Genomic DNA, 55,119 nt, shown 5'->3' on the forward strand with positions numbered 1-55,119 from the left:
AGCAAACAGCACCACTGACGGGCTGCGCCACTCCCCGGCCCCCGCACTGCCCGGCGCACTCCCCCGCCCGGTCACACGCGCGGGGGGCCCCCGCCCCGCCCCGTCAGGTGCGTCGGTCCGGGAGCCACCGGGTCGGGTCGGGGTCAGGCGGGCGGTGCGACGTCGCTGGTGGAGACGTGGACGTGGTCGACGACGAGTTCCTGGGGGAAGGTCGTGTTCCCGTCCGGGTTGCCGGGCCAGTCGCCGCCGACCGCGAGGTTGAGGATGAGGAAGAAGGGCTTGTTGAAGACCCACTGGTTGCCGCCGGTGTCGGCGGGCGTGCGGTGCTGGTAGACGTTGCCGTCCACCGACCAGCTCACGGAGTCCGGGGCCCAGTCGATGGCGAAGGTGTGGAAGTCGTCGGCGAAGGCCTTGCCGTCCGGGAGGGTGTAGCCCGCCCCGATGCCGCCGGCGCCCGAGTAGCCGGGGCCGTGCAGGGTGCCGTGGACCGTGGACGGCTCGAAGCCGACGTTCTCCATGATGTCGATCTCACCGGAGTTGGGCCAGCCGACCTGCCCGATGTCGTCACCGAGCATCCAGAAGGCGGGCCACATGCCCTGACCGCGCGGGATCTTCATCCGCGCCTCGACATGCCCGTACGTGGAGGTGAACTTGCCCGAGGTGTTGAGCCGGGCCGAGGTGTAGTCGCAGGTCCCGTACCAGCACTGGTAGTTGTCCGGGTTCTCCTTGCGGGCCGTGATGACCAGGTGGCCCTGGCCGTCCAGCGCGGCGTTGTTGTTGCCCGCCGTGTAGTACTGCCCCTCGTGGTTGTTGACGTTGTCACCGGTCTCGATCTGCCACTTGCTGCCGTCCACGGCAGAGCCCGCGGCGCCGTCGAAGTCGTCGGTGAACGACGCGGCCGCGGCGGACGACTGGGTGGTTGCCGATCCCTGCGCCGAGACGGGCGTCGCCGGGGCGCCGGACGCAAGGCCGGAGGAGGCCGAGACGAGGGCGAGCACCGAGATTGCGGAGATCAGGAGGCGTTTGGGCAGGTGGGGGGAGCTCATGGGATTTCCTTTCCGTGCGGGACGGAGGAAAAGCGAGTCACCATGCATATGACAAGTGGGGGCATGACGACCGCGTGGGGGAGTTGGTGCCTTAGTTCACTACGTGATTTAAGAAGTGAACCAAGAGCGTGTCAAGACTCCTGTACGGACTACAGTTCTTGCACATACCTTGCGGGTTCCGCTCCGGCCGCTGCGCCGACGGGGCGTCAGCTCCCGAGCCCCGGCGCGAGTGGCCGGCCGCAGAGCAGATTCCACCGCCCCGACCTGCCGCTGAGTTCCGTGATCGTCAGCGGGGCCACGTCCAGCCGCCAGAACGCCTCCGGCGGGAGGGCCAGCGCATGGACGACCGCGGCCCGGATCACGGCGGGCTCGGCCACTCCCAGCACCCGCCCGGCTTCGCCGCCGTGCAGGGAGGCGAGCCAGGCGCCCGCCCGGTCGCACAGCTCGAGCAGTGACTCGCCGCCGTGGGGTGCGGCGGCCGGGTCCGCCAGCCAGGCCGCCACCCCTTCCGGCTCCCGGGTGCTCACCTCGGAGAGCCGCGCACCCGACCAGCGGCCCATGTCCCAGTCCCGGAGCGCCTGTTCGGCCCCGGCCAGGAGTCCGAGCGCGTCCGCGGTGGCGGCGCAGCGCCGGGACGGCCCCCGCAGGCACAGGTCCGCGGCCGGTGTCGCCGCCGCGGCGGACCGGGAGTGCCGGAGCCCGGCCTCGTCGAGCGGAGCGTCACCGGCGAAGCGGGCCTCCCGCAGCGCGGCGTTCATCGCCGGTGAGATCAACATCACCCGTACCGTCATTACCGCTCTCAACTCCCTGAACTGTTGCCACTTGGCCAAGCACACCATGGCATCCAAGGGCCTCGGCACCCCTGATGGCGCCATGGCGGCGCCCGCGCCCAGGCGGTATGGTCGCGACGACATGACGACGGTGTGACGGAAGTCCGGTGAGAATCCGGCACGGTCGCGCCACTGTGAACCCGTACCTGTGCGGGAAGTCAGACCCAGCACCTTCGTCTCAGGCACCACGATCGGGACGCGTGTTCCCACAGGAGGTTCTGCCATGGCACAGACTGCTGCCCCCGCCACCGGCGCACCCGCCATCACCCCCATCTCATTGAAGGCCATTGCCCCTTGGGCGGTCTTCTTCGGCATCGTCATGCTGATCCTGCTGTACTTCGTCGGCGCCGAGCAGGGCGCCACCGCCGTCATCTCCGGTGAAGGCGTGCACGAGTGGGTCCACGACGGCCGGCACCTGCTCGGCTTCCCCTGCCACTGACCGGCGGGCTGATCCAGGGGAATCCCTCATGAACTCCATATCTGTCAGAGCTCTGCTGGTCCGCGGCATGCTGGCCGGCCTCGTCGCGGGTGCGCTCGCGCTGGTCGTCGCCTACTGCCTCGGCGAGTCCAGGGTGGACGCGGCCATCGCCCTCGAAGAGGCGCACAGCCACGACCACGGTGGCGGCGAGGAACTCGTCAGCCGCACCATGCAGTCCACCGCGGGCCTCGCCACCGGTGTACTCGTCTTCGGGGTGGCCATCGGCGGCATCGCCGCACTCGTCTTCTGTTACGCGCTCGGCCGGATGGGCCGGTTCGGTCCGCGCGCCACGGCGGCGCTGATCGCGGGAGCCGCCCTCCTGACCGTGTACATCGTGCCGTTCCTGAAGTACCCGGCGAACCCGCCGGCCGTCGGCAACCCCGACACCATCGGCAAACGCACCACGCTGTTCTTCCTGATGGTCGCTCTCAGCGTGCTGCTCGCCGTCGCCGCCGTCATCATCGGCAAGCGGCTGGCTCCACGTCTGGGCGCCTGGAACGCGACGATCGCCGCAGCGGCCGGCTACGTACTGCTGATCGGCCTCTCCTACGCCTTCCTGCCCTCGTTCAACGAGGTCGGAAAGGACTTCCCGGCCACCCTGTTGTGGCAGTTCCGGCTGGCCACGCTCGCGGTCCAGTTCACACTCTGGACGACCTTCGGGCTGGTCTTCGGTTACCTCACGGAACGGCTGCTGATGCCGAGGGCGGAGGCGTCCCCGGCCGGAAACGGCACGGCGGAACGGGCGGCGACGGCCGCACTCTGACCCAGGTACGCGCACGCCGGTGCAGACCGCCGACCGGTACGCGGAGCGTGCCGCGGTACGGCAGAACCCGCACGGGGCTCCGAAGCCCGTGCGGGTTCTGCCGTACCAGGCCCACGGCTCATTCCGTCCCCGCTGCCGGCCCGGCGGGCCTGTCGGGTCCGTCCCAGTCCACCCGGTAGTGCTTCAGGAGCGCGTCCTCCCGCACGAGACGCATGCCGGCCGCGGTCATCACGTGCTGGGAGGCGGTGTTGTCGAGGTCGGTGTCGCCGTGCACGCACACGACGCCCCGGTCACGGGCGAACCGCAGCAGGGCGCGAAGCGCCTCGGAGGCGTACCCCATGCCCTGTACGGACGGCACGAGCCCGTAACCGATCGTGACGTGTCCCTCCGCGTCGGGCGGCCCGTGGAACCCCAGCCCGCCGATCACCGGCTGCCCGTCCTCGCGAAGCCGTATCACGTACGAGCCGAACGGGGTCGGGTCCCCGGTGTCCGCACAGGTGTCGAGGAAGCGCGTGGCGGCTGCCCGTTCACCGGGGGAGGGGAAGCCTGCGGCCCAGCGGACGCCGTCCGGCGGCCGGCCCGCCACCACGTGCTCGGCGTCGGAGACGGTCATCGGGCGGAGCAGGAGGCGTGGTGTGGCGAGGTCACTCATGGCTCAGTGACCTATCACGCGGCGCGGGCGGGACGCACCCGAAAATCGACGGTGCGAGGTGCAGCCCAAGGTGGGCCGCACCCGAAAATCGCGCGGTGCGGGGTGCGGCCCAAGGTGGGCCGAACCCGAAAATCGCGCGGTGCGGGGTGCGCCTCACCCCGCACTCTCCGCGTGCCCGGTGTGTGTCACCGCTCCTGTCCGACGGCTTCCTGGAAGTCACCAGACAGCGCGGCCGCCACCCGCAGGTGCGTGGCGGCCTCCGTCCGGCGACCCTGCCGCTCCAGGGTGCGGCCGAGCATCAGCCGCGCGTAGGACTCGACGGGGTCGAGCTCCAGCACCGCTCGCAGCTCCGTCTCGGCACGGACCAGCCGCGCCGAGTGGTAGTAGGCCCTGGCCAGCAGCAGCCGCGGCGCGACCTGCTCCGGCGCCTCTTCGACGAGGCCTCCGAGAATCCGGGCCGCGACCATGTACTCCTTCGACCCGAAGAAGAACTGTGCGCGCTCCCACCGCTCGGCGGCAGTACCGAACTCGTAGTAGGCGTCACTCATTTGTCCTCCTCTGTCGAGGCCACCGCGGGCCGGTCCCGTACGTGTTCCCTCGCCACAACACGAAGAGATGGTTTAACATTCCACTAAATATTCGGCGTGGGTACAGCCCGTCCGGAGCCGTACGGGAATAGGTTGAGCGCCATGAGCAATCTCGATCGCCAGGCCGCACTCTCCGTCTGTGGAGGGCGCGGCTTCGTCGTCGCCGAACCGGTACGTGAACTCCTCACCCCGCGCCGGGTGAAGCTCGGGGAGTCCACCGAAGTCCGCAGACTGCTGCCCAACCTGGGCCGCCGCATGGTCGGGGCCTGGGCCTTCGTCGACCACTACGGCCCCGACGACATCACCGACGAGCCGGGCATGCAGGTGCCGCCCCACCCCCACATGGGCCTTCAGACGGTCAGCTGGCTGCACGAGGGTGAGGTCCTGCACCGCGACAGCCTCGGCAGCCTGGCGACGGTCCGCCCGTACGAACTCGGCCTGATGACGTCCGGCCGGGCGATCAGCCACTCCGAGGAGAGCCCGAGGTCGCACGCCGCCCTGCTGCACGGCGCCCAGCTCTGGGTCGCGCTCCCGGACGCCCACCGCGAGGTCGAACCGCACTTCCAGCACCACTCGGACCTGCCCACGGTCACCGCCCCCGGCCTCACCGCCACGGTCATCCTCGGCGACCTCGACGGCGCCACCTCGCCCGGTACCGCGTACACCCCGATCGTCGGCGCGGACCTGGCCCTGAGCCGGGGAGCCGAGGCCCGGCTCCCGCTCGACCCCGACTTCGAGTACGCCGTGCTGTCGATGTCCGGCGAGGCGGAGGTCGACGGCGTGCCCGTCCTCCCCGGCTCGATGCTCTACCTCGGCTGCGGCCGCTCGGAACTCCCGCTGCGCGCGGAATCCGACGCCGGCCTGATGCTCCTGGGCGGTGAACCCTTCGATGAGGAGATCATCATGTGGTGGAACTTCGTGGGCCGAACCCAGGACGACATCACGCGGGCCCGTGAGGACTGGATGAACGGTGACCGGTTCGGCACCGTACGCGGCTACGACGGTGCACCGCTCCATGCTCCGGCGTTGCCCCCGGTCCCCTTGAAGCCGCGGGGGCGGGTGCGCTGAACAGCGCGTTCACCGGCATGGGCCGTCGCCGTTCAGGGTGATTCCGGGATGGGCGGCGGCCCCGTCGAGTGAGGTGCGGCAGGGGGTGACATGTCTGAGATTCCAGGCCCCGGGGCGGCGAGCGCAACGGAATGAGCTCAGTCCGGCCGTCCTCCGAACTGCCAGTCGTGCACCTCGACCGAGGCGTACCCGTCGGCGGACAGCACGGCGCGGGCGGAGTCCGCATCCGGGGCGCGCAGCAGGGCGGCCGTACCCAGCCAGGCGGCACCGTCGTCGGAGAGGAGCGGCCCGTAGGCAATCAACTCCCTCTCTCCCGGGGGGACATCGAGATCGATGGCCGCCCCCTCCCCGAACCCGAGCACCAGGTACCGGTCGCCCTCGGTGTCCCCACCGGGAAACTCCCACATGGTGCGCCCCAGGACATTGCGCCACCGCCGCAGCAACACATCGCGGTACACGCCCGCCTGGTACCCGGGCTCGTCGAAGGCGAAGGCCCGAGCGGCGGCGGTATCGGGCAGACCGACGATGTGCACGCTGCCGGTGGGGGCGTCCCGGTCTGCGGTGAGGGTCGGACCGCGGGCGATCATCTCCTCCGCGAACCCGTCCATGTAGGACCAGTGCGCCTCCAGCAACTCGTCACGGAGCGCCAGGGAGCCGGGCCGATCACGGTGATAGCAGAGAAATTCCATGCCCGCAGTCTTCCTTCCCTCGCCGGCCGATCAACGGGATTCGGCCGGGCAGCACGGAGAGGTCAGGCCGCTTTGACCAGCTTCATGTACTTCGTCCAGTCCCAGTTCGGACCCGGATCCGTGTGGTCCGCGCCCGGAACCTCGACGTGGCCGATGATGTGCGTACGGGTCTTCGGGATGCCGTAGCGGTCGCAGACGGCCGCGGTGAGCTTCGCCGACTGCTGGTACATCACGTCGGTGAACCACTGTGGCTGGTCGACCCAGCCTTCGTGCTCGATGCCGATGGAGCGCGTGTTGTAGTCCCAGTTGCCGGCGTGCCAGGCGATGTCCTTCTCCCGCACGAACTGCCCGATGTAGCCGTCGCCTGAGGCGACCATGTAGTGAGCGGACACCTGGCGGGCCGGATCCTCGAAGATCCGCATCGCGTCCTGGAAGGTCTCCTGGGTGACATGGATGACCACGTAGTTCAGGGGGTAGCTGCTCGGGCGGCTGGAGACCGTGTAGTTGGATGTGCTGGCCGGTATCCAGTGCGTCGCGGGATACGGAGCCGCGGCGGCGGCACGGCCGGCGGCCAGCGGCCCCAGCGCGGCGGCAGCGGCGGTGACGGCGGCGCCCTGCAGCAGGCGTCGGCGCGAGGATCTGGGGGCGTGGGGGCTGGGCTGATCCATGGGGGGCTCCCTTGGGGAGAGGAGTGGTGGGGCACTCAAGCGCAAGCCGTGTTCATGACAATGACGTGCCTCATGATGATCCCCCTGCACGCCCCTGCCAAGACCTTCTGGGACATGCCAAAGGGCCGACCAAAGGCGGTACGCACCAGGGGCCGGCCGAGGAGCGAAGCGACGGACGCCGAATCCGCCACGCGGACCGGACCAGCCGGAGTCGTTCCCGCCCGGCGCGGGCTGGGAACCGGCTGGGCGAGTGGCTGGTGTCGCCGATTCCACATCGGTCCGCCCGCCGCGAAAACGCTGCCGCAGCTCCGGCAGCTGCTGACCGCCTGGCGGCAGTGTCGAACTCGCCGAGCTGAGCGGCCTGCAGGCCCGCCGGCCGCACCTGGACCGCCTGCCCGGCGGCGGATTCGTCGTCGTCGCGTCTCGCGCCCGCCGGCCCAAGAACCCGAAACAGGTCCAGGTCCTCGACGCGCTCGGCCGTGAGACCTCGTCCTTCTCGGTCGGGGACGCCATCGAGCATCTACTCGTGGACGACGCCGGCCACAACTGGGTCGGGCGCTTCGATGAGAATCCGGCCGGGATCCGCCGCTGGAGCGTCACAGGCCGGCTCACCTGGACGTCGGACGATGCCCACGTTCCCGGCCTCTTCGACTGCTACGCCCTGAACGTGTCCGGCACGGCCGCCCGGGCGTGTCCATACACCGGGAGGGGCGGCGGTGCCGGCTCACGCCCGATCCCCGCCACGCAGGCCCCCTGTCCCGCGTCAGTCCTGCGAGGTGCCCATGGAGTCGAAGGTCCCGCGCATCAGCTGGTCGATGGTGCCCGGCTTGTCGACCAAGGAGTCGAAGAGGTCCGCGAGCAGCCACAGCACGAAGCCATGGACCATGGCCTCCTTCGGCTCGATCGCCCCGAACCGGTCGCGCCAGGCCACGGTGTCCATGCCCATCGCACCGGCCATCAGGACCCCGGTGGCCATCGGCACCTGCTCCGGGTCGGCCATCTCGAAGGAGGGCAGCCGGCGGATCACCGCGGGGATGAGGTCGTTCAGCGGATCGAGCTGCTCCCCGCCGCCGGCCGGCCCGGCGATCAGGTACCCGGTCAAGACGCCCACCAGGAACACCGTGCCCCGGGAGACCTCCTCGCGCCCGACGGAGTCCACCGCGGCCTTCACCCGCTGCTGCGCCTCCTGGCGCTCCTTGGCGGGCGTCCGCTTCTCCAGGACCCGGTAGGCGTCCCACGCCGCACGGACCGCCTCATCCACCACTACGCCGTCGCCGTCCTCGGCCCTGCCCTCATTCGTCATGCGTCGACCGTAATGAGTCGAAGGCGGCGACGGCAGCCAGGCTGCCGCATGGGTGACGAAAGCATGGATCTCCCCCCGTTCGGCATCCGATTGGCGGATGTTCGTTCGACCAGCGTAGAGGGTGGGAGCGTCATGGATTCATCACGTGGGCAGCGGGGCTGAAAGCGATCAACCGGCTTCCGGGAGGCGGGGTCGCCGTGGTCCGTTCGACCCACTCCTCGCCCAAGGCCAACAAGATCAGCGGCGTGAACTCGACGTGGGGCAACATGAAGGTGCCGTACGCCCACCCACAGCACCTCGGGCACGCCTGACGGCCGCGCGCGGGATCATCGCGGCCGGTCATCTCAACTACCGCGGTCGCCTCGCCGCAGGGAAGGAGCCGCAGCGTGACCTTGCGGGACCAGTACGCCGGCCACCTCAGTGCCTTCGCCGCTGCGGCAACGGACGGGATCCGGAGTGTCCTGGCTGAAGGCAACCACGGGCAATTGCGCTCCCTGGATTTCGACGAGAACGGGAAGGGCGTCTTCGTGACCTTCGAGATCGACCTGAGCGGCGAGGTCGTGGAGCGCTGGGGGTCCGACGTCTACAGCCGTCGCCACCTGATCATCGGGCAGCGGGAAGGCCCCATGGACCCGGTGGACTTCGGAGCTTCCCTCCTGCACACGAGCGTGATGGAAGACCTGGACACCGCCGGCAGGCGCCCCACTCAGTAGCCATGTCCATCCGACTGGCGCGCCCCCGGCGTCAGATCCGGTCGCACCGGTCCGTGACAGATGGAGCCCGGTGCGGCAGCACCGTCGGCCCGCCGAGCCCCACATTGTGAGGCTCGCAGGCGCTCTGCCCAGACGGACTGGAGATGCCCTGCCAGGGTGTGAGGCTGTGAGACAACCTGCTGCGGGCCCTCCGCCACGCCCCTGGGGGCAGGCCGGCACCGGCAGCAACGGCCGGACGGTCGCCCACTCCGCCTCCGTCATGTCCGACGGGTGCCGGCGCACCCGGTCCGGATGGCCGGCCGCGTTGCCGTACACGTGCGCGAGGTAGCCGGGAAGCCGCCGCGGTCACCCGATCGAGACTGCCGTTCGATCGACAGCCTTCGGGATCGGTACGGGCGACAGCCACTTACGTGCCGGGATGCTCCGGCAGGGCGAGCCAGTCCGACCACGAGATCTCGCGGCCGAGGAGGCGCGGCTGCCCGAACGGCCAGTCGGCGGCGATCCACTGCGGCACCAGCGCGTCGAGGGCCTGCTCGACCTTGCCGCCCACCAACTCGTCCACCACCCACCAGGAGATCTCGCCGTCCGCGCCGGCCCTCTCCGGTGGGTCGATGTAGACACAGCCGAGGAGAGCTGTCTCCGCCGCGTCGAACAGCCCGTAATTGAAGGACTGGTGTGCGGCGATCTCCTTCTCGTGCCTCAACAGGTCGATCCGGTCGGCCTCGTAGGTCATGGTGGCCGCGGGCCAGCCCCAGGCCGGGCCGAAGATGCTCCACAGCCGCTCGCGCGAACCCATCACAGCCGGATAGTCGAGCGGGGTGTCCGCCTCCCGGATCGGCCGCAGGTGGTGGCCACCGCCCGGCAGCGGTACCAGGACGGGGTGGACGAAGTCATCGGGAAGCCAGCTCATGGCGCCCGACCGTAGCAGCGCGGCGGTCGTGCGCTCTCCTGGATTTTCCCCACATACCGCCAGACCCTGCTCCTGAACGGTTCACCTGACGTCCCCGTCACCGCGAGGAGCGCGTGGTTGCCTGGGTCATCCCTCCCGGTCCTCCGTCACGGGAAGGCACTCGGCGAGCAGGTCGACGACGTCGCGCCAGGCTCGCCGCGCGTGCTGTGGGTGGTGGCCGACGCCGGGGACCACGGGGTGGTCGACCGGCGGGTGGTGGAAGGCGTGCAAGGCGCCGCCGTAGACCACGAGGCGCCAGTCGACGCCCGCGGCCTGCATCTCGGCGGTGAACGCGTCCCGTTGCGCGGGTGGCATGATCGGGTCTTCCGATCCGACGCCGGCCCACACGGGGCAACGAATGCGCGCCGCCTCGCCCGGTCGGCCCGTGGTGGTTGCGTTGACTGTCCCGATCGCGCGCAGGTCGACGCCATCGCGCCCGAGTTCCAGCGCGATGGCGCCCCCGGTGCCGTAGCCGACGGCGGCGATCCGGTCGCGGTCCGTCCGCGGTTCGGTGCGCAACACGTCGAGCGCCGCGTGGCCGATGCCTCGCATCCGGTCGGGGTCAGCGAGCAGCGGCAGGCAACGGGCCAGCATCTCCTCGGGGTCGCCCACATAGCGCCCGCCGTGAAGGTCGAAGGCCAGCGCCACATATCCCAGTTCGGCGAGAGCATCGGCCCGGCGGCGCTCGACGTCGCTGAGCCCCATGCCCTCCGGTCCGAGCAGCACCGCGGGCCGGCGGTCGACACCGGCCGGGAGCGCAAGGTGCCCGATCATCGTCAGACCGTCGGCCGGATACTCGACCGCGCGCGTCGTAATCGTCGTCATGCGACTGGACTTTAGTGATCGTCGAGCCCTGTCCGGCTGGTGTTCTGCCGCTGGCGGAACAGCGCGGGCACTCCTCTGGATCACGGCGAGGGCGAGGCCTCGGGGAAACCGTCACCAGCCCCGTCCCAACGGCAGCGCTGTCGGTTCACCTGTCCGGGCCCCCGGTTCAGCCGCCTACGGTGAGCCGGATGTCTTGGATCCGCCCGATCCGGTCGAAGGAGACAACGGCGGCGTTCCCGGTCGGCAGATCAGCGATCAGCCGGTCGCCTTCCACGCGCTGCGGCACCCCGTGGTGCTCGAAGTATCCCGTGACGGCCTGTCGCGGCGAACGCCCGATGAGCGAGACCCCGGCCATGATCACGCGCGGCAGGGTGACGGGGTCGAACTCGGCGCTCGGCACCTTCGGGTCGTCGGGCAGGAAGTACACCTGGGTGCCGGGGCCGGCGGGCTGCCCGATGTACCCGAGACTGTTGACTACCCCCATCCCCGCAAAGGCCAGCATCTCGGCGGCCCTCCGAGGATCGTCGAACCCGGACAGATCGAGTTCCCCAGTGCTGAACTCAGGAATCCCGTGCGCCTGCCCGTACCGCGCCACGGCAGCCGACAACGCCACGGCCTCGCTCCCACCGAGCCCCGGGTTTGCCCAGCCCCACAGCCAGGACCCCTGCTCCATGTCGTACGTCCCAAGGACACCGACCCGTATCCGCACCTCTCCCTGCTGGTACGAACATGTCGACAGGTCCGCGCTCCACGGAGCCTCGGGCAGGAACTCCATGAGTGCATCGAGCTGAGCAGCGCCCCAGACGGAGTGCCGCTCGGCCTCGAGCAGGAACTGGTCGCTGAATCTGTTTGTCATGATCACGAGCGTAGGGGGCGATGCCCAACGACGGGTAGCCCGGACGCGGTGGGGCCTCGGACAGGTCACGCCGTGCCGACTTCCGGTCGGGGGAACAGTCGTCGAAGCGCAGTTTCCCGTACTTCTTGAGCCGGGCCGGGCCGGGCCGTCTCGGCCCGGCTCCGTGGGGCTGCCTTCTTGGCGACTGCCCTTGTCACCGGGCCGGCACGCCGGGAGTACGCGGGAGGGCGGCTCGACCGTCGCCCAGCCGGCGATGGGGGCCACCGGCTCGAGGCGGTGCTTCGTCCGCCGAGAGGGGGGGGCGACGGCGGTCCGTGCAGCGAGGTCTGCCCGTTCGGGCCGGGTTCGTTGGCCTTCCGTACCTGGCGGCAGCCGGCCGTCCGGGGGTATCAAGGATGACCGCACCGCGTTCCCGCCCAGGAAGGGTCTGCATGCACACCCACGACGACACAGGTGTCAAAGAGCGTCGGGCCGCCCGCACACCGGTCAGGGCGGATCGTGGTACAGCATCGCCCGGCCCTGTCGCGGCGGCGCGCGGCCCACGCCCCAGGGGGGTGATGACTCCGGGCACGATGGCCGCGATCCAGCGTACGGCGGGGAACACCGCGGCCACGCGGATGATCCAGCGGACGTCCACCGAGGACGGGCAGCAGAGCGCGACGCAGTCGCACCAGGCGTACGAGCAGACCGTCGCCGAGTACACGGAGAGCGGCGGCCCGGCCAGACTGTACCGGGCGATCCGGATCGCCTCGCAGGTCAAACGCAGGGAGGACCGCTCCACCGTCGTGGCCCCGGCCGACGGAGACCTGGGCGCGGGGCTCTCGTCCCCCGCCGAGGTGACGAGGCTCTATCAGACGCTCAAGCAGTGGCCCGAGGCGAAGGACATCGAACCCGTCGACGCCAACGCGACGTTCACCGTGGGGCACCACGTGGGCGGTGACAACTACGGTACGCAGTACATCTCCTTCAGTCCCGACCAGGCGAGGTCCGTCAACTACGCCAAGTACAACTTCATGGACGGTCCCGCCGAGAACATGGACCACTTCCTCCCGAAGCCACGCCGTGTGAAGCACTGGGCGCCGGTGATCGAGATCGATGTGAACCAACTCGGCTCCGGCGTAAGGCTGGTGAACCTCGCCGACCCCGCCGTCTACGGGCAGACGAACCTGACGGAACGGCCGGAGATCGGCTCCATGGCTGCCGCCGACCGCGAGGTGCTCATCAAGGGGACGATCCCGGCGGGCGCGGTCACGAAGGTGTTCGGCGTCGAGGAGGCCATCAAGGAGATGGACCTCGCCGCACGCAAGGACCTCATCGAGAAGGACTTCAAGTACGGTCCCCGGCCCGCCCACGGGGCAGAGCAGCAGGACTGGGACCGCGGGGTGAAGAACATCGTCCCCGAGCACCTCCAGCAGTACTTCGGGCACCTCACCGAGCAGCCGGAAGAGGAGGAGTACGTACCGTTCGTGTCCGCATCCGAACGCAACAAGCGGCGGGCCGCCGGACACGCCCCGCCCGAGCAGGGTTCCTCCGAGCCGGTCGTGAAGAGGCCGGCCAAGAAGAGGAAGAAGCAGAGCGCCCACCTGCTGAGCTTCGCCGGGGACGAGGAGTAGGGCCTTCCCGGACGAGCCGAGGCCACCGTCCGGCACGCCGCCGCGCGAACGCCCTGGCCGGCAGCGCCCGGGGCCGAAGACGCGGTGGACAGTGGCCCGCGCCCATCCGCTGCGCCCAGCGCCATGATCACGGGGATGCCGCCGCGCGTGGTGCAGGCAACCGGCACGTCGCCGAAGCCGGCCTCCGCTACGTGCCGATGCGGCGCAGGGCGAGGAGCGTCGCGTCGTCGGTGCGGTGCGGACCGTCCAGGCGGGCCACGAGTCGTTCGACGTAGTCCTGGAGTCCGGCGTGCTCGATGCCGGGGGCGGCTTCGCGGAAACAGTGTTCCGCCGCACCGAGGAAGCGGTGCGTGTCCTCGTCGGGGTCGGACGGACGGCGCTCGGTCAGACCGTCCGAGTAGATCAGGACGATGTCGCCGACCTCCAACGGCGTGGCGGTGGCTCCGTAGACCGTGCCGGGCAGGACACCCAGCGGGAGTCCCGGGCCGTCCTCGGACATCGGCAGCTGACCGGCGCGGCCTCCGCGCAGCAGGACGGGGCGCGGATGCCCGGCGCAGGTCCACCGGAGCAGGGCGCGTTCCGGGTGGTAGCGGGCGATGATCGCGGTGGCGGTGGACTCGCTGCCGTCGGCGCAGGCCACCTCGTTGAGCCACTGGGTCAGCCGCTCGACGGATTCCTCGGTGTAGGCCAGACCCGCGAGCGCGTACCTCAGCTTGGCCATCAGGGTGACCGCCTCCAGGCCGTGCCCGCGGGCGTCGCCCAGGGCGATCAGCAGGCGGCCGTCGGGCAGCTTGCGGGCCTTGTACCAGTCCCCGCCGACCCCGGCCCCGCGGGCGTCGGGGCGGTAGACGGCCGCCGCCTCGAGGCCGTAGGCGTCCAGCTCGTCCTTGAAGTGGGGCAGCACCGCTTCGCGCAGGACGTCGGCGACTTCCGCGACGGCTTCGGCGCGCTCGTGCTCGCGGCGCGCCTCGCGCTCGGCGCGCTGTGCCGCCTCGCGCCGCCGCCGGTCCGCGGTGACGTTGACGAGGACGGCCCGCAAGGCCCACACCAGGCTGCCGGGAGCGATGCGTACGGGTTCGGCGACCATGCGGAACACACGCTCGCCGCCGCCGCGAAGGCGCAGTTCGCACTCGGTGGTGCGCTTGCGCAGGATGACGTCGTACAACATCTGATAGAGAGCGGGCAGGCTGTCCGGTGTGGCGGCGGTGGCCAGATCGAGCAGGCCGGGCGCCGGGGCGTCCTCGGCCAGGCCGAGCACCTGACGGAAGCCGCGGGAGGACTCGACACCGTGGTCTCCGAGATTCCACTCCGCCCAGCACGTGCGCACCAACCGCTGGGCGGCGGCTGCCATGCGGAGCCGGTTGCCCCGCTCCCAGGTGAGCAGGAGGTGGTCACCGCAGGGTGCGACACGGACCTCGTCATTGATCCGCATCGGGCCCGAGCGCGTGGTCACGAGCCACTCCACCGATTCGGGGCCCTGCGGAGTTGCCCGGCCGAACGCGTCGGCGAGCATGCGGGGGACCGCCGTCCGGGCAAGAGAGGGGAAGCGTCGGAACAGCGACTCCGGGCCGGCCCGCGGGGGCAGGAAACCCTGGGGGAACCGGGAGGCCGCGTAGTCACGGGCCGCGGAGTTCTCTGCCAGGTAGAGGACGTCCTGGAGTTCGCCGTCCTCGCCGAGGACGGGGGTCAGCAGCAGGGCCGCCATCGGAAGGGCGTCGAGCACGTCCTGGCCGGAGGGCGCGGGCGCGGGCGCCGCGGGCCCCGGGGCCGAGCGCGTGGGGGTGGGGGAGCCGGCCCCGTAGAGCTCGGAATACGCCGTGACCCGGCGCCGCTGGGCTGCCAAGAGCTCCTGGATCGCCTGCAGTTCCAGGCGGGAGCGCACGCCTCCCGCCGAGGAGGGATCGCCTACAGGCATCGCTGTCCTCTCGGTGTGTCGTGTGCGGGCGGCGTCGCAACAGCATCGAGGCAAGGGGCCGGGGCCGCCAGTCGGCGTAGGCCGGGTGGTGGTCGCAGCAGGCGGAGGCGGTGGATGGGGGCTGTCGACGGAGTCCGGGTGGAACGAGGACCTTGACCACGCCGCCGTCCGGTGACGAAAGGATCTGTCCGGCCCTGTGGGGCGCACGGACGGCTGGTGTGGGCGGACGGTTGTCGGGAACCCGGTGATGAGGGCCCGGCCGGGAGGCCGGCGGAGCGCACACCGTTGCGCCGCCCCCGCCGCGGCTCTCGACTGCGGCCCACTGCCGAACGAGGGCAAGCGGATCAGAGATGTGATGGATTGCCCGGATCCGGGAACTCCATTCCAGTCGCACCACCGCCCCGTACGAAAGGCCAGGCCATGACCGACCGACCGACCACACTGGATTCCGGCACCGACCTGTCCCAGGTCTTCGAGCTCGCCCAGCAACTCCGAGTGGACTCGGTGCGCTCCAGCACGTCCGCGGGATCCGGGCATCCCACCTCCAGCCTCTCGGCGGCGGACCTGATGGCCGTACTGCTGGCCCGCCATCTGCACTACGACTGGTCGACGCCGGACAATCCCGCCGGCGACCACCTGATCTTCTCCAAGGGGCACGCCTCACCCCTTCTCTACGCCATGTTCAAGGCCGCCGGAGTCATCGACGACGTGGAGCTGATGACCACCTACCGCCGATTCGGCCGGCGCCTCCAGGGCCACCCCACCCCGGTTCTGCCCTGGGTGGATGTGGCCACCGGCTCCCTGGGCCAGGGCATCGCCTACGGCGTCGGCATCGCGCTGGCGGGCCGCGACCTGGAGAAGCAGCCCTACCGGGTGTGGGTGCTCTGCGGGGACAGCGAGATGAGCGAAGGCTCCGTCTGGGAGGCGCTCGACAAGGCGGGGCGGCACCAACTCGCCAACTTCACCGCAATCGTCGACGTCAACCGGCTCGGTCAGAGCGGACCCACCGAGCTCCAGTGGGACACGGCCGCCTACGCGCGGCGTGCCGAGGCATTCGGCTGTCGGGCCATCGTGGTCGACGGACACGACCTCGAAGAGGTCGACCGGGCCCTGACCACCGCCGCCGACGGGCAGGCACCCACCGTCATCGTCGCCAGGACCGTGAAGGGCAAGGGTGTCAGCGAGGTCGCCGACCAGGAGGGCTGGCACGGCAAGCCGCTGCCGGAGGACCTGGCCGAGCGGGCCGTCGCGGAACTGGGCGGCATCCGCGATCTAAGGGTGCGCGGTCCCCGGCCGCCCGAGACCACCGTCCGCCAGGCCGCGGCGGCGGGCCCGGTGGAGCTGCCCCGCTACGACGTCGGAGACGAAGTAGCCACCCGGGTCGCCTTCGGCAAGGCACTGGCTGCGCTCGGCGCCCGCCCCGACGTGGTCGCCCTGGACGCCGAGGTCGGCAACTCGACGCACGCCGAGGACTTCAAGAAGGCCCATCCGGAGCGGTACTTCCAGACCTACATCGCCGAACAGCAGATGATCGCCACCGCCGTCGGCATGGCCGTGCGCGGCTACCGCCCGTACGCCACCACCTTCGCCGCCTTCCTCACCCGGGCCCACGATTTCATCCGGATGGCCGCCGTCTCCGGGATCACCATGTCCGTGTGCGGGACCCACAGCGGTGTGGAGATCGGCGCCGACGGCCCCTCCCAGATGGGTGTCGAGGACCTCGCGATGATGCGTGCCGTCCTCGGATCCACCGTCCTGTACCCCTCCGACGCGACCTCGGCGGCGGCTCTGACGGCCGCCATGGCCGACATCGAAGGCATCTCCTACCTGCGCACCACACGTGGGGCATACCCGGTTCTCTACGCCGGGGACGAGACCTTCGTGCCGGGAGGGTCGAAGACCCTGCGCGGGGGCGACGACGACCGGGTCACCCTGATCGGCGCGGGTGTCACCCTGCACGAGTGCCTGGCCGCCGCCGACGAACTCGCCGCGGACGGCATCCCGGCCCGTGTGATCGACCTGTACTCGGTCAAGCCCGTCGACGCCGATGTCCTGGTCCGCGCGGCCTCGGACACGGGCGCTCTGGTCGTCGCCGAGGACCACCATCCGGAGGGCGGCATCGGCGAAGCGGTCCTCTCGGCCCTCGCGACGTCCGGTACTCACCCGCGCTTCGCCCACCTCGCCGTCACCGGCCTGCCGGGGTCGGGCACCACGGACGAACTCCTCGACGCCGCCGGCATCTCCCGTTCCCACATCGCCGAGTCCGCCCGCGCCCTGGTCAAGCGCGGCTGAAGCAGGACGCGGGGGCCGGAGGCGGAGAAGGGGAGTCAGGCGCTTGCGCACGAGCCGTCCGCCGAGGCCGGGAGCGGCGCGGGCGGGGGCCGTCCCGGCGGGCTGCGCGGGGCGTCCGGCGGAGCTCCGCCGGTGCGTTCCGGAAGGGCCCCCGCCGTCGGCCGCCTCGTGCGCCCGGCCGGACCGCCCCGCAGGGTCAGGAGACCCTGTTCGCCGCCCGGCAGTGGTTACCGACCACGACATTGCGCAGTACGCCGAGGCGCTCCACCTCGACTTCGACGGTGTCTCCCGGCTGCAGCAACTGCGGAGGCGTACGGGCGTAGCCCACACCCGACGGTGTGCCCGTGGCGAGCAGATCCCCCGGGCGAAGGGACAACGTGTGCGAGATCAGGGAGAGCGTCTCCCCGACCCCGTAGATCATCTGATCGGTCCTGGCGTCCTGAACGGTCTCGCCGTTGACCCGTGTCCGCAGCCGCAAGCCGTCCTTGAGGTCACCGACCTCCGCCGCCGGAACCAACGGGCCGATCGGGCCGGACCGGTCCCCGTTCTTCCCCAGGGACCACTGGGAGGTCAGCTTCTGGGCCTTGCGGGCGGTCAGGTCGTTGAACGTGGAGTATCCGACGACCGCTTGCACGGCCTCCTCGGCGGTGGCATCGACGAGCGGGGTCCCGACCCAGGCGACGACCTCGCCCTCCCAGTCGAGTCCCGCCTCGTTGGAGGGGACCGGGACCTCGGCCCCGTCCACGGACAGGGACTGGGTCCACCGCGCGAAGAGGGTGGGATAGGGAGGGAGTTCCTGATCGCGGAAGCTGCCCTCCGCGGCGTGCTCCGAGTAGTTGAGTCCGATACAGAAGACGCGAGCGTCAGGCAGCACCGGGGGGACCGGTTCCACAGCGCTGAGGGCAAGAGTGGGCCCGGTGGGCGGTTGTGCGAGATGCCCCGTCGGATCGGCCCAGAAATCTGTGAGTGAGGCGATGACGATGACTTGCTTCCGGTCCTCGACCAGCGCTGCGACCTCCACGCCGCAGCTGTCGTGGAGTCGCTTGACGCCTATGATTCTCATCTGTATCCCTTTCTGCTCCTCAGGTACGTGTGTTCGACCTGGGGACTGTCTGCTGCCGACCGCACCGCCGCCGACACCCGGTGAACCTTGACCGGGCCGCTGCGCAGCTGCCGTCTCACCCGTCGACGGTGCCCTCGGAAGAGCCCGTGTGGTCGTGTGCGAGGTGGTGCTGCATGAGGAGGTCCGCGCCGAAATCGTTGGACGGGTCGCGCCAGACGCTGTGCACGTGGTTGGCGTCGTCCTCGGCGTTGTCGAATTCGACGAGGGTGACGGGCCCCTGGATGCGGAAGTAGTGCGGCCGGTCGACGGTGGTGCCGCCGGCCCAGGCGAAGCGCAACTCCTCGACGCCGCCGGCGGCCGCGATGCGATCCATCTCGAAGCCGACCAGGCCGGGACGGGCGCGCTCGGTGAACAGGGCGAGCAGGTCGTCGAAGTGGGTGCGCTGCGCAGTCGAGAGATCGCCGACGCGGATTCCGCGAGGATGCGCACGGAAATAGGCGAGAGCCTTGCGATCGGCGTCGGTGATCATCGCGTCGCGACGGCCGACCCCGTGGTAGGCGGGGTACTCGACTTCACCGATGGTCTCCACGGTGCGGGTGACGAAGTCCGCCGGCGGCTTGGAGTGGATGATCGCCTCTTCCCGCTGCGCGTGGGTGAGACCGTCCAGCAAGGCGAAGCCGGCGTCCTCCTCCTCGCCGAGGATCCGGAACGGCCCGAAGCGGGCGGGCTCGGCGCCGAGCAGGAACGGGGTGGCGTTGACCAGGTCGCCGTCGACGACCGTGAGGTTGACCGACAGGTGGTGACCGACCAGACGCCAGCCCCAGGTGGTGTCCGGCTGCGGCTGGCCGAAGAAGGTGAGGAAGTAGCCGCGGGCATCGCGGAACGTGGCGGCGATGTGACCGAACACGGGGAGATTGAGCTCGCGCAGCACATGCTCGTTGGCCATCACCTGGATGACGCGCGCGTACGCCGGAATCGACATCGACTCGGCGATGAGCCGGTGCGCCAGTACTTCCTGGTGACGGTCGAGCTCGCCGAGTGCGAGGCCGTGGCGGCCCGACTCGGGAAGGAAGTTCCAGTGCGTCCGGCCCGGATCCGTCGAGGGCAGCAGCACCTTGGTGCGTTGTCCGGCGGTCAGCGCGTCGAACAGGCCCATCGCCGCGAAGGTGACCGCGGTCGCGTCGAAAGAGCCGCCCGGCCGAGGCAGATGCGCCTCGGGAAGCTCGTCGCCGTGGTGTGAATGTCGGGTCCCCGCCATGTCGTCGTGCCCTTCTTCATCGGTTGGTCAGGATCTGGTGCGCAGTCGGCCGTGCGGGCTCCGTCCGGCCGGGACGGGCAGGGGCCGAGGGCGAGGGTGAGGGTGAGGAACAGCATTGCGCAGGTCCGGTCGCTGACCGGCTCACTGGTTCCCGCCCGCATGGCGGGCGGTGGGGGAGCCGGGCCGGCGGGGCCGCCCCACGGCGGGCTGAAGCGTCCGGCGCAGCTGAGCGACAAATTCGGGGATGCCCGCGTGCTCGCCGGCCGCGAACACGTAGAAGTCCGGCCGCGCGAGGAACGCTTCGCACGCGTGGTCGGCGAACCATCGTTCGTAGACGCCGTCGACGTCCTCGACGGCTCCCCGCCCCGACACGTCGGCGACCACACCCCCGATCTGCCGGAACCAGGACAGGTCCGCCTCGTCCAGGCACTCGACGGGACTGCCGGCACGACTGATCAGCTGCCAGCCCTTGCCGACCACATCGTCGAACAGCCCTTCCCGCCGGCCCGACCTGACCCGCCCCTGCGGCGCCAGCCGGCCCTCGGACCCTGTCCCCGCCATCGTCAACGACGGCTCGCCCAGCCGAGGGTGCGGAGGCTGCCGGGTATCGGCGAGCGGATCGCGCGACCGCCTCCTCATCTCGGCGTCGCGGGCCGCCGCCTTGACGGGATCCAGCTCACAGATGACACGTCCGGCGGCCACCGCCTCGTCGATGATCTCCCGGACGTGGCCGCCGCGTTCCGGCCGGTGGTCTCGTCTCGGTGCTCCTGTTCGCGGCGGGACCGAACGTGGTGACGGGGCTCATCGCTGCGGCGCTGGCCGGGTTGCTGATCGGCTCGGAGTTCGACGTCCTCAGCTACCTCGTCCCCCGGCACTTCGGACGTATGGCCTACGGCAAGATCTACGGCATCGCGTTCTCGGCGTTCCAGATCGGCGGGGCGATCGCCTCGTCCGCCGTCAGCGCGAGCCGGGAGGCTTATGGCTCCTACACCCCGGCCATGCTCACACTGGCCGTCGTGTGCGTGATCTGCGCCGGCCTCTTCATGTACCTCGGCCCGTACCGGTACGACGCCGAACACAGGTGAGCCGGTTTTCCTCGGCCTTGCCGGCCGACGCGGCGGGTGATGCCCGGCCGCGCCTGAACGTCACCGCGTTCCGATGACCTGTCCGGCACCCGCCTCGCCGGCCGGCAAGGCCGAGGAGGCGGGTGCCGTGGGGGTGCCGCGGTGTTCTACCGGTCGGCTGTCATGGCGCGGCGGACACTCTCCCGGAGCAGTGCACGACGTCGTTCGTGCACTTCCGGGGGTTCCTGCGCGGTCGCCGCGTACACGTTGCTGACCGGCGACCAGGCCATGGACATGGCGATCACCACGGCCATGACGTCGAAGGGATCTCCCTGGCGCACGAGGCCGGCGGCCTGGGCCTCGGCGATGGCGCGCAGTTTGTGATCGTTGAGGCGGTCGGGGTGGTCGACCAGATGACCGGCCGGGCGGCGCTCCAGACGCGCCCAGGTCGCCAGCCGGATGAGGGCGGGGCGGCACAGGTACTCGTCGTACAGGCGCACGGCCCATTCCGCGAGGTCGGTGGCGTCGATCGGGACTGCGTTCACGATCCGCTCCAGCGAGCCGAAGAAGATGGCGTCGAAGAGCCCTTCCTTGCTGCCGAAGTAGGAGTAGAGCTGAGCCTTGTTGGTGCGTGCCGCGGCCACGATCCGCTCGACACGCGCTCCGGCGATCCCGTGCTCGGCGAACTCCTGGATCGCCACATCGAGGATGCGCTGGTAAGTGGCGGCTCCGCGCGAGGTCAGGGGTTGCTCAGTCATGCCCCCACGATACTGAACAGAACAGTTGGTTTGCCTTGCGGGCCGGAGGGTCCTACTCTCAAACAAACAAACCAGTCTGTCTAAAGGGAGAAGTATCGTGAGGAACACAGTTGGCTGGCAGGTCGAAGGTCCGTCGACGACACTTCGGCGGACAGCGTTGGAACGGCGTGACCTGCGGCCCGACGATCTGGCGGTCCGGGTGGACTACTGCGGCGTCTGCCACACCGATCTGCACGCCATCGGTGCTCGGGACGGCAAACAGCCCCTGGTGCCCGGGCACGAGTTCACCGGCGTGGTGACCGAGACCGGATCCGCGGTCACCCAGTTCGCCGTGGGCGACCCGGTCGGGGTGGGCAACATCGTCGATTCGTGCGGTGAATGCGCCATGTGCAGGGCCGGCCAGGAGAACTTCTGCCGTGCCTTCCCGACCACGACCTACAACGGCACCGACCGGCAGGACGGATCGACGACCCTGGGGGGCTACTCCCGCGAGTACGTCGTCCGTGAAGGTTTCGCCTATCCGCTTCCCGCCGGTCTGGATCCGGCCGCCGCCGCTCCTCTGCTCTGCGCGGGTATCACTGTCTGGGAACCGTTGCAGACGCTCGGCGTGGGGCCGGGAAGCCGTGTCGCCGTGGCGGGGCTGGGCGGCCTGGGGCATCTCGCGGTCAAGGTCGCCGTCGCGCTCGGCGCCGACACCTCGGTGATCAGCCGCTCACCGGACAAGGCCGACGACGCCCGTCGTCTCGGCGCTCGGAGTCTCGTCGTGTCCACGGACCCGCAGCAGATGGCTGACGCACGCGACAGCTTCGACGTCGTCATCGACACCATCTCCTCCCCGCACGATCTCGGCCCGTATCTGGGCCTGGTCGCGATGGAGGGGACGCTCAGCCAGCTCGGGTACCTCGGCTCCGTCACCGTGGAAGTCCTCGATCTGCTCGTGGGACGCAAGAAGCTCAGCTCCGCAGGCAGCGGCGGCAGGCCGGCGACCGCCGCCATGCTGGAGTTCTGCGCCGAGCACGGCATCACGGCCGAGATCGAACTGCTCCCCTCGGCAAGGGTGAACGAGGCACTTGACCGTCTTGGCCGTAACGATGTCCGCTACCGCTTCGTGCTCGACATGTCCGACCTGGGCTGAGCGGGACGGAGGCACGACAGGCGTCGCCGGTGGAGCGGGGGCCCGGTCGGCACCACAGAAGCCGATGAGCGACGGCGATACGTTGCACTTCATGCCACGTGTGCAGCCCATGGCGCATGTGTGATCCATGCCGCGTGTGTACGCCATGGCGGGTGCCTGCCTCATGGCACGTGTGTACTCCATGATGCGGTGACACGTCATGGCTCCGTGACGTCACGAGCCGTCCGTGACACGTCGAAGCCATGCCGATGTCACCGGCCGCGAAGGTTCTCCACCAACGCCTCGATCACGCATCTCGTCGATGCCGCCATGTCCACCGCCCCCGGATCCAGCAGCCACTGCACCTGCAGGCCGTCCATCACGGCGACGATCGCGTTCGCGGCCCCCGCGACATCCACGTCCTGGCGCACCTCGCCCAGTGCGCACGCCTCCGTGAGGGCTTCGGCCACGAAGGCGCGCAGGCCCGTGTAGCGGTTGCGGAAATACGACTGGGCGGGGTGGTCCTCGGTGACGCTCTCGGCCGAGAGGACCGCGTAGAGACGGACGATTCCCTCGCGCTCGGCGTTGCGGTGCGCGGTGTCCACCAGGTGCTGAAGAAAGGCCAGACCGCGCGGGCGCGAGGGGCCGAGGTCGGCGATGTCGCCGGCGTCACGCAGGTCGAGGACCTCGGTCAGCAGGTTGGCCTTCGAGCGGAAGTAGTGCAGTACGCCGGCCTGGGTCAGGCCTGCCCGTTCGGCTATCTCGGCCAGTGACGCCTTGCCGTAACCGCGGGCCGCGAAAGTCTCCATGGCGATTTCGAGGATCTCGTCGTGGCGCTCCTGGGCGGCGGGACTGCGTCCGCCGCCGGCGCGTCCACCTGTTCTGTGGGCGGTCGTCGCCGCCTTGTCCGTCCTCACCAGGCGGAGTCTAGGCCGGGTCCCGGCGCTGGGAAAGAAGTTTCGCACGACCACTTACTAAGCACTTAGTAAGCGTGCTTACATGCCGCCCATGACTTCCCCCGGTGCTGCCTGCGCAGGACGGCGGGGCGGCCGTGAGTGTTTTGAACTTCCGTTTTTCGTACGGGATTTGGGTCTTCCGTCGAAGAGTGACGGGCGGACCCTGTCGTGCCCCACCGCGATCGAAGGAGCCGCAACATGAGAGCACACACACGTACCCGTGCCCGGACGCGGGCTGCGAAGACGACCGTCACCGCGGCCGCCCTCGCCCTCATCTGCACAGGCGTCGCCCACGGCACCTCTCCCGGCCGGGCCGCCGCGGACGCCGCCCAGGTGTGGATCACCACACCCGACGGCGAAAGCAAGCTGAAGGACGCCGGAAGCGTCCCCTTCACGAGCGACCCGCAGTCCACGGACATCAGGATCGACCCGTCCGCCACGGGTCAGAAGTTCACCGGCGCGGGCGCGTCCGTGACCGAGGCCTCGGCCCACCTGATCCAGCAGCTCCCGGCCGGCACAAGGGCCTCACTGCTCACCTCGCTCTTCTCCCGGAACGGGGACGGCATCGGCCTGAACTACCTGCGCCAGCCCCTCGGCAGCAGCGACTTCAACGCCGACGACGGCTTCACGACGTACGAGGACGTCCAGGGATCGTTCTCCATCGACCGGGACCGCAAGGAGACCATCCCGGTCATCAAGCAGGCCCAGGCGGTCAACTCCTCGATCCGATTCATGGGAACTCCCTGGTCGGCCCCGGCCTGGATGAAGACCAGCAAGGACCTCAAGGGAGGGAAGCTCGAGCCTGCCCACTACCAGGACTACGCCGACTACCTGGTCAGGGCGATCGAGGCGTACGGGGCCGAGGGAATCGAGCTCGCCGATCTCACCGTCCAGAACGAGCCGCAGTTCGAAGCGAGCTACCCCTCCATGGCGATGACCTCCTCCGAACAGGCGGACTTCCTCCAGGTCCTGGACAAGACCCTCACTGACAACGGTCTGGACACCAGCCTCCTGGCGTACGACCACAACTGGGACCACCCCGAGTACCCGCTCGACGTCTTCAGCAAGACGTCCGGCATGTCCCGGCTGATCGGTGCCGCCTTCCACTGCTACGGAGGCACCCCCGAGGCCGAGCAGCAGATCCGCGACGCGGGCAAGCGCGTCTTCTTCACCGAATGCTCCGGCACCGACTCCGCGAACGCCGGCGACACCTTCAAGGACACCCTCGGTTGGCACGCCGAGAACCTGGTCGTACGGAACATGCGAGCCGGGGGCGAGACAGTCATCGACTGGAACCTCGCACTCGACCCGAATGGCGGCCCCCACCAGGGCAACTGCTCGACCAGCTGCAACGGCGTGGTCGAGATCGCGGGCGACGGCTTCACACCCAACGCCGAGTACTACACCCTCGGCCACCTGTCGAAGTTCGTGGACGTGGGCGCGACCCGCATCGGCTCCACCTCCGACGGCGCCATCCAGAACGTCGCCTTCCAGAACCCGGACGGCGAGCGTGTCGTGTACGCGGTGAACACGGGCTCGTCCGCCCAGCAGTTCTCGCTCACGGACGACGGCCGCTCGCTGGCGTACACGCTGCCCGCGGGTGCGGTGGCGACGTTCACCTGGCAGCCCTGATCCCCGCCAGGAAGATGTCGACACCGGCGAGGAACTGCTCGCGGTCGTCGTGCCCGGGCAACTGCGCGGCCACCCGGTGCACGAAGGGAAACCGCTCCGGGTCGAGCCGTGTCCACTGTTCGGCGACTGTGCCGAGGAAGGTTCCGCGATCCACCGCGTGTGCGTCGGGGCGGCCGTTCGCGGCGTTCTGCCCCGCGACACCGAGGACGTGGTTCACGAGCACGGAGGTGGATTCGAACAGCGACTCCTCGGAAACTCCGAGCGCCTCCAGCTGGCTGCCGAAGCCCTCGAATATTCGTGGGATCGCCGCCAGCCACGGTGCACGGGAGAGCTGGGACCCCACCCATGGATGTGCGTCGATCGCGTCGAACACACCCAGGGCGATGGTCCGGATCGCTTTCCGCGGCTCGGCGTCGTCGGCCACGTCGGTCACGACACGGGCGATGACGTCGTCGGTGGCCGCCGCGAGCAGTTCGTCCTTGTTGGCGACGTGCCAGTAGATCGCCCCGCTCCCGGTGGACAGGCGCGCCCCGAGGGCCCGGAAGGTCAGGGCCTTCTCCCCGCCGGCGTCAAGCATCTCGATCGCGGCCTCGACGATGCGTTCCTTCGAGAGCGCGTCGGTGCGCCGATTGGCCTGAGGTGATCCGTTCGCCATGGGGACCAGTTTGACACGGCCTGGAACGTTGTTCCAGCATGGAGCTATGGAACGATGTTCCAGGCCGTCTCGAAAGGTTCCACCATGACGAAAACCAGTACGTCCGACGCAACCAGCACATCGACTGCATCCGGCACATCGGTGACGATCATCGGTGCGGGCCTCGGCGGCCTGACCCTCGCCCGCGTCCTCCACGTCCGCGGTATCGCCGCGACGGTCTACGAGTCCGACCCCTCGGCCGCCGCCCGCACCCAGGGCGGTCAGCTCGACATCCACGAGGAGGACGGGCAGCGGGCCCTCGCGGAAGCCGACCTCACCGACAGGTTCCTCGCGATCATCCACGAGGGCGCCGACGCGGCCCGTGTACTCGGCCGCGACGGCAAGCTGCTCCTCGATGTTCCGGGCGACGGCTCGATGACCCGCCCGGAGGTCCTGCGCGGCGATCTGCGCCAGATCCTGCTCGACTCGCTGCCGGAGGGGACGGTCCAGTGGGGCCGCAAGGTCTCAGGTGTCCGCCCGCTCGGTCGCGGCCGCCACGAAGTGACCTTCAATGACGGCACGACGGCCACCAGTGACCTCCTCGTCGGGGCCGACGGTGCCTGGTCCAAGGTCCGCCCGCTGCTCTCGGACGCCGAGCCCGCCTACATCGGCACGACCTTCGTCGAGACCTACCTCCACGACGTCGACGAGCGCCATGCCGCCACCGCCGCCGCGGTCGGGCCGGGCGCCATGTACGCGCTCGCACCCGGCAAGGGCATCGTCGCCCACCGCGAAGCGGGGAACGTGCTGCACACCTACGTCGAGCTGAACCGCTCCGCCGAGTGGATCGCCGACATCGACTTCACGGACCCGGCGGCAGCCGGCAGCCGGATCGCCGCCGAGTTCGAGGGCTGGGCCCCCGAGCTCACCGCCCTGATCACGGAAGGCGAGACCGCCCCCGTCGCCCGCATGATCCACACCCTCCCCGACGGGCACCGCTGGGACCGCGTTCCCGGAGTGACCCTCATCGGCGACGCCGCGCACCTCATGCCGCCCTCCGGTGACGGCGCCAACCTCGCGATGCTGGACGGCGCCGAACTCGGTGTGGCCATCGCGGCCCACTCCGAGGACACCGAAGCGGCCCTCGCGGCCTACGAGCGGGACATGTTCCCGCGCAGCGCCCGTTTCTACGAGGACGCCCGCGAGATCATCGACATCTGTCTCGGCGACAACGCGCCGAGCAGTTTCATCGACTTCTTCACCGGCGGCGCCGAGGAGGGGGAGCGGGACGCGCAGGACCGCTCCTGAGGCACTTCGGCGGCACCCGCATTGCTCTGCCGTACTGCCCTGCGGATAGTTTGTGGCATGACAGGTACGCAGGCCCGTGGCGGCAGAGGCGCACGGGGGACGGGAGGTCGGGAAGAGTGTCGCTCCGTGCAGGTGACCCAGCCGAGATCGGCGGCTATCCGCTTGAGGCGCGGCTCGGCTCGGGTGGCATGGGCACGGTCTTCCTGGCCCGTACGAGTTCGGGGCGACCTGTCGCGGTCAAGCTGATCCACCAGCAGTTCGCCGCGGACGACGAGTTCCGCATCCGCTTCCGGCAGGAGGTGGCGGCGGCGAGGCGTGTGAGCGGCGCGTTCACCGCGGCAGTGGTGGACGCCGCCCCGGAGGCCGAGCAACCGTGGATGGCGACGGCCTATATCGAGGGGCAGACGCTCGCCCAGCGCATCACCGCGCACGGCCCGGTGACCGGAGCGGAACTGCGCAGGCTCGCCATCGGGCTGGCGGAGGCGCTGCGCGACATCCACCGGGTCGGGGTCGTCCACCGCGACCTGAAGCCCTCCAACGTCGTGCTCTCGCCCGAGGGCCCGCGCGTCATCGACTTCGGTATTTCGCGGGCCCTGGACCAGCAGACCCTGACGATGACGGGACGGGTCATCGGTACACCGCCCTTCATGTCGCCGGAACAGTTGCAGGCACCGCGTGGTGTGGGTCCGCGGTCCGATGTCTTCTCGCTGGGAACGCTGCTGGTGTACGCGGCGACCGGGCACGGCCCCTTCGACGCGGACAGCCCGTACGTCACGGCGTATCAGGTGGTGCACGACGAGCCGTCGCTGGGTGCCGTGCCGCTGGCCCTGCGTGCGGTCGTCGAGTCCTGCCTGGACAAGGAACCCGAGGGGCGTCCGTCGGCTGACGAACTCCTCATACGGTTGCGGGACCTGTCGGCCGACCTCGGCGGGCCGGCCCCGGACGGAGCCGGCGCGGGCCGCACCCGCGACATGAACACCGAGCATCATCTGATGACGCGCGCCACTCCGTCGCCGGCCGCCGCTGCGACCGGTCCCGATACGGGGAGCACCGGGACCGCCATCGGCCGCCGCCTGCGCCGTCGATGGCGTCCCGTGCTCGCGGCCGGGGTGGCCGTGGCGGCGATCGGTGGCGGGGTCGCCGCGATGACGTCCGACGGCTTCGGGGGGAACGACGGCGGCGACCCGGTCGGCAGTGTCGCGGCGCCGGGCGTCGCGCTTCCGGACGGCTTCGGGCCGTGGCACAAGTCCGTGCCGGGCGGGCGCGAGGACATTCCCGATGAACTGCGTTGCCTGGCGCGCGGCGACGCGCTCTTCTGCGGTGGCGGCGGGGTCGTCGCGACGCGCATCAGGGTCTCCGACGGCTCGCGGGTGTGGACGACGAAGAGTCCGGGCGTCCCCGTTCAGGGCAGGCACCTGGTGGGTGCGACCGACGACACGGTGCTCGGTTACCGATTCGCCGCCGAGGACGCCCCTCAGGGCTCCGCCGATGAGGTGGTGGCCATCGACGCGGACAAGGGCCGGGAGCTCTGGTCCGCGCCCTCCGGCGCACAGTCCACCGCCGTCACGGGCCGGTCGCAGGACGCCTTGGTGGTCGGCTCCGTCGTCGTGACGGTCGACGCCTCCAACTCCCGCTTCGAGGCCCGGGCCGCACACAGCGGCGAGGTCGCCTGGACGACGTCGTTCCCCGCGGGCACACAGTGCGCGCCCGTCCCGGTGGGCTCACAGCTCTTCGCGATGTGCGCGACGAACGCCGAGGTCGACGCCTCGGAGGTGCGCCATCCCACCCTGTACGAGGTCGACCGCACCTCCGGGCGACTGGGCAGGCCCGTCGCGGTCGACGGCCCCGCCGTGCCGATGGGCGTCGCCAACGGTGAGCTCGTGCTCCTCCAGGAGCACCGGGACGGGCCGGCGATGACCGGTTACGACGGGGTGGCGCGGTTCGACCCCTCCTCGCGGAAGGTCACGTACTCCCGGCTGTCCAGGACGTACGCGGGGACGCCGGGTATGGCCGACGGCATTGTCTACGTGAGTGGGCGGACCGGTCTCGTCACCGCGCTCGACCCCGCGACCGGCCGGAGCAAGTGGTCGCGGCAGACAGCCGTCGAGGGCGCGTCGGGCCCCGCGGCGGGAGCCGAGGCACTGTATTTCAGCTCGGCCACCGGCCGGGTGGTCGCGCTGTCGCCGCACGACGGCAAAACCCTGTGGACCACGGACCCGCAGGTCGATGGTCTGACGGGCGAGGAGGGTGCGAGCCCACGCGTGACCGTTGTGGGGCGTGCGCTGGTCGCGGCCGCCGACGAGAACACCCTCTTCGCCTTCGACACGCAGAAGCCCCCGAAGTCGGGCTGACCCCGGCGGCACCGGATTCCGACCGCTCGCCTCGCTGTGCACGTACCGGGCGGGGCGGTACGCCTCGGCCGGGGGAAGTCTGACGCGGCGACAGCCAAGCGGTCAGGATGGGCGGATGCACGCCCGGAGATCCTGAATGCGCCCCGCGCACCACTCGCCGTTCGGGTGAGCGGAAAATGCGTTTTAGGAGGTCAGACCCCTGTTGGGGGGTAGGCGAATTCGCCATTCAATTGAATGGCGAAATTCCCTTGGCGGTCCGCCCGTCGGCCTGTCTGATTTGCGGCCTTACATTTCGTGTATTTCACTCGAAACGTACGGAAACCCCCACTTCCCACAGGACGGGGCAACACCCATGTACACCACCACGGAATCCACTGCTACCGACATCGAGCTCGACCTCGACGCGGCGCTCAACCCGGGCGAGGCCGAAGGCTTCTACCGCGACTCCCGCGAGTGCGCGTACCTCGCTCTCCTCGGAGGCGGCTCCGCACTGCTGCTCTCGCCGCCGACCCCGCGCCCGAAGAAGGGCTAGTCGGCAGCACATGGACCAGTCACATGCTTCGTCCCCCCTCGCGGGTGCCGTGCATGACCTGGCAACAGAGGTGGTCCTCGCTCTTCGGAGCGGGGACCACCTCGCCACGGTTTGCGGCGCGGCCGGAATCGACGAGGACAACCGGACAGGAATCGCCGCGGTACGCGTCATCGGAGCCGATCTGCTGCTGCCCAGCGTGCTGCACGGACACAATCCGCACCCCGGCGACATCGCCGTGCTCCACCGTGCCGTACGGGACTTCCCGCCCCGGCCCGACGCATCGGACGCCACGGCCTGGAGCCACTGGGGCATGATGTTCGCCCTGCACCGGACGGCGCCGGTCACCACCGCCCCCGGTCAGCCGCAGGCCACCGGACCCGGCACCGGCGAGCCGGATGCGGCATGGCTCGAAGGGGCCCCCTGGCAGGCCTTCACCCATCAGCTCTCCGTGCTGGCCCCGCTCGCCGTCCCGGCCGCCTCGTCGGCCGTGCACCGGGCCGCCGCCCACCGGGTCGTGGACCTGTCCCGCGGGTTCGTGCGCGCGGTGCGGCGGCGCAACTGGCTCCAGGCCGCGGGCGTCGGCCGCTGGCTGGCCGCACTGGACGGCCGGCCCGACAGCCTGGGCCTGGAGCGTGGACTCGAATTCGTCGAGCTGATGGGCGGCACGGATCCCCGAGTCGCGTTGCACGTACGGGCGGCCCGGCTGATGGCCGAGGGGCGGGCGCGGTGACGTCATCGGTGGCCACCGCTCCCGGCGGTACGGCGGGCGCGGCGCTGTCCGTCCTGCCCGGCGTACTGCGGCGGGCGCTCGGCTGGGCCGACGCCCACCGCTCGGGCTTCGTGCTTCCCCCGGACGTCCTGGAGCCGCACATCCAGGTCAACGCCACGCTCAAACCCCTCGGCGAGCTGGCCCAGCTCTGCACCACGATCCGCCGCAGCACCGCCCCTGGCACCCCGGAGCACGGGACTGCCGGGGACCTCATCACGTTCGCCTGGGAACAGGTGCACGCCGGTGAACTGCTGCTGGAGCTGCTGCGCGGCGAACCCTTCGCCGCGTACCCGTACGAGATCTACGCCGCCTTCGCCGGATACGGCCTGCGCAACGAGGGCTTCGAGCGCCTGGCCGGGACCCTCTCGGCGACCCGAGGCTGGGCCCACACCGAGCAGCAGGCCAACCGGGAGCTCGGGCTGATCAACTCGGAGCGGCGGGTCGGCGCCGCCCCGCACGCCGACGCGGACGCGGTCCTCGGGCGTACATGGCTCGGCGGGCTGTCCGAACCGTGGATGTTCGAGGGCCCCTCCGGCTACGCGCTGACCCACACCGTCTTCCACATCACGGACTGGTGCCGCTTTCCCGAGCGCATGCCCGCCGACATCGACGTCTATCTGCGGGCCTGGCTGCCGCCTTGGGCCGACGGCTGTCTGGAGAGCCTGCAGTGGGATCTGACCGGTGAGCTGCTCGCGGTCGCGGCGGCCCTGCCGGGGCCGCCGCCGGTGGACCTGTTCGACGCGGTCTGGCCCGCCCTCGCCGCCGCGCAGGCTCCGAGCGGCGCGGTACCCGAGACGGGCCCTCCGGCTGCCGGGGCGGAGACGTCCGGGGCCGACGCCCCGTCGCGAACCGCCCCGCCGGACGACGCGGGCCCGGACCCGTATCCGTTCCTCGCCTGCTACCACTCCACCCTGGTCATCGCCTTCGCCGCCGCGCTGTCCCTCAAGAGCCTCACCGCCCACCGGGCGGACACCTCGGCAGTGGACACCGGAGCCGCCGTATGAGCCGCACCGGCCCCATGTCCCGCACCAGTCGCACGAAGGGAGCTGCCGCATGAGCGGCATCCAGCAGATCCATGACGTGGGCGCGCGGGCGCTGGGCTGGCTGTACGACCACCGGGCGGGCTTCCGCCTGGACGACGACCCGCCCCCCGAAGTGGGTCTCCTGGACCGGTTCAAGCCCCTCGGCGAACTGGCGCTCATCAGCAAGGTCATCTTCCGGGAGGGGGTCGCCGGCTCCCGGCAGGCCGACCTGGCGCGCAAGCTCCTCGACCACGCCTGGCACGAACTGCTCGGCTCCGGCAGCCGGTTGCTCGACGGCCAGCGGCGCGAACCGCTCTGCCCCGTTCCGATGGAGGTCTACGTACCGTTCCGGGAACTGGGGTTCCGGGAGCCGTCGCTGGAGACCGCCGTCCGGCTCAACCACCGCCTGACCAGCTGGGGCGCGCTGGAAGTCGTCCCGGTGCGCCGGCTGGGCCTCAGCGCCATGGAGCGCCGCTTCGGAGTGCAGCCGAGCATGCCGGTCGACGAGGCGTACCGGCGCACCTGGCTGTCCCGGCGGCCCGAACCGTGGACCGTCGAGGGCAACATCGGTTACGACATCACCCACACGGTCTTCCACCTCACCGACTGGGGCGCGAATCCGGCCGGACTGCCCGAGGACGTGGCGGACTACCTGGCCCTCTGGCTGCCGGTGTGGCTCGACGACTGGCTCGACCTGGGCCGCTGGGACCTGCTGGGCGAACTGCTCGTGGTCGACGCCTGCCTGCCGGAGCCGACCCTGGATCCCGCCGCCTGGGATGGATTCGCCGGGGCCCAGCAGCCGGACGGAGCGATGCCGGTGATGGGCGCCATGCCGGAGGGTGACGAGGAGTCGGTCTTCGACCTCGTCTACCACCCCACACTCGTCGCGGCGTTCGCCTCGGCGCTGTCCCTGTCCCGTGCCCTGTCGGACCTCGCCGCCCCGGCCCCCGCGTGACCGCGCCGCAGGAGGCGCGCCGGGCCGCCGCCGGACGTCCGTCCCAGGACGACGACGAGAGGGCCGGGCTGCTGGCCGACGCGGCCCGGACCATCGACGCGCCCGGCCTCGTGATCGCCCTCAGCCACCGGGGCCACCGGACCTTCCGGTTCGGCGGGGACGTGCCGCTACTCGACGTACCCCGCGGCGGACTCCGCTACGAACTCGGTTCGGCGTCCAAGCCCTTCACCGGGCTGCTGCTGGCCGCGCTCGTCGCGGCGGGACGCCTGCGGTACGAGGACTCGGCGGCGCAACTGCTCGCCCCCGGCCACCCGGTGCATCCCGCCGTACGCGCCATCACCCTGCGCCATCTGATCACCCACACCTCGGGCCTTCCCTCCCTGCCGGCCGACTTCTACCCGCAGGCGCTGCCCCGTTGGGCCACCGCCCCCTACAGCCGCTACCCCGCCGACCGGATCGTCCGGGCGTTCCTCCGCGCCCGCCCACGCCACCGGCCGGGCACCCGATGGCACTACTCGAACTTCGCGGTCTCCGTACTCGGACACACCCTGGCAGCCGCCACCGGAACACCCTGGGAGGCGCTGCTCCAGCAGGAGGTCCTGGGCCCGCTCGGACTGGACGGGACGAGGCTGAGCCCCGGCCCGGCGGTCGGCGACGCCGTGGGGCACCGACGCGACGGAAGGCCGCTGCCCGCGCTGGACACCGGCGGCTTCACCGCAGCCGGGGCGGTCCGTGCGACGCCACCGGACCTGCTCACGTTCCTGGAGGCGCACCTTCCGGCAGCCGCCGCGCCCACGCACCCACTGGCCGCCGCGTTCGCGGAGGTACGGCGCCCGCTGCTGCGGCGCGGCCTGCGACACGCCCACACGCACACGCTGACCTGGTTCCGCCACCCGTCACCGAGCGGGCCGGTCTGCTTCCACGCGGGGGCCACGCTCGGGCAGCAGATGTTCCTCGGCTTCCGCCCGGACACGGGTACCGCCCTGGCAGCCATGTGCACCCGGCGGGTGCACAGGACCGACCCGTTCATCGCGACGGTTCACGGGCTGCTGACCGAGAAGCTCTGAAGCCCTGATCGGGACGAAAGCCCTGGGGCGCTCCTTGAAGGTCCCACCTGCCCGGTGGGCGGACGGCGCCACTTCAGCGCGCGCCCCAGTCGTCGATCCGGGCCCACCACGTCGTCGAGCACGCGTCTAGCCTCCAGGTATGCACGCCGCTTCTCACGGTAGCGCGCGGGGGAGTGCAAGTACGCACTGGAGCAGTGGAATTGGCTGAAGACCGCGCTGCCCCGCCCCCTACGAGGACTCGTCCGCCAGGACGACGCAGGCGCTCAGATGCCAGGTCTGGTCCTCGTTCGCGGACAGCTCGACATCGACCTCCCGTCCGGAGGGGCCGCCGTCCAACGGGACACGGAGCCAGGCGAACTCCCGGCCGTCGAGTTGTTCGCTGCGGGTTTTCTCCGCTCCGTCCACGCGGACGATCAGTGGCCTGTTGAAGGTGTTGGGGTCACCGGTGAGCAGATGCGCCGTGCAGCGTCCGGCGGGCAGCCTCAACCGCAGCACGGCCGGTGCGCTGTCCCGTACGTAGTCGCGGCGGACGACGTCGAACAGTCCGGTGTCGGTGGCGTCGGGGGTGTTGCCCACCCAGCCGAAGTCCGAGCCCTCGTGCCAGAGGCTGTCGGGTGCGAGGCGGGCGTAGTCCTTCAGCACCGGTGCACCGGTGGGCCCCGCGTCCAGTGCGTGCACGCAGCGGGCTGCGGGCGGGACGACGACCGTCTGGGCGAGGCTGCGCACCGACGAGTCGAGCACCTGTACCGATCCCGACCTGGGGCGCGCGTGCAGCGTGGCGAGCGCCGGGGTGGCCGGAGGTATGACGGTCATCTTCACCGTCTCGTCCTCACGCGAGGCCACGTAGCACGTGGCCTGCGCGGTACTCCAGCCGTCCGGCACGTCGAGGGCGACGTTCGTGCGCAGCCCGGAGCCGGTCGCGTTGACCACCTGTACGGGCAGTTCGTTGCGTTCCCCGCCCAGCAGGGCCGTATCGGCGGGTGCGACGGACGCCTGGAGCCAGCCACGGTGGGCGTCGCGGATCCGGCTCAGGTCGAACCAGTACGCGACCAGGGTGTCCCGCCACCGTGCCGCCTGGACCGACTGCTCCTCCAGCCGGCGGTGCACGTCCGAGAGCCGGTGGTGATCGACGCGGTGACGCAGACCGTCCCAGGCCTCCCGCATGTCCGCGACCCGCGCGGCGGCGGAGAAGTGGGTGTCGTAGATGTGCTGGATCACCGTCTTCCCGCTGTCCAGCCGGTGGGTGTAAGGCACGTGGTGCAGGAAGAGAAGGAGTTCCTCCGGGCAGGCCTCCAGCGATTCGTAGGCGTCGCGGATCGCCGGAGCGTACAGCTCGGTGTAGCCGTCGCCGGTCGCGGCGGTGCGGTCGTAGCCGAGGCCCTCGCGGTCCGACTTGTGGAACTGGGTGGTCGTCGTCGGACTTGGATCGAAGTGCCCGGTGACGGAGCCGTCCGGCGGATGCGTGATGTAGCCGGTTCCCAGCGGCGAGGTGTAGTCCTCGTAGGTGCGCCAGGACCCGAGCAGGAGGCCGGAGACCGTACCGACGACGTGCGGGTCGTTCCCGAACGTCATCCGGGTCCACTCGGCGGCGAGTTCGTCCGCCGACAGGTCCGGGTTCCACGCCAGTCGGCCGTAGCCGTGGGTGTTGGCGGCGGCGAGGTGGGAGCCGGTCCAGTTCCTGGCGTCACCGAAGTTCATCACGCCGGCGAATCCGGAGTGGGAGTAGGAGTGCACCCGGCCGGTCACGATCCGGGCCACGGTGCTGCCCGGTCCGGCCCTGAGCGTGTCGAAGTCGAGGACCTCCTTCCACTGGGGCACCAGGTAGCACAGGTGTGTGGAGTGCCCGGTGTACTCCTGGGCCACCTGTAGCTCGATCATCGAGTTGGTCTGCGGCAGGGAGCCGAAGAGCGGGTGCGCGGGTTCGCGGACCTGGAAGTCGATCGGTCCGTTCTTGATCTGTACGACGGCGTTGTCGGCGAACTTCCCGTCCAGCGGTGTGAAATCGTCGTACCCCTGCCGGTCCCACTTCGCGTCGGTGTCGTGCACGAACGCCCGCCACATCACGATGCCGCCGTACGGCTTCAGCGCGTCCGCGAGGAGGTTGGCGCCGTCGGCGTGGGTGCGGCCGTAGTCCAACGGGCCCGGTCGTCCTTCGGAGTTGGCCTTCACCAGGAAGCCGCCGAAGCCTTCGATCCTGCCGTATATCTCCTTGGCCTTCGCCGCCCACCAATCGCGTACGCCCGCGTCCATGGGGTCGGCGGTGTCCAGCCCGCCCAGGTCGATGGGTGCGGCGAAGTTCGCCGTCACGTACAGGGCCACGCCGTAGCGGCCCAGCACGCCGGCGAGGGCGGCCAGCTTGGTGAGGAAGGGCTCGGCGAGGTACGTCGCGGGTGTGTTGACGTTGTTGATCACGGCACCGTTGATGCCGAGGGAGGCCAGGGCGCGCGCGTAGTCCGTGTACCGGTCGTCGAGGCGCGGCAGCTTCTCCCAGTCGAAGAAGGACCGGCCCGCGTAGCCCCGCTCGATCGAACCGTCGATGTTGTCCCAGTGGTCCGCCACACGGAGCCGACCGGCCGGCCGTTCGGTGAGATCGACGTGTTCGAGCGGCTGCCGGGTCTGTACGAGTCGGAGCAGGTGGAAGGCGCCGTAGAGCACACCGCGGTCGGCGTGGGCGGCTACGACGACGCGGGTGCCGGCGCCCTTCGCGACCCGGCGGATGACATAGCCCTCGTCACCCAGCTCCGCCAGTTCGGCCGCGGGGACGAGCTCACGGATCAGGGCCGAACTCTTCGGCGTGCCCACCACGAGCGCCGCGCTCGACGGGGCATGGGCGCGGGGAGACACCTCGGTACCGAGCAGAACGGACAGTCCGCGGACCAGCTCGTCCACGGCCGACCGCTGGAGCGGGCCACCGCCCTGCCAGACCAGGGAGCCGAGAGCGTCCCGGTACCGCCGGAGCTGATCGGGCTCTGCCACCTGCCGGTAGCGCAGCCACAGCTCGTAGCCGTCCTCGGCGGGCAGTACGCCGCCCGACGGGGTCTCGGCGCCGAGGACCGGCTGTGCCGACGCAGTCGTGGTCAGAGCGAGCGGGCCTGCCGCGCCGGCGAGGGCGGCCGCTGTGAGGAGGCTGCGGCGGCGTATTCCTGAGCTCATGTCTCTCACTTCCGTCGTCGGACGAACAGTGCACGTGCAGGGCCAGGGCCAAGTGCCGTAACCGTCACATGCGTTACGACGGGCGTCAACATTTCCAACCAGAAAAGAACAGACAGGATTTCCTGTGGCGTGGAGGTTCGTTCATGAGTGAGTCGCTCGCGGCGGTCTGTGCGGTTCTGTTTCGGCAGTTCGGGGGTTTGGGCTCCGTGTATGTGAACGATGGTCACCCACGTCAACCGCCAAAAACGAACAATCGATGGGTCCGCCCGCGCCGCATCGCGGCGGCCGGGCCACTGTCCGAGCCCCGTGTCGGTGCCACGCGCTGTTGTTCTGTCCGAGGAGGTTGTGGACGGGTGAGCCATATCTCGGCTGAGGGATCTTGAACGGGTGAGGGCCTTCCGGGTTCGGTGTGGATTGCGACGTCTACACCGACCGAAAGGCCCTCGTGCCCCACCGTAATGCACCCCTGACCGAGACCGGACGCCTGCGCCTGGCCCGCTGCGTCGTCGAGGACAACTGGCCCTTGCGGAGGGCCGCCGAACGCTTTCAGGTCTCGCCGACCACGGCCCAGCGATGGGCCGACCGCTACCGCCGGTTCGGCGAGGCAGGCATGACCGACCGCTCCTCCCGTCCGCACACCAGCCCCCGGCGGACCCCGACCCGCACCGAACGCCGGATCATTCAAGGTCCGCGTCCTGCGCCGGTGGGGACCGGCCCGCATCGCGCAACTCCTCGGGCTGGCGCCCTCCACTGTCCACCGCGTCCTGACCCGCTACCGCCTGGCCCGCCTCACCCACCTGGACCGGGCCACGGGCCCAGACGTTCTACGCGGCCCACGGGATCACCGTCGAACGAGTCCTGACCGACAACGGCTCCTGCTACAAGTCACACGCCTGGCGCGACCTCCTGGCAGCGGCCGGGATCACCCACAAGCGAACCCGCCCTACCGGCCGCAGATCAACGGCAAGGTCGAACGCCTCAACCGCACCCTGCTCGACGAATGGGCCTACGCCCGCCCCTACCACTCAGAGCAGGAACGACGCGACGCCTTCCCCCGCTGGCTACACACCTACAATCACCACCGCGGACACACCGCACTGAAGGGCCAACCACCCGCCAGCCGCGTCCCCAACCTCACAGGGCAATACAGCTAGGGCGGCGGCCATGGCGAAACGGGGCCCCTATGAGAAGGGCGAGGCGAAGAGGGCCGAGATTCTGCGGGCCGCACTGGAGATCTTCGCGGTCGAGGGGTACCGCGGTACTTCCCTGCGCAAGGTCGCGGCCAAGTGCAATCTGAGCGGCGCGGCGCGGTCGACCGGGTCGTGCGGATCATCGGCGTCGCCGGCTACGCGCCTCCGGCACCATCACGTTCGACGGCGAACGCATCGACCACCCCACCAGCTCGCGCCGCCGCACCCTCGGACGCGACCTCCAGGTCATCTTCCAGGATCCGTGCACCTCACTGAACCCCTCGCGGACGATCGGCGACGCCCTGGCCGAACCGCTCGTCGCGCAGGGAACGGACGCCCGTGCCTCCAGGGAACGGATCACCGATCTGCTCCGGCGCGTCCACCTGCCCACGGACGCCGCGGCCCGGCTGCCCCGCGAGTTCTCCGGCGGTCAGCGTCAACGTGTGGCCATCGCCAGGGCGTTGGCCCTCGGTCCGCGGCTGATCATCTGCGACGAGCCGGTCTCCGCCGTCGACCTGACCACCCAGCGCACGGTTCTCGACCTGCTTCTGGAGATTCAGGAGACCACTGGCGTCGCGTACCTGTTCATCTCCCACGACCTGTCGGTGGTCCGGTTCGTGAGCCACCGGGTGGCGGTCATCCACCAGGGCGGGATCGCCGAGACCGGCGACGCGGAGACCGTCACCACCCGGCCGCAACACGCCTACACCCGAACGCTGTTGCTCGCCTCGCCGGTGGCCGACGTGGCCCGGCAGCGGCAACGGCGCGCAGCCGCCCGTCAGTCGGCGGCGCCGGTGAGGAAGCCATGACTTCCCGCGGTGCCCGCAGCCGGAGCCGAACACTCCGGCCGGGGGCCGCTCCCGGCGGCCGCCGGTCAGCGCGTCAGATGCGCACCGCGGCCTGGAAGCCGCCGATGGTGTTCATCGACTCGTAGCGGACGTAGGCGCCGGGGTACGGGGCGTGCAGCACGGTGTTGTTGCCGGCGTAGATGCCGACGTGCGTGGTGTTGTTGAAGAAGACCAGGTCGCCCGGGGCCAGTTGGCTCCGCCCGATCCGGGTGCCCCGGTTGATCTGGGTGTAGGTGGTGCGGGATATCTCGACACCGGCCTGCCGGTAGGCCCACTGGGTCAGGCCCGAGCAGTCGAAGGAGTTCGGGCCGGTGGCGGCGGGCGAATACGGCATGCCCACCCGGGTGCCGGCAGCCCGGAGCGCGGCGGCGCCGACGCTGGAGGCGGGTGCGTCCTTGCCGAGGTCGGGGGTGGAGGCGGAGGAGGACGAACCGGGGGAGCCCGTCCCGAGCTTGACGCGGTCACTGGCGTCACGGCTGGCACGCTGGTCGTCCTTGCGCATCTGCTCCTGCTCGGCGGCGGTGAGGGTGTTGAGCACCTTCCGTGCCTCGGCGAGCTTGCCCTGCTGCTTCTTCTTTTTCTCGCCGAGCGTCTTGCGGACGTCGGCGAGGTCGCTCAGCTTGTCCTGGGCCTCCTTGCGCTCCTGCGCGAGGGACCGCTGCTTCTCCTGGATCTTCTCCAGTGATTCGGCCTGCCTGGCCGTCAACCGGTCGAGCGCGGAGGCCTGGTCGAGGAAGCTGTCCGGGTCCGAGGCGAGGAAGAGCTGCACGGAGGGGTCGATGCCTCCGGAGCGGTACTGCGCGGCGGCGAGCGAACCGAGCCCGGAACGCAGCGTGTTGAGCTCCTCCTGACCGCGGGCGACCTTGTCCTGGATTGCGTCGACCTGCTTCTGGAGCTTGTCCTGCTTCTCCTTGGCCCCGCTGTACTGCTCGGTGGCCACCTCGGCCTCGTGGTAGAGCTTGTCGACCTTCGCCTTGACCTCGCTCTTGGTCGGCTTGGGATCGGCGTGGGCGGCCTGGGAGGTCAGGGCCACGGCTGCGGCAGCGGTCGCGGTGAGCACGGTCACGCGAGTGCGGCTCGGTTGCTTGGGACGACGGTGGGACGCCACGGAGGCGAGCTCCTTCTTCCTCGAGCCGCCTACCGGGCTGTGGGGGGACGGGAATCCCCGGCTCCGTGTACGTCACGGACTCGGCGGTCTCTTCGCTGCCACCCCGGTTGGGTGGGCAATCGTGCGAAGGTTCGAGCCCTGACCTTAGTGACCTTCCTGTGACCAGTTCAAATGCTCACGGGCAAAATCTCATCACAAGATCTACTTATTGTGCTCACAACGTACGCGTTGTAGTGGCGACTCGACGGTCCGTTCCCATGAGCCCGGTAGGTCGCGACGAGTCCGGGCAGGCGCGCCGGGGCCGTCTCACGGTCGATGCGATGCCAGAGGCGGTGGCACGATACGTGGCATGGCTCACCCGCTGCTCGACATCGACATCGACGTCCTGGCCGAGGTGGAGCTCCATCTGAGGCGGGTCGGCGACCTGTTCGCCGCCTTCCGGGACCAGGACTCGGGATGTGTTTCCTACGGCGTTCGCATGGCCGGCGGCGACAGATGGTTCGTCAAGGAGGCGGTGACGGAGGCCGGCCGACAGTCGCTGGAGCGCGCATGGGCGTTCCACCGGGCGGTGGAACATCCCGCGATCGTCCCCCAGGTCCGCCGGATCGCGGTGGGCGGCAACGGCGGGCGGGCGGTGGTGATGCCTTGGCGGGACGGCGAGGTGCTCTACCACTGCACCGTTCACGGGCCGCGGGACCGGACCGCGCCGGACAGTGCCATGGCGCGTTTCCGCGCGCTGCCGGTGCCCCGGGTGGCCGACGCCTTCGAACAGGTCCTGAGCGCGCATCTGGCGGTGGAGGCCGCAGGTCACGTCGCGGTCGACTTCTACGACGGCTCGCTGCTGTACGACTTCGCCCGCGCCGAGGTGCACCTCATCGACCTCGACGAGTACCGCCCCGGCCCTTTCGTCGTCGAGGCGGCGCGACTGCCGGGCTCGCGGCGGTTCATGGCGCCTGAGGAGTTCGAGCGCGGGGCGGTCATCGACCGGCGGACGACGGTGTTCACACTCGGCCGCGCGGCCCGGCTCCTGCTGGACGGCGGCGACACGGAGGAAGCCTGGCGGGGCCGGCCCGCGCAACTGGCCGTCCTCGCGCGGGCCACCCGACCGGACCCGGGGGAGAGGTTCCCATCGGTGCGCGAGTTCGCCGCCGCCTGGCGGAAGGCCGGCCGGGCCTGACCCCTGCCCGGCGCTCGTGGGTCCGTCCGTCAGACCGCCCCCGGAGGGTGCGGCCGCTCCGCCCACCGGACCGCCCCGGGTACGACGAGTCCGACGACGAGGAAGATTCCCCCCGTCAGGATCCAGCCCGGTGTGCCCGCTCCGAGGCAGAGCCAGGCCAGGACGGAGGGCGCGGCGACACCGGTCAGCCCGCTGCCGAAGCGGAAGACACCCGAGTACTGGCCCTGGGCGTGAGCCGGGGCAAGGTTGTACCGCAATTCGAACGAGCCTGCTGAGTAGAGGAGTTCTCCAAGGGTGTGGACGCCCACTCCGAGCAGGATCAGCAGCACCGCACCCCACGCGGGGAGGCCGGAGGCGAGGCCGATCAGGCACAGTGCGGCCAGGAAGACCCACCCCGCGCGGCGCCAGGCGCGGGCGGCGGAGGCGTTGCCGTCGATGCCGCGGCTGGCCCTGACCTGCAGGACCACCACCATGACCGTGTTGAGCAGGACGCTCGTTCCGACGAACCAGCGCGGTGCGTGGGTGTGTCCGACGATCCAGAGCGGCAGGGCGAAGACCAGGACCGCGCCGTTCATCGACATGATGCCGTCCAGTGCCGTGATGACCATGTAGCGGTAGTCCTTCAACGCCGACCAGCGTCCTGTACCGGCCGGCGCCGGGACGGGGGTGAGCGAGGGGAGGCGGCACACGATGGCAGCCGTCGCCGCGAAGGTCAGCGCGTTGCCCAGGACCAGGCAGACGTACGCGGCATGTGTGTCCAGTTGTACGACCAGTGCGGCCGGCAGCGCGCCGATGCTGGAGGCCAGGTTGGCCGCGGAGCGCAGATAGGCCCGGAACCTGGCGGGTTGAGCTCCGGCGAGGCCTCGCACGATGGGAGCTCGGGCTGCCTGGCTCGCCGCCCCCGCGAGTTCGGTCAGGCAGATCACCACGGTGAAGAGCCAGAAGGAATGGACGAGAATCAGCATGGCCATGGCGACGGCCTGCACAGTCAGCGTCAGCATGTAGATCTCGCGGGGCCCGCGCCGGTCGGCGATGCGGCCGGCCGGGATTCCTGCCAGCAGCCCTACGAGGGCGCCGGCCCCCATGCCGAGGCCCACCCGGGAGACCGGCAGTCCGATGGAGTGGGTGAAGAAGACCGCGGCGCTGAGCATGAACACACCGCTGCCGAGCATGTTGACGAAGCCGGCCGTCGCCAGCGTACGGCGCGGGCCACGTTCGAGGAGGAGCCCGTGCGAGACGAGCCAGGACCCGCTGTCCCGCCCGCACGCCTCGGGCGGCTCTCCGGGCACACGATTCGCTGCACCTGCCGTCAACATTCCCCCAACATCTGATCACCCTCTTCGCCAGGCGCTTCCGCGGCAGACGAGCGGCGTTCGCCGCCGAGGAGGGAGTATGAGGAGGTGCGGGCGTTCGCGGAAAGGCATCGCGAGCGGGGGAAGAGTCACACGCATATCGGGAACAACCGTTATGGCAGGCGGCGTTCAAATATATGAAGGCGCCTCAGGGGAACCGGGCGCAAGCAAGACAAACACTCCCGCAATCACCCTCGCCCCGTGGCGCCGCAGCGGGCACGGCCGAAGCGCGTTGTGAGCGCGCTCCGGTGGCGTGCCCGGGGTCGTGGTGGTCAGTTGCTGATCGCCGGGGCCCGGCGCAGGTAGGTCGTGTCGGTCACCTGGCCGAGCAGGAAGGCGGCCATGTCGGCTCGGCTGATGGAGAGGCCCACCGATCCGAGGCCGTAGTGTCCGGCCTTGATGTCTCCGGTGCCCTGACTGTCGTTGAGTTTCGCCACGCGGACCAGTGTCCAGTCCAGCTCGCTGGCCCGTACCGCCTCCGCCGCGGAGCGCACCTCGGCCCAGGGGCGTGGTGCCGCGGTCCTGACGAACTGTACGAGGGCCTTCAGTTTGAGGTCCGGCCGATCGGCCGGGTCCGGAACGCTGCACGTGGACACCACCACGAGTCTTCGGACCCCGGCGGTGTTCATGGCGGTGATGATCCTGCGCGTGGCGGCGCTCTCGGAACCGACTCCCTCGATGACGGCGTCGGCGGTGCGGACCGCTTCCAGGATGGCCCCGTCGTCGTCGAGTTGTCCGGCGATGACGGCGAGCTTGGCGTGGGTGATGCGGAGCTTGTCGGGTGTGCGGGCGTAGGCCGTGACCTCGTGTCCGGCGTCAAGGGCCTGCCGCACCAGCAGCTGCCCCATCCGTCCGGTCGCACCGAATACCGTGATCCTCATGGTGGGCGAAACCTTTCTCGCAGGAACCACTCTCACAGGAAACCACTAAAACTTATTTAGTGGTGAAGGTAGCGCGGCGGTCTAGACTGGACGGCATCATGGATCAGGCGGAGGACCTTCAGACGGCGCGATGCATGCAGATCCTGTCGGTCGTGGGCGACTTGTGGACGCTGGCGATCGTGATGGCGCTGCAGGAGTCGGGGATGCGCTTCAACGAACTCCAGCGGGCCATCCCGAAGGTCAACGCGGTCACCCTGACCAACCGCCTGCGCAAGCTCGATGACGCCGGCATCGTCAGCCGGGTCGTGGAGACGAGGAGCAAGCAGTCGACGGTGTACGACCTCACTCCGTTCGGACGCAGACTGCTGCCGATCGTCGATGCGGTGCGTACGGTCGCGCTCGACCTGGAGCGTTCGGGGGAGGCCCCCTGAGCGGGGGTGGGCGTTGGCGCGGCGCCGATGCCGCACGTCCGTCGTACGGCACCGACCAGCACACGGGGGGAAACATGTCCGAGGAAAACGTCTCCGTCGAGAGCGCTGGAGCGCCCGTCACCTTCATCACCGGCGGGTCGAGCGGGATCGGGGCGGAGAGCGTGCGCCGTCTGCTGGGCCTGGGTCACCGCGTCGCGGCGACCGGGCGCAGTGCGAAGAAGCTGGCGGTTCTGGCCGAGGCCGCCGAGGAGGCGGGCGCGGGCGAGCGGCTGCTGACGTTCGAGGGGGACGCGGCGGACTGGGGGCAGGTGTCGTCCGCGGTCGAGGAGACCGTGCGCGTGTTCGGGCGCCTGGACCACGTCATCGCCAATGCCGGGTACGCGACCAACGGCGACATCGAGACCAGCGACCCCGAGGAGTGGCGGGGCATGGTGCTCACCAACGTCCTGGGTCCGGCACTGCTGGTGCGGGCGGCGCTCGGCGCGCTGAAGGCGACCCAGGGCCGGATCGTGCTGATCGGGAGTGTCGCGGGGTTCAAGAACACGCCCGGCAACATCTACTCGATGACGAAATTCGCGGTGACCGGCCTTGCGGAGAACGTGCGCATGCTGACGACCGGTTACGGGGTCGGGACCACGCTGATCGCGCCGGGCCGGGTACTTACACCCTTCTGGGACGAGCGCCCCGGTGGTGCGGCGGCGGCAGGCGCGATGATCTCCGTCGAACAACTGGTGGACACCGTCGTGTGGGCGATCTCCCAGCCGCGCGGAGTGGACGTGAACACGCTGGTGGTCCGCCCGGTCGGGCAACCGAACTAGCGCGTGTCCCGAGAGCGGCGCCGTCCGCTCCCGGCCGCCACGGCCGGACCGGCTCGCAGCCGTTCACTCCGCCCAGCGGCTCCAGAAGCCCGAGCCGGGGCGCACCTACCGGCCCGGCACCGGCCGCAGTGCGTCGATGACCAGGTCGAGCAGCCGGGCGATCTGTTCCGGTGCGCTGCCGGGCCCCGTGGCGAGGAAAACGCCGAGCAGCATGGTGGTGACGTCGTCGGCTTCGACGTCCGAGCGGAGCGAACCCGACTCCGCCCCGCCGGCGAGGATCAGTCCGATCGCGGCGGTGATGCGCTCCCGCGTCGCCGGTGTGGCGATCCTTCCGGAGGCCCAGCCCGTGCGCAGGGTGCTGGCCATTCCGCGCTTGTTCGCGACGAACGCCGCGTAGCCGTCCATCCACCGTCGCAGGGCGATATCCGGCGGGAACTGTTCGAGCAGAACGGGTGCGCTCGTGGTGATGTCGTCGAGTTCCGCACCGTAGACGGCCTCCACCAGGGCTTCACGCGTGGCGAAGTGCCGGTAGAGCGTGCCGATCCCGACCCCCGCCTCGCGGGCGATGCCCTCCAGCGGAACGGTGTCGTCGGCGGCGGCGAAGGCCGCTCGGGCGACCGAGATGAGCTTCTCGCGGTTGCGCCGCGCGTGGGCGCGGATCGGACGGTCGGTGCCGGTGGCCGGCGCGTCGGGGGGCGGGGATTCGGGCTGACTCAAAGCGGAGGACCCTCCGGTAGTGCTACTGTCGAATGAGGCGGAGGGACCTCCGCTTTCTCCATCATCGCATGAGGACGGGTTCCCATGACATCCAGCAGCACTCCGCGCTCCGAGTCCACCGCCGCCGGCGTCCCCCGTCCGGGAGGCCCCGGCGTGATCGCCGGCCGCACGGTCTCCCGTGTCGGGTACGGGGCGATGCAGCTCGAACGCCTGCACGGGGACCGCGGCGCGGCTCTCGCGCTCCTGCGCCGTGTGGTCGAGCTCGGCATCGACCACATCGACACCGCCCAGTTCTACGGGAACGGGTACGTGAACGGCCTCATCCGGGAGGCGATCCGCCCCGGGGACGACGTCCTGGTCGCCAGCAAGGTCGGCGCCGACCCCAACCCCGGCGGACCCATCCCGCTGCGCCCTGCGCAGCGGCCCGAGGAGCTCCGGGCGAGCGTCGAGGACAACCTCACCGCTCTCGGTCTCGACCGCATTCCGCTGGTCAACCTGCGCCGCCTCGACACCGGCCCCGGCCTCCGGGCGGAGGGGGATCAGATCGTCGGTCTCGACGATCAGCTCGCGGTGATGGTCGCGCTGCGCGAGGAGGGGAAGATCGGTGCGATCGGTTTGAGCAGTGTCACGATCGACGGCCTCCGCCACGCGCTCCCCGCGGGCATCGCCTGCGTACAGAACGCCTACAGCCTCGTGGTCCGGACCGACGAGGACATGCTGGAGCTGTGTCTCGCCGAGGGCATCGCCTGGGTCCCGTACTTCCCGCTCGGCGGCTCGTTCCCCGGCATCCCCAAGGTGACCGAGGAGGTGGCCGTCACCGAAGGAGCGCGGGCGCTGGGGGTCACTCCGTCGCAGCTGGGCCTGGCCTGGCTGCTCCATCACGCACCGAACGTGCACCTCATTCCCGGCACCGCCGACGCGGACCACCTCCGGGCGAACGTCGCCGCGGGCACACTCGCGCTCGACGGAGCCACGATCGCCGCACTCGATGCCGTTCCCTCGCGCTCGGGCGACGTCCCGATCGGCTGACCGGCAGTCTCCGTCGCGCGGCACCCGGTCCGCGGTGGCGGAACGCCGGCCGGCACGACCACGCGTCCGCGTGCCCGTCGGCGTACTGCCCGTCGGCCAAGATCAGTTGAAGGTGCGGCGGTAGTTGTGCGGGCTGACTCCGACCGTCCGCTTGAAGCGGTCTCGGAAGGCGGTGGGGGAGCCGAAGCCGACCTGGGCGCCGATGCGTTCGACGGAGTGCTGGGTGGTCTCCAGAAGATGCTGGGCCTGCCGGATGCGGGCGCGCTGGAGCCATTGCAGCGGGGTGGTGCCGGTCTGTTCGCGGAATCGGCGTATCAGGGTCCGGGTGCTGGTTCCCGCCCGCGCGGCCATGTCGGCGAGGGTGAGGCCGGAGCCGAGGTTGTCCTGCATCCAGACCAGCAGCGGTTCGAGGGCCGACCCCTGAGGTGCGGGAGCGTGGTTCTGGACGATGAACTGCGCCTGACCGCCCTCGCGTTCCAGCGGCATGACGGAAAGCCGGGCCGCATCGGCGGCGACAGCCGAGCCGTAGTCCTTGCGGATCATGTGCAGACACAGGTCCAGGCCCGCGGCGGCCCCGGCCGATGTGAGGAACTGTCCGTTGTCGACGTACAGGACGTCCGGGTCGACCTCGATCTCCGGGTAGGTGGCGGCCAGCAGATCGGCCGCGATCCAGTGCGTGGTGGCCCGAAGGCCGTTCAGCAGTCCGGTGGCGGCCAGCGGGAAGGTGCCCGAGCAGATGGACGCGATGCGTGTGCCGTCCGCGGCGGCCGCCCGCAGTGCGTCACGGACGGCGGGGGCGAGCGGGGCCGTGGGCGTGTCGGTGCCCGGCACGATGATCGTGTCCGCGCCCCGGAGCCCCGCCAGCCCCCAGGGCGCGCGCAGGGCGAAGGCGCCGGCGTCGGTCTCCGGCCGTTCGGCGCACACGCGGATCTGGTACCCCGGCCGCCCGTCCGGGAGACGGGTACGCGTGAAGACCTCGATCGGGGTGGACAGGTCGAACGGGATCACCCGGTCCAGGGCGAGGACCGCAATAGTGTGCATGGCGAGAACATACCCGCCATCAGGTGGACGAGCACGTATCGAGCACCCATGGACTGCTGTAAGACGCAGGTCAGAGGCCATCTGTCAGCTTTGGCGCTATCCCGTTGGAACATGTCATTAATGCCACTGGGAGGCGGGGGAGCAGCCGGTTAGCGTCGGTGGCGACTCCGGCACACAGCCGGATCTGCCGGACGCAAGGACCCTCTCGATGCACGCCCAGATCATTCTGTTCGACGGCTTCGACCCACTCGACGTCATCGCCCCCTACGAAGTCCTGTACGCCGGTGGGACCGCCTCCGGCGGCGCGGTGAGCGTGGAACTCGTGTCCGCCGAAGGCCCGCGCGAGGTCGTCAGCGGCACCGGAGGCCTGGTGCTCCGTGCCACGGGCACCCTTGATCCCGACCGTGCGGGACTGATCCTCGTCCCCGGCGCATCGGGCCGCGTGGGCGAGCCCGGCGAGGTGCCCGACCATGACGCGGGCGGCGGGCAGTGGCAGCAGGACGAATTCATCCCCGTGCTCCTGGGCCGCACCCTGACCACCGGGCTCCCCGCTCTCCTGAAGGCCGCGATGGACAACCCGCGGACGACGGTCACCGCGGTGTGCGGCGGCTCGCTCGTCCTGGCCATGGCCGGTCTGCTGGAGGGCCGCCGCGCCACCACCCACCACCTGGGCCTGGACATGCTCGACGCGACCGGTGCCCAGGCGGTACGCGCCCGCGTCGTCGACGACGGCGACCTCGTGACCGGTGCAGGCGTCACTTCCGGACTTGATCTGGCCCTCTACCTGCTGGAGCGCGAGGTCGGGCCCCGGATCGCGCACGCCGTCGAGGAGTTGTTCGCACACGAACGCCGCGGCACCGTCTGGCGCGACACGGGCGCGGCGCCCGCCGGCCTCTGACCATCCCCCGCCCCACCCCTGAGCAGCAGGAAAGGTAGACCAGCAGCATGTCCGTCGAAGGAACATGGGATCTGACCATCGCCACCCCGATCGGCAGGATCAAGGCCGTCGTCGAACTCCGCCGGGACGCCGGTGTCCTGACCGGGACCGCGTACGGGGAGGGGGAGGAGATCCGGCTCGGTGACCTCGCGCTCGACGGCGCCCGGCTCACCTGGAACCAAGCCGTCACCAAACCCATGCGACTGAACCTCGCCTTCGCGGTGACCGCCGACGGCGACACGATGAAGGGCACGTCCAAGGCCGGACGCCTTCCGGCCTCGAAGGTCACCGGACGGCGCCGCACCCTCCGGGCGACGACGGAGCCCCGGCCGTGACGAAGATTCTCCTCATCCTCCACGTCCTGGCCGCCGTACTGGCTATCGGTCCGGTCGCCGTCGCCGCCAGCATGTTCCCCAAGGCGCTGCGCCGTGCCCAGAGCGATCCGCACGACCTCGAAGTCCACGCGACGCTGTGGGTACTGCACCGGATCTGCCGCGTCTACACGGCGGTCGGCGTCGCGGTTCCGCTCTTCGGGTTGGCCACAGCGGGCAGCCTCGGCGTCCTCGGGAGCGGGTGGCTGATCGCGTCGATCGCGCTGACCGCCGCCGCGGCCGCCGTCCTGGCGCTGCTGATCCTCCCGGACCAGAACGACGCGCTCGCCGAAGTGAGGTCGCCCGGCCCCGCCGGCCCGACCCCCGGGGCGGCCGGCCGTCTCGCCATGCTCACCGGTGTCTTCAACCTGCTGTGGGCAACGGTGACGATACTGATGATCGTCCGGCCGGGCTCCACCACAGGAGCCTGACCGCGGACCGATGTACTAGCCCCGCGCCATGTCCCTGGCGAAGACGATCCCGTCGATACCCGCCAGGTGCGCCGGGTCGAGCGGGGCGTACCCGAACCACGGCGACACACGGCGAACGGGCCGTGTGTCGCCGACGGCGGTGGCGAGTCGGGAGGCATCCACCACGCACCGGTCCTCCGGGAGCGCGTACAGGAGGCCTTCGAGGGTGTCCGGCGGGGGTGCGCCCACCCCCTGGTGCCGGATCGTGCCGAGGGCCGTGGCCAGGAAGGCGTACTCCTCCCCGATCCGGGCGTGGACCAGTGCACCGGCGCTCCACCACTCCAGCAGCGCCCCGCCCATCCGCATCGAGCTCTTCTCCCGCTGGAGATGGGAGTTGTGGGCGTGGACGAGCACCGGGTCCCGATCGGCGACGGCGAGGAGGTTGTCAGCCATCATCTGGTCCCGCACGCGCAGGAGTTGGGTCATTCGGGCCGGTGAGGTGTCGGCCATCCAGCGGTGGTAGCGCAGCAGACCGATCGCGGTACGCCCGTACAGGGCGGCCCGGTCCCAGCCGTGCCGCGAGGCGGTCGTGGTGAGGTGTGGAGTCCGGGCGTCGAGCAGTGCCACCAGGTCGTCGGCGATCAGTCGCAGCCGGCCGGCCTCGGCCGACCGCCCCACGGACCGGGCCGGGTCCGTCATCGCGGCGGGTTCGGTCCAGCGGTCGTCGTCGCCGAGCAGGCAGTCGAGTGTCTCCGCGGTGCAGGCGAGCAGGTCCGTGTCCACCCGGTCCGCGAGGTAGGCGTGGAGTGCGGTGAGAGCCTGCCGGGGGCTCGCGGCGCCGGTGATCTCCAGCGGTCCGTCGACGCCGGCGAAGCGGATCCGTTCCGAGGCGGGCAGGCCCGCGTTGTGGGCGCGCATCCAGCGCACCAGCTCACGGTTGCCCTCGAAGGAGCCCCAGCCGTGGCTGAAGCCGTGCTCCATGACCGCGTCGAGCGTGCCCGTGCCCGAGGTGACGTAGTCGTCCACGACCAGTCCCCTCACGCAGTCGCTCTCCATCGCGATCGTCCGGTAGCCCTCCTGCTCGACGAGCTGCCGGAAGAGATCGTTGCGCAGGCCGAGCAGGGTGTCCTCGCCGTGGGTGGGTTCGCCCAGAGCCAGCAGCCGGGGCCGGCCGGCGAGCGTCCTCATGACGGCAGCAGCCTCGACGGCATGGACGGTGTCCTTGATGTCAGTAGCCATGGCTTCAACGGTATCGTTGAAGCTTCGGTTGAGACTTTCTCGCGATATCGGCAGGCACATGGGGAAAAACCTTCAAACCGGGGTGCGGCTCCGGCCGGTTGATCTGGCGCGCGGGCACGGCCTGTCCACGCAGGCGGTCAGGAACTACGAGGAGGCCGGGATCCTTCCGGCCGCCGCTCGCACACCCCACGGCTACCGCACCTATACCTCCCGGCACGCCACGGCCCTGCGCGCTTTTCTCGCCCTGGTGCCCGGACACGGTCACCGGCAGGCGGCAGCGATCATGCGGGCCGTGAACCGGGGCGCGGTCGACGAGGCGTTCCGGCTCGTCGACGAGAGCCACGTCCAACTCCTCGACGACCGGCTCACCCTCCAGGCCGTGGAGAGCGCCCTTCGTGACCTGCGGTCCGCCGCCCCCGAGCCGGCCGGGATGTCCGGGCCCGGGTCAGGGGCGCGGACCGGGCCCGGCGGCACCTTCATCGGGCCGCTGGCGCAGATGCTGGGGATCCGGCCCGCGACGCTGCGCGCATGGGAACGGGCCGGGCTGATGAGCCCGCGCCGGGACCCGCTCACCGGGTACCGCGTCTACGACGAGGCCGATGTGCGGGATGCCCGGCTGGCACACCAGCTCCGGCGTGGCGGCCACCCGCTGGCACAGATCGCCTCCCTGATCACCCAGGTGCGGGCGGCCGGCGGACTGGAGCCGCTGGGGGCGGCGCTGCGCGACTGGCACGCCCGACTGCTCACCCGCGGGCGGGCGATGCTGACCGGGGCCGCTGAGCTGGAGGCGTACCTCGGCGAGCCCGGCGTGGAGGGCATGTCCCGCGGCTGTTGAGGGCAGAGAGGGCGGGCACGACGAGCAGTCCGTCAGGGGCTGACGGAGCGCCAGATGTGCTGGGGGGCCGTTCGCGCGGCCTCGTCGATGTCCAGGTCCCCGACTGAGAGCCAGCGGCGCGCGATAGCTGTGACCGGCCCCAGAATCAGTGACTCCAGCACGGGCAGCGGCAGTTGGGCGAGTTCACCCGCCTCCTGCCGGCTGCGCAGCCAGGCGGCCAGTGGGGCCAGCCGGGCCTCCTGGGCACCTCGGATCTGACGGGCGTGCGCGGTGATCTCGCGGTCCACCGCGACGGAGTGCATGAGCCGGGCCGCATCCGGGTGTCGCTGCACGAAGCGCAGGTATGCCGTCACCACGGCGTGGACACCGGCACGGGCGTCGTCCACCTGTGCCAGCGCCCCCGCCAGTTCGTCGAGGAGCCGTTCAAGCCAGGACCGGCCGAGCGCGACCACGACTCCCTGGAGGCTGCCGAAGTGATGGTAGATGCTGCCCGCGCTGACCCCACTGGCCGATGTGATCGCGCCCAGGGTGAGACCGGCTTCGCCCTCCGACGCGTAGATGCCCAGGGCGCAGTCGAGCACCTGCGCGGCGGTGACCTCACCCCGTTGCTGCTTCGGGCTCATCGATGCCGTCCTTGCTGCTGGACCCGGCGGCCCCCGCTGGGCCCGCCGGGACCAGCGTAGAAGAACCCGGGACCACTACTGAAATTTTTTCCGGAAGTAGTTCCAATAACTGCGCGTCGTGCCCCAGACTGGATGCCCTTAGCATCAAGTCGCCGGGCATTAAGCGAAGTTCGGGCGGCGGAAGCCGCCCCGGGTGACCGCGGGGTGGGACATACGGGGGAGCGCTCGACCATGACCAGCGTGCACGGGAACAGTGAGAACGGCGACGGCGACCTCGACGGCGGTATCAAGCCGCTGACCTCCACGGATCCGGCCCGCATCGGGCCCTATCTGCTGCTCGGCAGGCTCGGCGCGGGTGGCATGGGCCGGGTCTACCTCGCCCGCTCGGAGGGCGGCCGCACCGTGGCGGTCAAGGTGGTGCACGCGGAGCACGTCGCGGATCCGCAGTTCAGGGCGCGGTTCCGGCGCGAGGTCGACGCGGCGAGGCGGGTGGGGGAGCGCTACACCGCACCCGTACTGGACGCGGAGCCCGACGAGGAGTACCCGTGGGTGGCCACGGGCTACGTGCCAGGCCTCTCCCTCGAACAGATCGTCCGCGGACACGGCGCGCTCCCCGTCCCGTCCGTACTCGCACTCGCCGACGGGCTCCTGCACGCGCTCAAGGACATCCACTCGGCCGGCATCGTCCACCGGGACCTCAAACCCTCGAACGTGATGCTCACGGTCGAGGGCCCCAAGGTCATCGACTTCGGTATCGCCCGTGCCGTCGAAACCGCGGTCGAATCCCTCACCAGCACAGGGATGGTGATCGGTTCACCGGGCTTCATGGCCCCGGAGCAGATACGCGGCGAGAGCGCGGGTCCGAAGAGCGACGTGTTCACACTCGGCTGCGTGCTGACGTACGCGGCCACCGGCACCCTTCCGTTCGGCAACGGCGTGAGCAACCAGCACGCGGTGATGTACCACATAGTCGAGAGCGAACCGCGCCTCGAAAGGGTGCGTGATCAGGGCCTGCGCACCCTGATCTCCCGCCTCCTCACCAAGGCGGTCTCCGAACGGCCCTCGGTGGAAGAGTTGTTGACCGATCCGGCTCTTGTCCCGGCAGGGGCGTCGTGGCTGCCCGCAGAGGTGGTGAGCCATCTCGCGAGGCAGTCGGCGCGGCTGCTGGACGCGGAGGCCGCCCCGGTACGACAGGAGACAGCCGACCGCGAGACCTTCGCCCTCCGGCCCGCGGCGCAGCCTTCCGGGGACGGCCCTGCCGACGTTGTGACCACACCGGAGCGCGAGCGGGTGGGGCGGCGCAAGCGGTGGCTCGTGACCGTCCCCGTGGTCCTGGTCCTGGGCGGGGGCGGCGGCACGATGGCCGTGCTCCAGCCGTTCGGCAGTGACAGCGGCGACAGTGGCAACCACGCGGCCGCTCCTTCGAGCGGTGCGACCGATTCGTCCGTCCCGGCTTCGCCTTCGGCACCGGCCAGTTCGTCCCCCAGGGGTGACAAGAGCCCCCAGGCGTCCGATGGCAAGGGGAAGAAGGGCGACGGCGGGAAGGACGGCACCGACGGCCGGAACGCCGAGGACCCGGGCGGCGGTTCGGCATCCTCGGGGAAGGGCGCCGACACGTCCGGGGACGGCTCCGGGGCGGGCGGCTCCGGCGCATCGGGCAGTTCGTCCGGCAGCGGATCGTCGGCACAGGGCGGCAGCGGTGCCACGGGCGGCAGTCCGGGCAGCGGGGGTTCAAGCAGTGCGTCGGGTTCCACGAGTGGTTCGGGCGGCGGGAGCACGGTTCCGTCGTCGTTCGTGGGCACCTGGAAGTACGGCGACGCGTACAACACCGGACAGCCGGGCACCATCACCATTTCTCGCTCCGGCACGGTGCGGCTCACCGACACCCCGTACGTCACCTGCCCCTACGAAGGGAAGGTGACGTCGAAGGCGAACGGGGACAGCCGGATCAACGTCAGCGCATCGAAACTCAGCGGTACCCACTCCGGCCACTGCCCCGCGCAGGTCGACGCGTCGTACTTCACCCTCAACGGCAGCGGAATTCAGCACAACGTCGGGCCCGCGGCCAGTGACGGCTACTACTACAAACGGGCGTGACGCGGGGGAGTCCGGGAGGGCTACCGAGCCGCAAGGGCCGAGTCGATCTCCCGCACGAACGGCTCCAGGTCGCCGGGGTCGCGTGAGGTGATGAGCCTCCAGCCGCCCGACTCATCGGTGACGACCGGTTCGTCGGCCCAGTCGCCGCCCGCGTTGCGGATGTCGGTCCGCAGCGAGGCGTAGGAGGTGAGCCGCTTCCCGGCGACTGCACCGGCCTCCACCAGCACCCACGGCCCGTGGCAGATGGCGGCGACCGGGCGGCCCGATCCGGTGAACGACCGCACGATCCCGGTCGCCGCCCTCTGCAGCCGGAGCGTGTCGGCGTTCAGCGTGCCACCCGGGATGAGCAGGAGGTCGTAGCCGGCCGGATCGACACCGTCCAGTGTGAGGTCGGGTCGCAGGGTCCTGCCGGGGTCCTTGTCACCGACGAGCGTGCCGATGTCGTCCAGGGTCACCGCCGCGACATGGACTTCGGCGCCTCGCGCGCGCAGGTGGTCGGCCGGTACGACGAGCTCGTCCTGCTCGACGCCGTAGTTGGTGACGATCGCCAGGACCTTCGGCGTGCTCACGTCGTGGTCGGACATCAGCGGCTGTCCTTTCGGTCTCGTGCCCCGTACGGCCCGTTAGCCGTACGGCGGGTCTCGGTCGGTCCGCGACGCCGCGGACGGCATCGCCGATCAGCGGCTGACGGCCCTGAGCAGCTGCGCCTTGTTCATGGTCGAGCGGCCCTCGATGTTCTTCTTCCTGGCCTCTTCGTACAGCTGGTCCCTCGTGCGGCCCTGTGCTCCCCTGTGCGAGCGCTCACCGCCGCGCTGAGAGGCCGACTTCGGGTCCTGGGTCGACGTCCTGCTCGCGCTCCTGGACTCACCGGATCGGGCGCGCTCCTTGTTGACGGTGCGGGCGGCGATCTCCTTCGCCCGCCCCTCCGGCGTGCCGCGCTTCTCGGCGCTCTCCTTCACGTGCTCGTACTGGCGCTCGCGTTTGCGGCTGGATCCTGCCGGCATGGTGTCGCCTCCTCGTCGTTCTTCACGGGTGACCGCTCCGGGGGCCCGGCCGGGCCGGACGGACACGGTGCCGTCGTACACCCGGGTTGCCACTGGCCCACCTCCGAAACATGGCACCGGCGACACGA

At 70.5% G+C, this 55,119-nt stretch carries 50 protein-coding genes and 5 pseudogenes; 28 read left to right on the plus strand and 27 right to left on the minus strand.

Annotated features, from left to right (window positions below):
• Nucleotides 1-161 precede the first annotated feature (161 nt).
• Both ACFVJX_RS08445 and ACFVJX_RS08450 read right to left on the minus strand, forming a co-directional pair.
• A pseudogene (locus tag ACFVJX_RS08445) lies at nucleotides 162-1,046 on the minus strand (family 16 glycosylhydrolase); the annotation flags it as partial.
• 206 nt (nucleotides 1,047-1,252) lie between these two features.
• A complete protein-coding gene (locus tag ACFVJX_RS08450; protein ID WP_384122288.1) occupies nucleotides 1,253-1,837 on the minus strand; it encodes a histidine phosphatase family protein in 585 nt (194 codons plus the stop codon).
• A gap of 262 nt (nucleotides 1,838-2,099) precedes the next feature.
• Here ACFVJX_RS08450 and ACFVJX_RS08455 point away from each other — a divergent pair, with 262 nt between their 5' ends.
• Complete coding sequence (locus ACFVJX_RS08455) at nucleotides 2,100-2,315, plus strand: CbtB-domain containing protein (RefSeq protein WP_384122285.1); 216 nt, start codon at nucleotides 2,100-2,102, stop codon at nucleotides 2,313-2,315.
• Nucleotides 2,316-2,343: 28 nt separating this feature from the next.
• On the plus strand, nucleotides 2,344-3,117 hold the full coding sequence (locus tag ACFVJX_RS08460; protein ID WP_384122283.1) for a CbtA family protein: 774 nt from the start codon (nucleotides 2,344-2,346) through the stop codon (nucleotides 3,115-3,117).
• Nucleotides 3,118-3,235: 118 nt separating this feature from the next.
• On the opposite strand, the gene ACFVJX_RS08465 is transcribed toward ACFVJX_RS08460, so the two are convergent.
• Complete coding sequence (locus ACFVJX_RS08465; protein WP_384122280.1) at nucleotides 3,236-3,769, minus strand: GNAT family N-acetyltransferase; 534 nt, start codon at nucleotides 3,767-3,769, stop codon at nucleotides 3,236-3,238.
• Nucleotides 3,770-3,954: 185 nt separating this feature from the next.
• On the minus strand, nucleotides 3,955-4,317 hold the full coding sequence (locus ACFVJX_RS08470; protein ID WP_384122277.1) for a tetratricopeptide repeat protein: 363 nt from the start codon (nucleotides 4,315-4,317) through the stop codon (nucleotides 3,955-3,957).
• A 141-nt stretch (nucleotides 4,318-4,458) separates the two neighbouring features.
• On the opposite strand from ACFVJX_RS08470, the gene ACFVJX_RS08475 reads away from it, so the two are divergent.
• On the plus strand, nucleotides 4,459-5,424 hold the full coding sequence (locus ACFVJX_RS08475; protein ID WP_384122275.1) for a pirin family protein: 966 nt from the start codon (nucleotides 4,459-4,461) through the stop codon (nucleotides 5,422-5,424).
• A gap of 137 nt (nucleotides 5,425-5,561) precedes the next feature.
• Here the strand turns inward: ACFVJX_RS08475 and ACFVJX_RS08480 are convergent, their stop codons facing one another.
• The 3 genes from ACFVJX_RS08480 to ACFVJX_RS08490 form a co-directional block, all read right to left on the minus strand.
• Nucleotides 5,562-6,113, minus strand: a complete 552-nt coding sequence (locus tag ACFVJX_RS08480) for a YciI family protein (RefSeq protein WP_384122272.1) — start codon at nucleotides 6,111-6,113, stop codon at nucleotides 5,562-5,564.
• Between the two features lie 62 nt (nucleotides 6,114-6,175).
• Nucleotides 6,176-6,781, minus strand: a complete 606-nt coding sequence (locus ACFVJX_RS08485; RefSeq protein ID WP_384122270.1) for an N-acetylmuramoyl-L-alanine amidase — start codon at nucleotides 6,779-6,781, stop codon at nucleotides 6,176-6,178.
• Between the two features lie 763 nt (nucleotides 6,782-7,544).
• On the minus strand, nucleotides 7,545-8,084 hold the full coding sequence (locus tag ACFVJX_RS08490) for a hypothetical protein (protein WP_384122268.1): 540 nt from the start codon (nucleotides 8,082-8,084) through the stop codon (nucleotides 7,545-7,547).
• Between the two features lie 386 nt (nucleotides 8,085-8,470).
• On the opposite strand from ACFVJX_RS08490, the gene ACFVJX_RS08495 reads away from it, so the two are divergent.
• Nucleotides 8,471-8,797 (plus strand): hypothetical protein, encoded by a 327-nt coding sequence (locus ACFVJX_RS08495; protein WP_384122265.1) that lies wholly within the window; start codon nucleotides 8,471-8,473, stop codon nucleotides 8,795-8,797.
• A gap of 406 nt (nucleotides 8,798-9,203) precedes the next feature.
• Here the strand turns inward: ACFVJX_RS08495 and ACFVJX_RS08500 are convergent, their stop codons facing one another.
• From ACFVJX_RS08500 to ACFVJX_RS08510, 3 genes are all read right to left on the minus strand, one after another.
• Nucleotides 9,204-9,707 carry an N-acetyltransferase gene (locus tag ACFVJX_RS08500; protein WP_384122263.1) on the minus strand — a complete coding sequence of 168 codons (504 nt, stop codon included), beginning with the start codon at nucleotides 9,705-9,707 and terminating at the stop codon, nucleotides 9,204-9,206.
• A 126-nt stretch (nucleotides 9,708-9,833) separates the two neighbouring features.
• Nucleotides 9,834-10,571, minus strand: a complete 738-nt coding sequence (locus ACFVJX_RS08505; protein ID WP_384122261.1) for a dienelactone hydrolase family protein — start codon at nucleotides 10,569-10,571, stop codon at nucleotides 9,834-9,836.
• Nucleotides 10,572-10,737: 166 nt separating this feature from the next.
• Complete coding sequence (locus ACFVJX_RS08510) at nucleotides 10,738-11,427, minus strand: DUF6882 domain-containing protein (RefSeq protein WP_384122258.1); 690 nt, start codon at nucleotides 11,425-11,427, stop codon at nucleotides 10,738-10,740.
• A gap of 572 nt (nucleotides 11,428-11,999) precedes the next feature.
• Here ACFVJX_RS08510 and ACFVJX_RS08515 point away from each other — a divergent pair.
• On the plus strand, nucleotides 12,000-13,040 hold the full coding sequence (locus ACFVJX_RS08515; protein ID WP_384122256.1) for a hypothetical protein: 1,041 nt from the start codon (nucleotides 12,000-12,002) through the stop codon (nucleotides 13,038-13,040).
• Between the two features lie 187 nt (nucleotides 13,041-13,227).
• Here the strand turns inward: ACFVJX_RS08515 and ACFVJX_RS08520 are convergent, their stop codons facing one another.
• A complete protein-coding gene (locus tag ACFVJX_RS08520) occupies nucleotides 13,228-14,922 on the minus strand; it encodes a PP2C family protein-serine/threonine phosphatase (protein ID WP_384122254.1) in 1,695 nt (564 codons plus the stop codon).
• Between the two features lie 453 nt (nucleotides 14,923-15,375).
• On the opposite strand from ACFVJX_RS08520, the gene ACFVJX_RS08525 reads away from it, so the two are divergent.
• Nucleotides 15,376-17,247 (plus strand): transketolase, encoded by a 1,872-nt coding sequence (locus ACFVJX_RS08525; RefSeq protein ID WP_384122252.1) that lies wholly within the window; start codon nucleotides 15,376-15,378, stop codon nucleotides 17,245-17,247.
• A gap of 196 nt (nucleotides 17,248-17,443) precedes the next feature.
• On the opposite strand, the gene ACFVJX_RS08530 is transcribed toward ACFVJX_RS08525, so the two are convergent.
• From ACFVJX_RS08530 to ACFVJX_RS08540, 3 genes are all read right to left on the minus strand, one after another.
• Nucleotides 17,444-18,310, minus strand: coding sequence for a fumarylacetoacetate hydrolase family protein (locus tag ACFVJX_RS08530; protein ID WP_384122249.1), 867 nt, complete (start codon nucleotides 18,308-18,310; stop codon nucleotides 17,444-17,446).
• Between the two features lie 115 nt (nucleotides 18,311-18,425).
• Nucleotides 18,426-19,568 carry a DUF3500 domain-containing protein gene (locus ACFVJX_RS08535; protein WP_384122246.1) on the minus strand — a complete coding sequence of 381 codons (1,143 nt, stop codon included), beginning with the start codon at nucleotides 19,566-19,568 and terminating at the stop codon, nucleotides 18,426-18,428.
• A 141-nt stretch (nucleotides 19,569-19,709) separates the two neighbouring features.
• On the minus strand, nucleotides 19,710-20,270 hold the full coding sequence (locus ACFVJX_RS08540; protein ID WP_384122243.1) for a hypothetical protein: 561 nt from the start codon (nucleotides 20,268-20,270) through the stop codon (nucleotides 19,710-19,712).
• Nucleotides 20,271-20,329: 59 nt separating this feature from the next.
• On the opposite strand from ACFVJX_RS08540, the gene ACFVJX_RS08545 reads away from it, so the two are divergent.
• On the plus strand, nucleotides 20,330-20,653 hold the full coding sequence (locus tag ACFVJX_RS08545) for a hypothetical protein (protein ID WP_384122240.1): 324 nt from the start codon (nucleotides 20,330-20,332) through the stop codon (nucleotides 20,651-20,653).
• A gap of 146 nt (nucleotides 20,654-20,799) precedes the next feature.
• On the opposite strand, the gene ACFVJX_RS08550 is transcribed toward ACFVJX_RS08545, so the two are convergent.
• Nucleotides 20,800-21,390, minus strand: coding sequence for a TetR family transcriptional regulator (locus ACFVJX_RS08550; RefSeq protein WP_384122237.1), 591 nt, complete (start codon nucleotides 21,388-21,390; stop codon nucleotides 20,800-20,802).
• 97 nt (nucleotides 21,391-21,487) lie between these two features.
• On the opposite strand from ACFVJX_RS08550, the gene ACFVJX_RS08555 reads away from it, so the two are divergent.
• Nucleotides 21,488-22,525 carry an NAD(P)-dependent alcohol dehydrogenase gene (locus ACFVJX_RS08555; RefSeq protein ID WP_384122234.1) on the plus strand — a complete coding sequence of 346 codons (1,038 nt, stop codon included), beginning with the start codon at nucleotides 21,488-21,490 and terminating at the stop codon, nucleotides 22,523-22,525.
• A 251-nt stretch (nucleotides 22,526-22,776) separates the two neighbouring features.
• Here the strand turns inward: ACFVJX_RS08555 and ACFVJX_RS08560 are convergent, their stop codons facing one another.
• Nucleotides 22,777-23,319, minus strand: a complete 543-nt coding sequence (locus ACFVJX_RS08560; RefSeq protein WP_384122608.1) for a TetR family transcriptional regulator — start codon at nucleotides 23,317-23,319, stop codon at nucleotides 22,777-22,779.
• 339 nt (nucleotides 23,320-23,658) lie between these two features.
• On the opposite strand from ACFVJX_RS08560, the pseudogene ACFVJX_RS08565 reads away from it, so the two are divergent.
• Nucleotides 23,659-25,083, plus strand: a pseudogene (locus ACFVJX_RS08565) (glycoside hydrolase family 30 beta sandwich domain-containing protein); the annotation flags it as partial.
• Here the strand turns inward: ACFVJX_RS08565 and ACFVJX_RS08570 are convergent.
• Nucleotides 25,076-25,747: a TetR/AcrR family transcriptional regulator gene (locus ACFVJX_RS08570; protein ID WP_384122232.1), complete on the minus strand. Its 672-nt coding sequence runs from the start codon at nucleotides 25,745-25,747 to the stop codon at nucleotides 25,076-25,078. The pseudogene ACFVJX_RS08565 and the gene ACFVJX_RS08570 sit on opposite strands and share 8 nt — an antisense overlap.
• Before the next feature lie 84 nt (nucleotides 25,748-25,831).
• On the opposite strand from ACFVJX_RS08570, the gene ACFVJX_RS08575 reads away from it, so the two are divergent.
• The 7 genes from ACFVJX_RS08575 to ACFVJX_RS08605 all read left to right on the plus strand — a co-directional run bounded on the left by ACFVJX_RS08575 (nucleotide 25,832) and on the right by ACFVJX_RS08605 (nucleotide 33,730).
• Entirely contained in the window at nucleotides 25,832-27,034 is a 1,203-nt protein-coding gene (locus ACFVJX_RS08575; protein WP_384122229.1) for an FAD-dependent oxidoreductase, read from the plus strand.
• A gap of 116 nt (nucleotides 27,035-27,150) precedes the next feature.
• Entirely contained in the window at nucleotides 27,151-29,385 is a 2,235-nt protein-coding gene (locus ACFVJX_RS08580; protein WP_384122226.1) for a protein kinase, read from the plus strand.
• A 352-nt stretch (nucleotides 29,386-29,737) separates the two neighbouring features.
• Entirely contained in the window at nucleotides 29,738-29,917 is a 180-nt protein-coding gene (locus tag ACFVJX_RS08585; protein WP_384122223.1) for a hypothetical protein, read from the plus strand.
• Nucleotides 29,918-29,927: 10 nt separating this feature from the next.
• On the plus strand, nucleotides 29,928-30,647 hold the full coding sequence (locus tag ACFVJX_RS08590; RefSeq protein ID WP_384122220.1) for a hypothetical protein: 720 nt from the start codon (nucleotides 29,928-29,930) through the stop codon (nucleotides 30,645-30,647).
• Entirely contained in the window at nucleotides 30,644-31,690 is a 1,047-nt protein-coding gene (locus ACFVJX_RS08595) for a DUF6895 family protein (RefSeq protein WP_384122217.1), read from the plus strand. Before ACFVJX_RS08590 ends, ACFVJX_RS08595 begins: the two co-directional genes overlap by 4 nt.
• A gap of 49 nt (nucleotides 31,691-31,739) precedes the next feature.
• Nucleotides 31,740-32,663 (plus strand): DUF6895 family protein, encoded by a 924-nt coding sequence (locus ACFVJX_RS08600; RefSeq protein ID WP_384122214.1) that lies wholly within the window; start codon nucleotides 31,740-31,742, stop codon nucleotides 32,661-32,663.
• Nucleotides 32,660-33,730: a serine hydrolase domain-containing protein gene (locus ACFVJX_RS08605; RefSeq protein WP_384122211.1), complete on the plus strand. Its 1,071-nt coding sequence runs from the start codon at nucleotides 32,660-32,662 to the stop codon at nucleotides 33,728-33,730. The genes ACFVJX_RS08600 and ACFVJX_RS08605 overlap by 4 nt, the downstream gene beginning before the upstream one ends.
• Before the next feature lie 228 nt (nucleotides 33,731-33,958).
• Here ACFVJX_RS08605 and ACFVJX_RS08610 read toward each other — a convergent pair whose 3' ends face one another.
• Complete coding sequence (locus ACFVJX_RS08610; RefSeq protein ID WP_384122208.1) at nucleotides 33,959-36,883, minus strand: alpha-glucuronidase family glycosyl hydrolase; 2,925 nt, start codon at nucleotides 36,881-36,883, stop codon at nucleotides 33,959-33,961.
• 445 nt (nucleotides 36,884-37,328) lie between these two features.
• On the opposite strand from ACFVJX_RS08610, the pseudogene ACFVJX_RS08615 reads away from it, so the two are divergent.
• From ACFVJX_RS08615 to ACFVJX_RS08625, 3 pseudogenes are all read left to right on the plus strand, one after another.
• Nucleotides 37,329-38,037: pseudogene (locus tag ACFVJX_RS08615) on the plus strand (integrase core domain-containing protein).
• A gap of 10 nt (nucleotides 38,038-38,047) precedes the next feature.
• A pseudogene (locus ACFVJX_RS08620) lies at nucleotides 38,048-38,146 on the plus strand (TetR/AcrR family transcriptional regulator); the annotation flags it as partial.
• Nucleotides 38,147-38,237: 91 nt separating this feature from the next.
• Nucleotides 38,238-38,882, plus strand: a pseudogene (locus ACFVJX_RS08625) (ATP-binding cassette domain-containing protein); the annotation flags it as partial.
• Between the two features lie 73 nt (nucleotides 38,883-38,955).
• Here the strand turns inward: ACFVJX_RS08625 and ACFVJX_RS08630 are convergent.
• On the minus strand, nucleotides 38,956-40,029 hold the full coding sequence (locus ACFVJX_RS08630) for an NlpC/P60 family protein (RefSeq protein WP_384122205.1): 1,074 nt from the start codon (nucleotides 40,027-40,029) through the stop codon (nucleotides 38,956-38,958).
• Between the two features lie 349 nt (nucleotides 40,030-40,378).
• Between ACFVJX_RS08630 and ACFVJX_RS08635 the strand changes: the two genes are divergently transcribed.
• On the plus strand, nucleotides 40,379-41,206 hold the full coding sequence (locus ACFVJX_RS08635; RefSeq protein WP_384122202.1) for a serine/threonine protein kinase: 828 nt from the start codon (nucleotides 40,379-40,381) through the stop codon (nucleotides 41,204-41,206).
• 29 nt (nucleotides 41,207-41,235) lie between these two features.
• Here ACFVJX_RS08635 and ACFVJX_RS08640 read toward each other — a convergent pair whose 3' ends face one another.
• On the minus strand, nucleotides 41,236-42,495 hold the full coding sequence (locus ACFVJX_RS08640; RefSeq protein WP_384122200.1) for an MFS transporter: 1,260 nt from the start codon (nucleotides 42,493-42,495) through the stop codon (nucleotides 41,236-41,238).
• Nucleotides 42,496-42,830: 335 nt separating this feature from the next.
• Nucleotides 42,831-43,439: an NAD(P)-dependent oxidoreductase gene (locus tag ACFVJX_RS08645; protein WP_384122197.1), complete on the minus strand. Its 609-nt coding sequence runs from the start codon at nucleotides 43,437-43,439 to the stop codon at nucleotides 42,831-42,833.
• 98 nt (nucleotides 43,440-43,537) lie between these two features.
• Between ACFVJX_RS08645 and ACFVJX_RS08650 the strand changes: the two genes are divergently transcribed.
• Together ACFVJX_RS08650 and ACFVJX_RS08655 are read left to right on the plus strand one after the other, a co-directional pair.
• The gene (locus tag ACFVJX_RS08650; protein ID WP_384122194.1) at nucleotides 43,538-43,870 is read left to right on the plus strand and encodes a winged helix-turn-helix transcriptional regulator; all 333 of its coding nucleotides are present in this window, start codon (nucleotides 43,538-43,540) and stop codon (nucleotides 43,868-43,870) included.
• Between the two features lie 74 nt (nucleotides 43,871-43,944).
• Nucleotides 43,945-44,688, plus strand: a complete 744-nt coding sequence (locus ACFVJX_RS08655; RefSeq protein ID WP_384122191.1) for an SDR family oxidoreductase — start codon at nucleotides 43,945-43,947, stop codon at nucleotides 44,686-44,688.
• 105 nt (nucleotides 44,689-44,793) lie between these two features.
• Here the strand turns inward: ACFVJX_RS08655 and ACFVJX_RS08660 are convergent, their stop codons facing one another.
• Entirely contained in the window at nucleotides 44,794-45,405 is a 612-nt protein-coding gene (locus tag ACFVJX_RS08660; protein WP_384122188.1) for a TetR/AcrR family transcriptional regulator, read from the minus strand.
• Between the two features lie 84 nt (nucleotides 45,406-45,489).
• On the opposite strand from ACFVJX_RS08660, the gene ACFVJX_RS08665 reads away from it, so the two are divergent.
• Nucleotides 45,490-46,434 carry an aldo/keto reductase gene (locus tag ACFVJX_RS08665; protein WP_384122186.1) on the plus strand — a complete coding sequence of 315 codons (945 nt, stop codon included), beginning with the start codon at nucleotides 45,490-45,492 and terminating at the stop codon, nucleotides 46,432-46,434.
• A 102-nt stretch (nucleotides 46,435-46,536) separates the two neighbouring features.
• Here the strand turns inward: ACFVJX_RS08665 and ACFVJX_RS08670 are convergent, their stop codons facing one another.
• Nucleotides 46,537-47,475 carry a GlxA family transcriptional regulator gene (locus tag ACFVJX_RS08670; RefSeq protein WP_384122183.1) on the minus strand — a complete coding sequence of 313 codons (939 nt, stop codon included), beginning with the start codon at nucleotides 47,473-47,475 and terminating at the stop codon, nucleotides 46,537-46,539.
• A gap of 208 nt (nucleotides 47,476-47,683) precedes the next feature.
• Here ACFVJX_RS08670 and ACFVJX_RS08675 point away from each other — a divergent pair, with 208 nt between their 5' ends.
• From ACFVJX_RS08675 to ACFVJX_RS08685, 3 genes are read left to right on the plus strand one after another with little or no spacing between them, the layout of a single operon-like run.
• Entirely contained in the window at nucleotides 47,684-48,373 is a 690-nt protein-coding gene (locus ACFVJX_RS08675; RefSeq protein ID WP_384122180.1) for a DJ-1/PfpI family protein, read from the plus strand.
• A gap of 47 nt (nucleotides 48,374-48,420) precedes the next feature.
• A complete protein-coding gene (locus ACFVJX_RS08680) occupies nucleotides 48,421-48,747 on the plus strand; it encodes a hypothetical protein (protein WP_384122177.1) in 327 nt (108 codons plus the stop codon).
• Complete coding sequence (locus ACFVJX_RS08685; RefSeq protein WP_384122174.1) at nucleotides 48,744-49,214, plus strand: hypothetical protein; 471 nt, start codon at nucleotides 48,744-48,746, stop codon at nucleotides 49,212-49,214. Before ACFVJX_RS08680 ends, ACFVJX_RS08685 begins: the two co-directional genes overlap by 4 nt.
• Before the next feature lie 15 nt (nucleotides 49,215-49,229).
• Here the strand turns inward: ACFVJX_RS08685 and ACFVJX_RS08690 are convergent, their stop codons facing one another.
• A complete protein-coding gene (locus ACFVJX_RS08690; protein WP_384122171.1) occupies nucleotides 49,230-50,432 on the minus strand; it encodes an erythromycin esterase family protein in 1,203 nt (400 codons plus the stop codon).
• A gap of 58 nt (nucleotides 50,433-50,490) precedes the next feature.
• Between ACFVJX_RS08690 and ACFVJX_RS08695 the strand changes: the two genes are divergently transcribed.
• Nucleotides 50,491-51,267 (plus strand): TioE family transcriptional regulator, encoded by a 777-nt coding sequence (locus ACFVJX_RS08695; protein WP_384122168.1) that lies wholly within the window; start codon nucleotides 50,491-50,493, stop codon nucleotides 51,265-51,267.
• A gap of 32 nt (nucleotides 51,268-51,299) precedes the next feature.
• Here the strand turns inward: ACFVJX_RS08695 and ACFVJX_RS08700 are convergent, their stop codons facing one another.
• Nucleotides 51,300-51,890, minus strand: coding sequence for a TetR/AcrR family transcriptional regulator (locus tag ACFVJX_RS08700; RefSeq protein ID WP_384122165.1), 591 nt, complete (start codon nucleotides 51,888-51,890; stop codon nucleotides 51,300-51,302).
• Between the two features lie 231 nt (nucleotides 51,891-52,121).
• Between ACFVJX_RS08700 and ACFVJX_RS08705 the strand changes: the two genes are divergently transcribed.
• Complete coding sequence (locus tag ACFVJX_RS08705) at nucleotides 52,122-53,987, plus strand: serine/threonine-protein kinase (RefSeq protein WP_384122162.1); 1,866 nt, start codon at nucleotides 52,122-52,124, stop codon at nucleotides 53,985-53,987.
• Nucleotides 53,988-54,007: 20 nt separating this feature from the next.
• On the opposite strand, the gene ACFVJX_RS08710 is transcribed toward ACFVJX_RS08705, so the two are convergent.
• Together ACFVJX_RS08710 and ACFVJX_RS08715 are read right to left on the minus strand one after the other, a co-directional pair.
• Nucleotides 54,008-54,571 carry a type 1 glutamine amidotransferase domain-containing protein gene (locus ACFVJX_RS08710; RefSeq protein WP_384122159.1) on the minus strand — a complete coding sequence of 188 codons (564 nt, stop codon included), beginning with the start codon at nucleotides 54,569-54,571 and terminating at the stop codon, nucleotides 54,008-54,010.
• A gap of 93 nt (nucleotides 54,572-54,664) precedes the next feature.
• Nucleotides 54,665-54,991 carry a plasmid stabilization protein gene (locus tag ACFVJX_RS08715; RefSeq protein WP_384122156.1) on the minus strand — a complete coding sequence of 109 codons (327 nt, stop codon included), beginning with the start codon at nucleotides 54,989-54,991 and terminating at the stop codon, nucleotides 54,665-54,667.
• Between the last annotated feature and the right edge of the window lie 128 nt (nucleotides 54,992-55,119).

It is taken from the genome of Streptomyces sp. NPDC127177 (assembly GCF_042672475.1).
Classification (GTDB): domain Bacteria; phylum Actinomycetota; class Actinomycetes; order Streptomycetales; family Streptomycetaceae; genus Streptomyces.

What these genes read in the sequence shown, in the direction of transcription:
- ACFVJX_RS08450 (WP_384122288.1), bottom strand. Translation starts at nt 1,837, where the DNA reads ATGACGGTACGGGTGATGTTGATCTCACCGGCGATGAACGCCGCGCTG.
- ACFVJX_RS08455 (WP_384122285.1), top strand. Translation starts at nt 2,100, where the DNA reads ATGGCACAGACTGCTGCCCCCGCCACCGGCGCACCCGCCATCACCCCC.
- ACFVJX_RS08460 (WP_384122283.1), top strand. Translation starts at nt 2,344, where the DNA reads ATGAACTCCATATCTGTCAGAGCTCTGCTGGTCCGCGGCATGCTGGCC.
- ACFVJX_RS08465 (WP_384122280.1), bottom strand. Translation starts at nt 3,769, where the DNA reads ATGAGTGACCTCGCCACACCACGCCTCCTGCTCCGCCCGATGACCGTC.
- ACFVJX_RS08470 (WP_384122277.1), bottom strand. Translation starts at nt 4,317, where the DNA reads ATGAGTGACGCCTACTACGAGTTCGGTACTGCCGCCGAGCGGTGGGAG.
- ACFVJX_RS08475 (WP_384122275.1), top strand. Translation starts at nt 4,459, where the DNA reads ATGAGCAATCTCGATCGCCAGGCCGCACTCTCCGTCTGTGGAGGGCGC.
- ACFVJX_RS08480 (WP_384122272.1), bottom strand. Translation starts at nt 6,113, where the DNA reads ATGGAATTTCTCTGCTATCACCGTGATCGGCCCGGCTCCCTGGCGCTC.
- ACFVJX_RS08485 (WP_384122270.1), bottom strand. Translation starts at nt 6,781, where the DNA reads ATGGATCAGCCCAGCCCCCACGCCCCCAGATCCTCGCGCCGACGCCTG.
- ACFVJX_RS08490 (WP_384122268.1), bottom strand. Translation starts at nt 8,084, where the DNA reads ATGACGAATGAGGGCAGGGCCGAGGACGGCGACGGCGTAGTGGTGGAT.
- ACFVJX_RS08500 (WP_384122263.1), bottom strand. Translation starts at nt 9,707, where the DNA reads ATGAGCTGGCTTCCCGATGACTTCGTCCACCCCGTCCTGGTACCGCTG.
- ACFVJX_RS08505 (WP_384122261.1), bottom strand. Translation starts at nt 10,571, where the DNA reads ATGACGACGATTACGACGCGCGCGGTCGAGTATCCGGCCGACGGTCTG.
- ACFVJX_RS08510 (WP_384122258.1), bottom strand. Translation starts at nt 11,427, where the DNA reads ATGACAAACAGATTCAGCGACCAGTTCCTGCTCGAGGCCGAGCGGCAC.
- ACFVJX_RS08515 (WP_384122256.1), top strand. Translation starts at nt 12,000, where the DNA reads ATGGCCGCGATCCAGCGTACGGCGGGGAACACCGCGGCCACGCGGATG.
- ACFVJX_RS08525 (WP_384122252.1), top strand. Translation starts at nt 15,376, where the DNA reads ATGACCGACCGACCGACCACACTGGATTCCGGCACCGACCTGTCCCAG.
- ACFVJX_RS08530 (WP_384122249.1), bottom strand. Translation starts at nt 18,310, where the DNA reads ATGAGAATCATAGGCGTCAAGCGACTCCACGACAGCTGCGGCGTGGAG.
- ACFVJX_RS08535 (WP_384122246.1), bottom strand. Translation starts at nt 19,568, where the DNA reads ATGGCGGGGACCCGACATTCACACCACGGCGACGAGCTTCCCGAGGCG.
- ACFVJX_RS08550 (WP_384122237.1), bottom strand. Translation starts at nt 21,390, where the DNA reads ATGACTGAGCAACCCCTGACCTCGCGCGGAGCCGCCACTTACCAGCGC.
- ACFVJX_RS08570 (WP_384122232.1), bottom strand. Translation starts at nt 25,747, where the DNA reads ATGGCGAACGGATCACCTCAGGCCAATCGGCGCACCGACGCGCTCTCG.
- ACFVJX_RS08575 (WP_384122229.1), top strand. Translation starts at nt 25,832, where the DNA reads ATGACGAAAACCAGTACGTCCGACGCAACCAGCACATCGACTGCATCC.
- ACFVJX_RS08585 (WP_384122223.1), top strand. Translation starts at nt 29,738, where the DNA reads ATGTACACCACCACGGAATCCACTGCTACCGACATCGAGCTCGACCTC.
- ACFVJX_RS08590 (WP_384122220.1), top strand. Translation starts at nt 29,928, where the DNA reads ATGGACCAGTCACATGCTTCGTCCCCCCTCGCGGGTGCCGTGCATGAC.
- ACFVJX_RS08600 (WP_384122214.1), top strand. Translation starts at nt 31,740, where the DNA reads ATGAGCGGCATCCAGCAGATCCATGACGTGGGCGCGCGGGCGCTGGGC.
- ACFVJX_RS08610 (WP_384122208.1), bottom strand. Translation starts at nt 36,883, where the DNA reads ATGAGCTCAGGAATACGCCGCCGCAGCCTCCTCACAGCGGCCGCCCTC.
- ACFVJX_RS08635 (WP_384122202.1), top strand. Translation starts at nt 40,379, where the DNA reads ATGGCTCACCCGCTGCTCGACATCGACATCGACGTCCTGGCCGAGGTG.
- ACFVJX_RS08645 (WP_384122197.1), bottom strand. Translation starts at nt 43,439, where the DNA reads ATGAGGATCACGGTATTCGGTGCGACCGGACGGATGGGGCAGCTGCTG.
- ACFVJX_RS08650 (WP_384122194.1), top strand. Translation starts at nt 43,538, where the DNA reads ATGGATCAGGCGGAGGACCTTCAGACGGCGCGATGCATGCAGATCCTG.
- ACFVJX_RS08655 (WP_384122191.1), top strand. Translation starts at nt 43,945, where the DNA reads ATGTCCGAGGAAAACGTCTCCGTCGAGAGCGCTGGAGCGCCCGTCACC.
- ACFVJX_RS08665 (WP_384122186.1), top strand. Translation starts at nt 45,490, where the DNA reads ATGACATCCAGCAGCACTCCGCGCTCCGAGTCCACCGCCGCCGGCGTC.
- ACFVJX_RS08670 (WP_384122183.1), bottom strand. Translation starts at nt 47,475, where the DNA reads ATGCACACTATTGCGGTCCTCGCCCTGGACCGGGTGATCCCGTTCGAC.
- ACFVJX_RS08675 (WP_384122180.1), top strand. Translation starts at nt 47,684, where the DNA reads ATGCACGCCCAGATCATTCTGTTCGACGGCTTCGACCCACTCGACGTC.
- ACFVJX_RS08680 (WP_384122177.1), top strand. Translation starts at nt 48,421, where the DNA reads ATGTCCGTCGAAGGAACATGGGATCTGACCATCGCCACCCCGATCGGC.
- ACFVJX_RS08690 (WP_384122171.1), bottom strand. Translation starts at nt 50,432, where the DNA reads ATGGCTACTGACATCAAGGACACCGTCCATGCCGTCGAGGCTGCTGCC.
- ACFVJX_RS08695 (WP_384122168.1), top strand. Translation starts at nt 50,491, where the DNA reads ATGGGGAAAAACCTTCAAACCGGGGTGCGGCTCCGGCCGGTTGATCTG.
- ACFVJX_RS08700 (WP_384122165.1), bottom strand. Translation starts at nt 51,890, where the DNA reads ATGAGCCCGAAGCAGCAACGGGGTGAGGTCACCGCCGCGCAGGTGCTC.
- ACFVJX_RS08705 (WP_384122162.1), top strand. Translation starts at nt 52,122, where the DNA reads ATGACCAGCGTGCACGGGAACAGTGAGAACGGCGACGGCGACCTCGAC.
- ACFVJX_RS08710 (WP_384122159.1), bottom strand. Translation starts at nt 54,571, where the DNA reads ATGTCCGACCACGACGTGAGCACGCCGAAGGTCCTGGCGATCGTCACC.
- ACFVJX_RS08715 (WP_384122156.1), bottom strand. Translation starts at nt 54,991, where the DNA reads ATGCCGGCAGGATCCAGCCGCAAACGCGAGCGCCAGTACGAGCACGTG.